Annotated in this window: 51 protein-coding genes (1 of these 51 only partly in view); 13 read left to right on the top strand and 38 right to left on the bottom strand. The window is 63.7% G+C overall.

Annotation, left to right across the window (positions count from 1 at the left end):
* The 3 genes in view from cas6e to cas5e are tightly spaced (at most 11 nt apart) and all read left to right on the top strand, a layout consistent with a single transcriptional unit that may run on beyond the window.
* Positions 1-448: the 3' portion of a type I-E CRISPR-associated protein Cas6/Cse3/CasE gene (gene cas6e / locus Q4F91_RS02980; RefSeq protein WP_303334409.1), read on the top strand. It extends 164 nt beyond the left edge of the window; the window shows 448 of its 612 coding nt (coding positions 165-612); its start codon lies off the left edge, out of view; it ends in the stop codon at positions 446-448.
* A gap of 11 nt (positions 449-459) precedes the next feature.
* On the top strand, positions 460-1,512 hold the full coding sequence (cas7e, locus tag Q4F91_RS02975) for a type I-E CRISPR-associated protein Cas7/Cse4/CasC (protein ID WP_303334406.1): 1,053 nt from the start codon (positions 460-462) through the stop codon (positions 1,510-1,512).
* 3 nt (positions 1,513-1,515) lie between these two features.
* Positions 1,516-2,253: a type I-E CRISPR-associated protein Cas5/CasD gene (gene cas5e, locus Q4F91_RS02970; RefSeq protein ID WP_303334404.1), complete on the top strand. Its 738-nt coding sequence runs from the start codon at positions 1,516-1,518 to the stop codon at positions 2,251-2,253.
* Positions 2,254-2,775: 522 nt separating this feature from the next.
* Here the strand turns inward: cas5e and Q4F91_RS02965 are convergent.
* The 6 genes from Q4F91_RS02965 to Q4F91_RS02940 form a co-directional block, all read right to left on the bottom strand.
* Entirely contained in the window at positions 2,776-4,662 is a 1,887-nt protein-coding gene (locus Q4F91_RS02965) for an AMP-binding protein (protein ID WP_303334402.1), read from the bottom strand.
* Between the two features lie 54 nt (positions 4,663-4,716).
* Positions 4,717-5,340, bottom strand: a complete 624-nt coding sequence (locus Q4F91_RS02960) for a strain DSM (protein ID WP_303334373.1) — start codon at positions 5,338-5,340, stop codon at positions 4,717-4,719.
* Positions 5,341-5,345: 5 nt separating this feature from the next.
* Positions 5,346-5,621, bottom strand: a complete 276-nt coding sequence (locus tag Q4F91_RS02955) for an acyl carrier protein (RefSeq protein WP_303334371.1) — start codon at positions 5,619-5,621, stop codon at positions 5,346-5,348.
* A 9-nt stretch (positions 5,622-5,630) separates the two neighbouring features.
* Positions 5,631-5,894 carry a phosphopantetheine-binding protein gene (locus tag Q4F91_RS02950; RefSeq protein WP_303334369.1) on the bottom strand — a complete coding sequence of 88 codons (264 nt, stop codon included), beginning with the start codon at positions 5,892-5,894 and terminating at the stop codon, positions 5,631-5,633.
* Positions 5,887-6,693 carry a 1-acyl-sn-glycerol-3-phosphate acyltransferase gene (locus Q4F91_RS02945; RefSeq protein ID WP_303334367.1) on the bottom strand — a complete coding sequence of 269 codons (807 nt, stop codon included), beginning with the start codon at positions 6,691-6,693 and terminating at the stop codon, positions 5,887-5,889. Before Q4F91_RS02945 ends, Q4F91_RS02950 begins: the two co-directional genes overlap by 8 nt.
* Before the next feature lie 140 nt (positions 6,694-6,833).
* A complete protein-coding gene (locus tag Q4F91_RS02940) occupies positions 6,834-7,667 on the bottom strand; it encodes a beta-ketoacyl synthase chain length factor (protein ID WP_303334365.1) in 834 nt (277 codons plus the stop codon).
* Between the two features lie 216 nt (positions 7,668-7,883).
* Between Q4F91_RS02940 and Q4F91_RS02935 the strand changes: the two genes are divergently transcribed.
* Positions 7,884-8,291: a hypothetical protein gene (locus Q4F91_RS02935; RefSeq protein WP_303334363.1), complete on the top strand. Its 408-nt coding sequence runs from the start codon at positions 7,884-7,886 to the stop codon at positions 8,289-8,291.
* Between the two features lie 112 nt (positions 8,292-8,403).
* Here the strand turns inward: Q4F91_RS02935 and Q4F91_RS02930 are convergent, their stop codons facing one another.
* From Q4F91_RS02930 to Q4F91_RS02885, 10 genes are all read right to left on the bottom strand, one after another.
* The gene (locus tag Q4F91_RS02930; protein WP_303334361.1) at positions 8,404-9,516 is read right to left on the bottom strand and encodes a methyltransferase; all 1,113 of its coding nucleotides are present in this window, start codon (positions 9,514-9,516) and stop codon (positions 8,404-8,406) included.
* A gap of 172 nt (positions 9,517-9,688) precedes the next feature.
* Entirely contained in the window at positions 9,689-10,942 is a 1,254-nt protein-coding gene (locus Q4F91_RS02925; protein ID WP_303334359.1) for a beta-ketoacyl-ACP synthase, read from the bottom strand.
* Positions 10,942-11,700 (bottom strand): 3-oxoacyl-ACP reductase FabG, encoded by a 759-nt coding sequence (gene fabG / locus Q4F91_RS02920; protein ID WP_303334357.1) that lies wholly within the window; start codon positions 11,698-11,700, stop codon positions 10,942-10,944. The genes Q4F91_RS02925 and fabG overlap by 1 nt, the downstream gene beginning before the upstream one ends.
* A gap of 52 nt (positions 11,701-11,752) precedes the next feature.
* Complete coding sequence (locus Q4F91_RS02915) at positions 11,753-12,235, bottom strand: hypothetical protein (RefSeq protein WP_303334355.1); 483 nt, start codon at positions 12,233-12,235, stop codon at positions 11,753-11,755.
* Positions 12,228-13,436, bottom strand: coding sequence for a beta-ketoacyl synthase N-terminal-like domain-containing protein (locus Q4F91_RS02910; protein ID WP_303334353.1), 1,209 nt, complete (start codon positions 13,434-13,436; stop codon positions 12,228-12,230). Before Q4F91_RS02910 ends, Q4F91_RS02915 begins: the two co-directional genes overlap by 8 nt.
* A gap of 363 nt (positions 13,437-13,799) precedes the next feature.
* A complete protein-coding gene (locus Q4F91_RS02905) occupies positions 13,800-15,308 on the bottom strand; it encodes an alkaline phosphatase family protein (RefSeq protein ID WP_303334351.1) in 1,509 nt (502 codons plus the stop codon).
* A 279-nt stretch (positions 15,309-15,587) separates the two neighbouring features.
* Positions 15,588-16,463 (bottom strand): ABC transporter permease, encoded by an 876-nt coding sequence (locus tag Q4F91_RS02900; protein WP_303334349.1) that lies wholly within the window; start codon positions 16,461-16,463, stop codon positions 15,588-15,590.
* Positions 16,464-16,476: 13 nt separating this feature from the next.
* Entirely contained in the window at positions 16,477-17,397 is a 921-nt protein-coding gene (locus tag Q4F91_RS02895; protein WP_303334347.1) for an ABC transporter permease, read from the bottom strand.
* 5 nt (positions 17,398-17,402) lie between these two features.
* Positions 17,403-19,565: an ABC transporter ATP-binding protein gene (locus tag Q4F91_RS02890; RefSeq protein WP_303334345.1), complete on the bottom strand. Its 2,163-nt coding sequence runs from the start codon at positions 19,563-19,565 to the stop codon at positions 17,403-17,405.
* Positions 19,566-19,687: 122 nt separating this feature from the next.
* Positions 19,688-21,247, bottom strand: a complete 1,560-nt coding sequence (locus tag Q4F91_RS02885; RefSeq protein WP_303334342.1) for an ABC transporter substrate-binding protein — start codon at positions 21,245-21,247, stop codon at positions 19,688-19,690.
* Between the two features lie 368 nt (positions 21,248-21,615).
* On the opposite strand from Q4F91_RS02885, the gene Q4F91_RS02880 reads away from it, so the two are divergent.
* Positions 21,616-22,443: a tRNA threonylcarbamoyladenosine dehydratase gene (locus Q4F91_RS02880; RefSeq protein WP_303334341.1), complete on the top strand. Its 828-nt coding sequence runs from the start codon at positions 21,616-21,618 to the stop codon at positions 22,441-22,443.
* Positions 22,444-22,525: 82 nt separating this feature from the next.
* Here the strand turns inward: Q4F91_RS02880 and Q4F91_RS02875 are convergent, their stop codons facing one another.
* The 7 genes from Q4F91_RS02875 to Q4F91_RS02845 form a co-directional block, all read right to left on the bottom strand.
* Positions 22,526-23,668 (bottom strand): hypothetical protein, encoded by a 1,143-nt coding sequence (locus Q4F91_RS02875; RefSeq protein WP_303334339.1) that lies wholly within the window; start codon positions 23,666-23,668, stop codon positions 22,526-22,528.
* Between the two features lie 71 nt (positions 23,669-23,739).
* Entirely contained in the window at positions 23,740-25,683 is a 1,944-nt protein-coding gene (locus Q4F91_RS02870; protein WP_303334337.1) for a hypothetical protein, read from the bottom strand.
* A 133-nt stretch (positions 25,684-25,816) separates the two neighbouring features.
* The gene (locus Q4F91_RS02865; RefSeq protein ID WP_303334335.1) at positions 25,817-26,998 is read right to left on the bottom strand and encodes a M20 family metallopeptidase; all 1,182 of its coding nucleotides are present in this window, start codon (positions 26,996-26,998) and stop codon (positions 25,817-25,819) included.
* Positions 26,999-27,017: 19 nt separating this feature from the next.
* Positions 27,018-28,808, bottom strand: coding sequence for a DUF2326 domain-containing protein (locus Q4F91_RS02860; protein WP_303334333.1), 1,791 nt, complete (start codon positions 28,806-28,808; stop codon positions 27,018-27,020).
* Positions 28,805-29,044, bottom strand: a complete 240-nt coding sequence (locus Q4F91_RS02855; RefSeq protein ID WP_303334332.1) for an ABC-three component system middle component 8 — start codon at positions 29,042-29,044, stop codon at positions 28,805-28,807. Before Q4F91_RS02855 ends, Q4F91_RS02860 begins: the two co-directional genes overlap by 4 nt.
* A complete protein-coding gene (locus Q4F91_RS02850) occupies positions 29,028-29,996 on the bottom strand; it encodes an ABC-three component system protein (protein WP_303334331.1) in 969 nt (322 codons plus the stop codon). The genes Q4F91_RS02855 and Q4F91_RS02850 overlap by 17 nt, the downstream gene beginning before the upstream one ends.
* Positions 29,997-30,011: 15 nt before the next feature.
* Entirely contained in the window at positions 30,012-30,305 is a 294-nt protein-coding gene (locus Q4F91_RS02845) for a helix-turn-helix domain-containing protein (protein ID WP_303334329.1), read from the bottom strand.
* A gap of 217 nt (positions 30,306-30,522) precedes the next feature.
* Here Q4F91_RS02845 and Q4F91_RS02840 point away from each other — a divergent pair, with 217 nt between their 5' ends.
* Positions 30,523-32,379, top strand: coding sequence for a C69 family dipeptidase (locus Q4F91_RS02840; RefSeq protein ID WP_303334327.1), 1,857 nt, complete (start codon positions 30,523-30,525; stop codon positions 32,377-32,379).
* A gap of 72 nt (positions 32,380-32,451) precedes the next feature.
* On the opposite strand, the gene Q4F91_RS02835 is transcribed toward Q4F91_RS02840, so the two are convergent.
* From Q4F91_RS02835 to hybE, 9 genes are all read right to left on the bottom strand, one after another.
* Entirely contained in the window at positions 32,452-32,868 is a 417-nt protein-coding gene (locus tag Q4F91_RS02835) for a rhodanese-like domain-containing protein (protein ID WP_303334325.1), read from the bottom strand.
* A gap of 217 nt (positions 32,869-33,085) precedes the next feature.
* Positions 33,086-34,150 carry a hydrogenase expression/formation protein HypE gene (gene hypE / locus Q4F91_RS02830; RefSeq protein WP_303334323.1) on the bottom strand — a complete coding sequence of 355 codons (1,065 nt, stop codon included), beginning with the start codon at positions 34,148-34,150 and terminating at the stop codon, positions 33,086-33,088.
* A 46-nt stretch (positions 34,151-34,196) separates the two neighbouring features.
* A complete protein-coding gene (gene hypD / locus Q4F91_RS02825; RefSeq protein ID WP_303334321.1) occupies positions 34,197-35,312 on the bottom strand; it encodes a hydrogenase formation protein HypD in 1,116 nt (371 codons plus the stop codon).
* Positions 35,309-35,560 carry a HypC/HybG/HupF family hydrogenase formation chaperone gene (locus Q4F91_RS02820; RefSeq protein WP_303334319.1) on the bottom strand — a complete coding sequence of 84 codons (252 nt, stop codon included), beginning with the start codon at positions 35,558-35,560 and terminating at the stop codon, positions 35,309-35,311. The genes hypD and Q4F91_RS02820 overlap by 4 nt, the downstream gene beginning before the upstream one ends.
* A 41-nt stretch (positions 35,561-35,601) precedes the next feature.
* A complete protein-coding gene (gene hypF, locus Q4F91_RS02815; RefSeq protein ID WP_303334318.1) occupies positions 35,602-38,046 on the bottom strand; it encodes a carbamoyltransferase HypF in 2,445 nt (814 codons plus the stop codon).
* Positions 38,047-38,203: 157 nt separating this feature from the next.
* Positions 38,204-39,091 carry a hydrogenase nickel incorporation protein HypB gene (hypB, locus tag Q4F91_RS02810; protein ID WP_303334316.1) on the bottom strand — a complete coding sequence of 296 codons (888 nt, stop codon included), beginning with the start codon at positions 39,089-39,091 and terminating at the stop codon, positions 38,204-38,206.
* Between the two features lie 156 nt (positions 39,092-39,247).
* Entirely contained in the window at positions 39,248-39,613 is a 366-nt protein-coding gene (gene hypA / locus Q4F91_RS02805; protein ID WP_303334314.1) for a hydrogenase maturation nickel metallochaperone HypA, read from the bottom strand.
* Positions 39,606-41,111, bottom strand: coding sequence for a hypothetical protein (locus Q4F91_RS02800; RefSeq protein WP_303334312.1), 1,506 nt, complete (start codon positions 41,109-41,111; stop codon positions 39,606-39,608). Before Q4F91_RS02800 ends, hypA begins: the two co-directional genes overlap by 8 nt.
* On the bottom strand, positions 41,108-41,992 hold the full coding sequence (hybE, locus tag Q4F91_RS02795; protein ID WP_303334311.1) for a [NiFe]-hydrogenase assembly chaperone HybE: 885 nt from the start codon (positions 41,990-41,992) through the stop codon (positions 41,108-41,110). Before hybE ends, Q4F91_RS02800 begins: the two co-directional genes overlap by 4 nt.
* A gap of 681 nt (positions 41,993-42,673) precedes the next feature.
* Here hybE and Q4F91_RS02790 point away from each other — a divergent pair.
* From Q4F91_RS02790 to cybH, 3 genes are read left to right on the top strand one after another with little or no spacing between them, the layout of a single operon-like run.
* Positions 42,674-43,768 carry a hydrogenase small subunit gene (locus tag Q4F91_RS02790; RefSeq protein ID WP_303334308.1) on the top strand — a complete coding sequence of 365 codons (1,095 nt, stop codon included), beginning with the start codon at positions 42,674-42,676 and terminating at the stop codon, positions 43,766-43,768.
* Positions 43,768-45,531, top strand: a complete 1,764-nt coding sequence (locus tag Q4F91_RS02785; protein ID WP_303334306.1) for a nickel-dependent hydrogenase large subunit — start codon at positions 43,768-43,770, stop codon at positions 45,529-45,531. The genes Q4F91_RS02790 and Q4F91_RS02785 overlap by 1 nt, the downstream gene beginning before the upstream one ends.
* A 20-nt stretch (positions 45,532-45,551) precedes the next feature.
* Positions 45,552-46,262 (top strand): Ni/Fe-hydrogenase, b-type cytochrome subunit, encoded by a 711-nt coding sequence (gene cybH / locus Q4F91_RS02780; protein WP_303334303.1) that lies wholly within the window; start codon positions 45,552-45,554, stop codon positions 46,260-46,262.
* Between the two features lie 560 nt (positions 46,263-46,822).
* Here cybH and aroD read toward each other — a convergent pair.
* Positions 46,823-47,578, bottom strand: coding sequence for a type I 3-dehydroquinate dehydratase (gene aroD / locus Q4F91_RS02775; protein ID WP_303334301.1), 756 nt, complete (start codon positions 47,576-47,578; stop codon positions 46,823-46,825).
* A 58-nt stretch (positions 47,579-47,636) separates the two neighbouring features.
* On the bottom strand, positions 47,637-48,500 hold the full coding sequence (gene ydiB / locus Q4F91_RS02770) for a quinate/shikimate dehydrogenase (RefSeq protein ID WP_303334299.1): 864 nt from the start codon (positions 48,498-48,500) through the stop codon (positions 47,637-47,639).
* Between the two features lie 336 nt (positions 48,501-48,836).
* Between ydiB and Q4F91_RS02765 the strand changes: the two genes are divergently transcribed.
* The 3 genes from Q4F91_RS02765 (at position 48,837) to Q4F91_RS02755 (ending at position 51,280) form a co-directional block, all read left to right on the top strand.
* Positions 48,837-50,030, top strand: a complete 1,194-nt coding sequence (locus Q4F91_RS02765; RefSeq protein ID WP_303334297.1) for an MFS transporter — start codon at positions 48,837-48,839, stop codon at positions 50,028-50,030.
* 156 nt (positions 50,031-50,186) lie between these two features.
* A complete protein-coding gene (locus Q4F91_RS02760; protein ID WP_303334295.1) occupies positions 50,187-50,666 on the top strand; it encodes a MarR family winged helix-turn-helix transcriptional regulator in 480 nt (159 codons plus the stop codon).
* Between the two features lie 209 nt (positions 50,667-50,875).
* The gene (locus Q4F91_RS02755) at positions 50,876-51,280 is read left to right on the top strand and encodes a type II toxin-antitoxin system HicB family antitoxin (protein ID WP_303334293.1); all 405 of its coding nucleotides are present in this window, start codon (positions 50,876-50,878) and stop codon (positions 51,278-51,280) included.
* A 111-nt stretch (positions 51,281-51,391) separates the two neighbouring features.
* On the opposite strand, the gene Q4F91_RS02750 is transcribed toward Q4F91_RS02755, so the two are convergent.
* From Q4F91_RS02750 to Q4F91_RS02735, 4 genes are all read right to left on the bottom strand, one after another.
* Entirely contained in the window at positions 51,392-52,564 is a 1,173-nt protein-coding gene (locus Q4F91_RS02750) for an ABC transporter substrate-binding protein (RefSeq protein ID WP_303334291.1), read from the bottom strand.
* A 128-nt stretch (positions 52,565-52,692) separates the two neighbouring features.
* Complete coding sequence (locus Q4F91_RS02745) at positions 52,693-53,487, bottom strand: class I SAM-dependent methyltransferase (protein ID WP_303334289.1); 795 nt, start codon at positions 53,485-53,487, stop codon at positions 52,693-52,695.
* 48 nt (positions 53,488-53,535) lie between these two features.
* Entirely contained in the window at positions 53,536-54,435 is a 900-nt protein-coding gene (locus Q4F91_RS02740; RefSeq protein WP_303334287.1) for an ABC transporter ATP-binding protein, read from the bottom strand.
* Entirely contained in the window at positions 54,435-55,466 is a 1,032-nt protein-coding gene (locus tag Q4F91_RS02735; protein WP_303334285.1) for an iron ABC transporter permease, read from the bottom strand. Before Q4F91_RS02735 ends, Q4F91_RS02740 begins: the two co-directional genes overlap by 1 nt.
* Before the next feature lie 420 nt (positions 55,467-55,886).
* Here Q4F91_RS02735 and Q4F91_RS02730 point away from each other — a divergent pair, with 420 nt between their 5' ends.
* Complete coding sequence (locus tag Q4F91_RS02730) at positions 55,887-56,354, top strand: Panacea domain-containing protein (RefSeq protein ID WP_303334283.1); 468 nt, start codon at positions 55,887-55,889, stop codon at positions 56,352-56,354.
* The last annotated feature ends 118 nt before the right edge of the window (positions 56,355-56,472 follow it).

The following is a 56,472-nucleotide window of genomic DNA, read 5'->3' as shown; positions in this document are numbered from 1 at the left end:
AGACCGTGGTCAGCATTTGACGGGGCGGGAGATTGATTTTTTATCTGACAGAGACCTGTCAAAAAATGTATTACCCGATGATCTTAATGTTATTTGCAGAAAACTTCCTGAAGATTTTCTTGATCATGAATATTATAGGTATCAGGTTTTTCTTAATCCGGTGAGGCAGTTCCATCGCAGGCGGATACCGATTAAAAATGAAAGTGACTTCAGAGTCTGGTTTCATGAAAAGATGCAAAACAATGGAATGATTGTGCGCATAGATCAAGTGGATCAAATGGGAGCAGAAAAATTTCGCAAGGGAAATACAAAAATAATATATAAAAAAGCACGGGCTACCGGAATTCTCCGAGTGACGGATTCTGTAAAATTTTCTGAAGCTTTTCAAAAAGGCATCGGGAAAGGCCGGGCCTTCGGGTTTGGACTCATTCAACTTGCATTAATTTGAGGCTTAATATCATGAAAAAATATCCTCTCATTGAGTTTCACATTATTCAGAGTTTTCCGGTTTCATGCCTGAACAGGGATGATCTGAACTCACCCAAAACCTGCTTCATCGGCGGCGTTGAAAGAGCACGCGTGAGTTCCCAGTGCTGGAAGCGAGTTGTTAGACAGGAACTTCATGAACGCGGTGTCAAACTTGCCATCAGAACCAAGAATGTTGAAAAGACGCTTGTTCAGAAACTCATCGATCTGAACGCTTCTGAAACGCAGGCGAAAGAATGCGCGAAGACTGTTGCCAAGGAAATTACGAAAGATACTCTTATTTTTTTGTCTGATCAGGAATATTCTGCCATTGCAGAATATATTAAAGAACTTGATTTTGATGAAAATAAAATCAAAAAAGATGCCGTCGTAAAATTGCTCAGCAAGGCCAAGGTAGGTCCTTTGGACGGACTGGATATCGCACTTTTCGGCAGAATGGTGGCACAGGCTCCCGTAATCAATGTCGAGGCCGCGGCGGCCTTCAGTCATGCCTTTTCCACTCATGCCTGCACATCTGAGCTCGATTTTTTCACAGCCTTGGATGACATAAAACTGGCTGATCCGAATGATTTTACCGCCGGACATCTTGGGAATATGGAGTTCAGTGCGGCGACTTACTATCGTTATGTTTCACTGAATCTTAATCAGCTTGCTTCAGTCTTGAATATTGAAAAAGCGAGTGAGCTGATTGAGCCTGTGAAAACATTTATAACGGCATTGTATCTTGCAGTTCCTTCTGCACGACAGTCGACAATGTCGGCAAGCAACTCATGGGATTTTGCACGTGTATATATCAGAACAGGGCAGAGAATTCAGTGCGGTTTTGAACAGCCGGTTAAGTCAGGCGCATGCGGTGGTTTTCTTAAACCCAGCATTGAAGTGCTGAAAGAAACGCTGGAGATGAAGGAATGTCAGGCGGGAGATCTGTTTGGCAAGCTGGCCCAGTTTGATTTCGGTGAAGACCGTTCATCTATTAGTGAATTAATAGAAAAAATTTCTGAAGTAATAATGAATATCAAGGAATGAATCATGGAAAGAGCATTCTTGCTTCTTAACCTGGCAGGTCCGTTGCAGAGCTGGGGTGATCACTCCCGGTTCTGGACCAGTAACACACATGATTTCCCGACGAAATCAGGTGTCATCGGACTTCTGTTCTGTGCAATGGGTCTGGGCGGTGCTCAGGAGGACGCACTGTCGCAGTTCACATGTTATCCAATGACTGCCTATCGGATCGGTAAAAAGGAAGCGAAAAAGACCGTCAATCTTACTGATTTTCAAATGATAGGAAGTGGTTATGATCCAGATGATCCCTGGCAACGTTTCTGCAAACTGAGAACATTTGATGGCAAACGATCTCAGACGAGTGGAATGAAAATGACAAAGAAAATTTACTTGCAGGATGAGAAATTCTGTGTTATCATGGAAATTCCAATCGGTTGGAAGGAAAGAGTCATAGAAGGATTAAAAACGCCTGTCTGGGATCTATATTTGGGAAGGAAGTGCTGTGCACCATCAGAACCGGTGTTTGGTGGTATTTTTTCTTCAAGATTTGCAGCTGAGGAATTTTTGAGGAATAATTTGGATTCAATGTCTGAAAACCAGGATAAAATGGTGATCCTGGAAATTGAGGAAGAGACTCAGGGTGATTCAGAAAAGCGGCCTGCGAGTGTTCCGATGCAGAAAATGTTTTTGAATGATGTTCCGGTAAGATTTGGAACCGAGAAGTTATATAAAAGCAGATGTGTTATTAGAAAAGCAATTGCTTAGTTCCCTGCCGCTGCAGGGGTGTTTCTGCCATATCATTACATGCGACCATAAAGGCTCAGTTTTCCCTGCCGTAGCAGGGGTGTTTCCGCTATATCGCTATACGCGACGATAAGGGCCCATTTTTCCCTGCCATAGCAGGGGTGTTTCCGCTATGAGCCTGCATACGACGATAAGCGCGCAGTTTTCCCTGCCATAGCAGGGGTTAAAATAAAGGGTTCCTGCTTAAAAACAGGAACCCATTTTTCTATCAGTATCCGCGGTGGAATCAGACTATTCTGCTTTAGTCAATGCTTCTGTTTGACTGAAATTGAATATTCTGTCGGGCTAAAATCGAGACAAAAAAGAAGATAACCCCAGGGGCAAAGGAATTCTAAGTCTTGCGACCTACTCCTATTCAGGAACCCAGCACTGATCCTTCGCGAGTTATCTTCGTCTCTATATCGTAATGGGTGTTCAGACAGAGATCAAGGGGGTGATATGTGGTTCCTGAGCACCTAACTGTGGGGGTGTCAGAACTCAGGTTCAGTGACTGTTGATCCAGTCAATGCTTCCGTTCGACTGGATGCTCTGATTCTCACCTTCAATGGAGATCCACTCAAACTTCAAGGACCACTTCTCCGCCTCCAACTTCGCCGGGAGCGAGATCTTCAGCGCCAGCCTCATCCCGGGCGTCGTCACGGCACGGAACTTCAACTGCTTCACCGTCCCGGGCTTCCAGTCCTCGGAGACCGCGGCGAACTCTCTCACCGCCTTCTCGACGAGGAGGAGCTGAGCCACGCCGGGCAGGATGGGAAGGCCGGGGAAATGGCCCTTGAGCCACTCAAGTCCGGGAGAGGCCTCAAGGCGCAGCGTGATCGTCCGCTTGTCGCCCTCGGTGACATCGCTCTCGAGGAGCCACTCGGGGCGGCGCGCATCAAAGAGCGCGAGCAGCGCAGCCACAGTGGTCTTGCCCTGTGCGTTGGCCGGGAACTCGTCCACGAAGCGCCAGCGGCGCGGGACGGCCACGGCCGGCAGGTCCGCCTTGAGCAGTTCGCGCAGCTTCGATGTCACGGCTGCCTTGCCTGACGAGAAAATCTGCGTCTTCATCTCGGCCGTCGGTTCCAGCACCGCGGCGAGGAGGTCGCGGCCGTGCTCGTTGAGCGCCAGGACGCGGGCACGCCTCACAAGACCGCTCTTCTCAAGCAGCGCTTCAACCTCGGGGAGCGCGACGCGCTTGCCCTCGATCTTCACGATGCGGTCGGCACGGCCGAGGAGCGTGAAACCGGTTTCATCGAGCCGGATGCGGTCCGACCCCTCGATCCAGTCCTCGCGCTCCAGATGACGGCCGCGCAGGCAGATGAGGCCTTCGCCGGCGGGCAGCGTTTCGCCGTTCTCGAGGCGCACGGCGGCCTCGATGCCCTCGACGGTGCGCCAGGGCGGAGTGATGAGCTTCTCCTCACCGGGCGCGGCCGGAGCGCGCATGCGCCAGGCGATGCCGCCCGTCTCGGTGGAGCCGAGCACCTCGATGGGGAAGTGCCCGAAGGCACGAGCAGCGCAGAGCGCTCCTGCCTCGTCGAGCGGACCCGTGGAGGTGAACACCACCGAGACGGTGCCGAGCGACGGCGCGAAGAGCGCGGGATCGGTGAAGCGCTTCAGGTGCGCGGGCGCGGCGATGATCACGGCCTTGTGACCGCGCGCCTTCACGTCAAGGAGAGCGGCCTCAAGCGTCTCGGGGAAGTGCAGGCGGGGCCCGTGCAGCACGGCGTTCGCGGCCATGAGCGGCCAGAAGAGGCGGAAGAGCATGCCGTAGATGTGCTGGGCACTCACCGTGCCGAGCACCTCAATCTCACCGAGCCCGTCCGTGTCGGTGTCAATGAAGGCACGGAGCCCCGCGTCAATCGCCTCGGGCTCCCAGAACCCCTGGTCAAGGCGCTTTCTCACCAGCTTCGGCTCGCCCGTGCTTCCGCTCGTGAGGAGCGAGAGCAGTTCCGCATGGTCGTCAAGGAGCGGCAGGTCGTCCGGGACCGGAGCCGAGTTCATCTCCGTGATCGTCATGGGAACGGCGAGCGTGCGGACACGCCCGGCCTCGTCCATGCGGACGGCGTCGAGCGCGAGGATCGTGCGGTTCAGCGTGACGCCGCCGCGCTCGAGGCGCTCGAGCGTTCCGGGAAGCGCATCCCCGGGGAGCACCACGTGCACGCCCGCGGCCCAGAGACCGAAGAGGGCGGGAAGGAGCGGTACCGCATCCTCGGCATAGAGGACGGCGTTCTCGCGTTGCTCCGCGGGAAGCTTCAGCGCGGCATCGCGCCAGGCCGCCGTGCCGGCGAGGAATCCCCGGAAGGTGAGGATCTCGTCCGAGGCCGAGCGCCCGAGGGCGCGGTCAGAAGGGGCGGAGCGGAGAATGCGGGAGAGGCGGGTGACGCTGGTCATGGCGCTTTGCTTCTTGTGAGAGAGGGGAACTGAAAAGGATACCGCACGGCACCTTCAGCGGGAGGCGCCGGAATCCTGTTCTGAATCCTGTTCAGAGTTCTGAGATCTGTCGACCTGACGGCGCATCACGATCATGCGGAGCAGGAACTCTCCGGCGAAGAGCACGCCCATGAGGACGTAGCTCACCGCGCCGTTCCAGAGCATCCAGAGCGAGCGGTCGCCGTGGAGCACGGTGAAGAGGGCGACGCTGCCGTTCACGACGAAGAAAATGCACCAGGTGACGGTGACGCCGCGGCACCAGCGGACACCCTCGGGCGGGAGGTTCTTCTCCTTCAATCGCGCGAGACGCTCGACGAGCGGCATGGAGCCTCCGACGAGGCTCGAGCCGAAGAGCCAGAGCATGAATAGGTTGACGCAGACCGGGTAGAGGAGCATCGGTGCCTCGCGGTCAAGGAGCGTCGAGGCGAGGCAGAGCGCGGTCGAGATGAGGAAGCACCCCCAGGCCTCGCGGCCGCCCTTGAGGAGGGCCCTCAGGAGCATCACCGCGGCGAGCGAGGCCGCCACGGGAACGATGCCGAAGCGATTGAGTCCCCACCAGGCCCAGAGGGGATAGAGCGCGGCAAGAAGAACAAGAACGCCCGACGCGACGCGCCGGGCGATGAGAGCGGGCTCAGCCAAGAGGATCAGGCCTTCTCGGGCTCTTCAAGGATGGAGGCGACCACGCGGACGACGTCGCCCATCGTGCGGACCTGCTTGAAGGCCTCGGGCGTGACGCGGCGGTTGCCGAGGTGGGGCTTCAGCTGCACGATCATGTCGACCGCGTCGATCGAGTCGATGTCGAAGTCCTCGTAGAGGCGGGCGTCAGGGGCAATCTTCTCGGCCGGGATCTCAAACTCTTTGACAAGGATGTCAGAGAGAATGCCGTAGATCTTCTCTTCCTGAGGGGTGAAATCTGTCATTTGAGGGAATCAGCAGGTTTTATTGGATTCGATGTACTCGGCGAGCGAGCGGACGGAACGGAAGACGGTGCGCGCCTCCTCACTTTCAGCCGTGAGGGTGACGCCCCAGCGCTTCTTGAGCGCGAGGCCGAGCTCGAGCGCGTCGATGCTGTCGAGGCCGAGACCTTCGCCGAAGAGGGGTTCGTCGGGATCGATGTCCTCGGGACGGATGTCCTCAAGGCCGAGGGAGGAGATGATCAGGGCCTGGATCTCGTGGATGAGGTTTTCAGACATGGGCTTCAACGTTGTGTTCAAAGAGCCGTGCGCCGAGGTCCTCGGTGAGGCGGCGTGCGGCGGATCTAGGTGAGGAATTATAGAGAGGGAGATAGTCCGCGACGGGGATTTCCGGAAGCACTTCGAAGGTGAGCACCATCGGCTTCTCGGGAAGGTGCCACCAGCCGCGGTCCTTGGTGAGCCAGCGCGGCTCGGCGGTGACCCGAACGGGGGTGATGGGACGGCCCGTGTGGAGCGCGAGCTGCGCGGCGCCGCGGTGCATCTTAGGGAGCTCACCCGGCGGGAGGTCGCGCGGCGTGCGCGTGCCCTCGGGGAAGATCACGAAGGAGGCGCCGCTCTCGAGTTCACGGGAGAGCGCCTCAAGCGCCTCCGGACCGTCGGCGTTGGTGGCGTAGCCGGACGCGAGAATGGGGAACCTTGTGAACGGGTTGCTGAGGAGCTTCGCCTTCACGATCGTCGTCGCCTCGGGCACGATCGAGATGAGGCAGACGACATCGATGAGGGACGGGTGGCTCGCCGCGATGATGGACCCGGGGCGCATCAGTCCCTCGGGATTGACGACCTCGATTCTGGCGAGCCGCAGCACACGGATGAAGCCCACGAAGACGCGGAAAAAGAAGCGCACGACGGCGCGGGCCCGCTTCCTGCTCTCCTCCGGGGTCCTGCTCGTGAGCTTCAGCCACGGCGTGACGAGGAGTCCGTAGAGGATCCCGCCCACGCCGAAGAGCGCGAACGCGATCGCCGTGCCGGTGAACTGGAGCGGCACGAGGATCAGACGCAGGAGGGGAGATGCAGACATCTGGTTGGATATTTGATTGGGCAAAATCCAATTGTAGTGTGCATCGGCACACCAGCGCCGATGTTTGTCTCACGCCTTTCCGCAGGGGAGGGAAAAGTGTTCTGTCCCGATGACACCCGCGGCTGTCGGAAAGTGCCTGTTTACAATAAGGTTCCGGTTCCGGAGAGGCCGCCTTCCTTCGCCCAGACCCAGGCGGCGTGCCGGTCGCAGCGGGTGAGGAAGCGCTCCTCCGGTCTCAGAAGCCAGGCGAGGACGTCGAGGTCGCCGGGGACGCCGCCGAGCTCATTGAGCCGCGGGTCCGGTGCCTCGTCATCCGCGAGGGCGCGCGTCGTGAGGGCGCAGAGCGGGCCGGCGGCGCGGATGCGGTCCCATTGGGCGGGATCGGCGGGCTCGGGGGCGCGCGAGAGCAGGAGCCCCCAGGCGTGCGTGACGCCCCCGGCCTCGAAGGCGACGGGAGGCTTCACATCGGCGACCGTGAGAATCACCTGCTCATGCTGCGCGAGGAGTCCGACGGCGGACTCGAAGGCGACCTCGGCCGAGAAAGGGCCGCCCGCGAGCGCGGTGAGGTTCCCCCGGTGCTTGAGCGCAATGGAGAGGAGCGAGGCCGGGCCGTTGTGCACGCTCATCGCGAACTTCGCGGGCGAGAGCGGCCGGTCGGCGGCGACGTCGGTGAGCATCTCGACGGCGAGACCCGCGTCGCCCCTGCGGGAGGCGTAGACCCAGGGCGCGTCGGGAGCGGCGGCCGCGAGCGGCGCGAGGACCTCGGCGAGCGCACGGCCGAGCGGCGAGAGCCTGCGGCGCAGCATCGCCGGCACGCCGGCCGCGGGCGCGGCGGGTTCCTTCGCGTCCGCGGGAGCGAACTCCCCTTCGAGGAGCCCGAAGGCGGGACGTGCCGCGGCAGCGGCCCAGTCCGCGGGGGAGGTCATGCCGGGCGCCCAGGCGGTCCAGCGAAGAATCTGCGCACAGTTCTGCATGGTTCTGTCGAACGAGATAGAAAACGGCGATTTTAGACGTTTGAAACGCCGGATTCAGCGGGGGAGTGAATTTGAAGCGTGAACGACACACATATTTTGATTCTCCGGATGTTACGGGACCGCACTGCCCCGGACCGGCGGAAATACAATATCGAATCAGTTGAGGCTGCCCCTGAAGCCCCCGCTCCCTTCCCCCTCTCACAGAAAGGAATCACCATGAAGAAGTCCCTCCTTCTCGCCGCCACGGCCGCGGCCGTCATCGTGCTCGCGGGCTGCGGCACCACGCGTCCGCTCATCACCTCGAGCACCTACTCGGTCAACAGCACGCCCGAGGCGGTGAAGACCGCCATCGGCCGCTCGGCCATCGCCCGCAGCTTCCGCATCGTCTCCGAGAAGCCGGGCGTGACGCGCCTCGCCTACCCGGCCAACGCCAGGGCCGCCAAGTACGAGATGATCGTCGACGTCGAGTACACGGGCACCACCTACACCGTCAACTACGTGAGCAGCTACGGCCTTGACGCCGCGCCCTGCAAGAACAATCCCTCGCAGACCTGCGGCCACCGCAACATCACGCGCTGGATCGCCAATCTGGCCAAGGACATCCGCGGCTACCTCTACAAGTAAAGTCCTGACCTCCCCGCGGCGGGTCCGCCTGTCGTGAGGTGAAGACAGAATGCGAACGGCTCCCTGAAAATGTCCAGGGAGCCGTTTTACTTTCAGCGCGTCTTTGCCAGAATCAGGCTTCCGGAACGAGCAGGAAGAGCGTGTGGGAGACGCCGAGGTCCGGCGTCTCGCTCTCGATGCGGAATCCCGCCTCGCGGAAGATGCGGCGCAGATCCTCGCCGTTGAAGAAGCGCGAGTTGCCGTTCGCGAGCACCGTGAAGTAGAGGTTCGTCGCGGCGAGCGAGAGCTCGGCGGCGCGGTGGCGCTGCTCGCTCACGATGGGCTCGAGCACCGCGAGGCGCGCGCCCGGCGCCATGGCGCGGCGCGTGCGCTCGAGGATGCTCACGGCCTCGGCCTCGCTGAAGCAGTCGAGGAACTGGCTCATCCAGAAGATGTCCGCGTCGGCGACGGCCGGGCGGTCGGTGAGCTCGTCATCGGTGAGCCAGTCGATTGAGGCGCCCTCGAGCCGGTCCTTCACGTCCGCGATGCCCGGACGGCTCGGGAGGAGCTCGACCTCGACAGGGAGGTCGACGAGCACCGCCGTCGAGGCGGGGAACCGGAGCAGGAACTCGCGCGAGAAGCGGCCCGTGTTGCCGCCGATGTCAACGAGCTTCCTCGGACCCGTCGGCGCACAGGCCTCGGCGAGGATCTCGAGCGCCGCCTCGTAGGCGCGGTCGCTGTGCCAGTGATCGAACCCGAACCAGGCCTTCTGGGCTTCCTCAGGCAATTCCGGCAGATGCGGGTAGATCGTCTTCCAGGACGGATCGAAGGCGGAGAGTCCCGCGGGACGGCCCTCGGCGAGCGACTCGGCGGTTTTCCCGAGACCCTGGTAGCAGACCGACTCGGTGAAGAAGAAGTTCGCGCGGGTCATCTCGTCAAAGAGGAGCAGGTCGCCCACGGAGGAGAGCGCGAGTCCGGTGCTGCGCTCGCCCTTTTCGCCCTTCGCGGGAACGCGGTCAAGGACGCCTGCGGGCACGAGCAGGTCGGCGATCACGCCGGCCGCATAGGGCGTGATCGCGATGTCGCGGGCGATCTCGGCCGGGGTGGCGCCGGGGTGGCGGTTCACAGCCTCGAGGAACCCGAAGCGGAGCGCGGCCGCGGCGGCCTGGAAGATGAAGGGCGCGAAGGCGAGGCGCTGCGCCGCCTCAAGGGTGTCGAGGAAGGAGGTACGGGGCTTGCGCTTCATGGAAATACTCATCCGTTATGGAAAGTGGGTGGATTCAGAATTTTATGACGGGTTGCGTCGCAGACGCCATTGCCGGGCTGTGGCGGGGCGGCTCTCCCGCTCCGATGGTCTGCCCGATGGAGCCGCTCTCCCCGGACAGCGCGCCGGGGAGGGGAACGGTCTGATTCAACGGTCAGTCGTCGAGCCTGCGGAAGATGAGGCTCGTGTTGATGCCGCCGAAGGCGAAGTTGTTGCTCATCACGACGCGCTGCTCGAGGGCCCTGGGGCTTCCCATGACGTAGTTGAGGGGCGCGCAGGCCGGGTCGGGGTTCTCGAGGTTGAGGACCGGAGTGACAAAGCCCTCGAGCATGCCGTGGATCGCAAAGATGGCCTCGAGCGCGCCGCAGGCGCCGAGCGTGTGACCCATGTGACCCTTGTAGGTCGTGTAGGGCGTCGCGCCCCCGAAGACCGAGAAGGTCGCGTGGCTCTCGGCGACGTCGCCGCGGTCGGTGGCGGTGCCGTGGCCGTTGACGAGGTCGACTTCAGCGGGCTCCATGCCGGCGTCGGCGAGCGCGAGGCGCATCGCCTCGGCCATCTGCCCGGACTCGGGGCTCGTGATGTGCGAGCCGTCGGAGTTCGTGCCGTAGCCCGCGATCTCGGCGTAGATGCGGGCGCCGCGCGCGCGGGCGTGCTCGTACTCCTCGAGGATGAGGGCGCCGGCGCCCTCGCCCACGACGAGGCCGTCGCGGTCGCGGTCGAAGGGCTTCGGGGTGTGCGTCGGATCGTCGTTCCAGTTCGTCGAGGTCGCGAAGAGCGTGTCGAAGATCGCCGCGTCGGTGGCGTCGAGCTCCTCGGCGCCGCCCGCGATCATCACGTCGGCGCGCCCCGAGGCGATCGTCTCGTAGGCCGAGCCGATGCCCTGGGAGCCGGAGGTGCACGCCGACGACGTTGTGCAGATGCGGCCCTTGCAGTGGAAGAAGACGCCGATGTTCACCGGGGCCGTGTGCGCCATCATGCGCACGTAGGTCGTGGCGGTGATGCCGCGGCAGCTGTTCGAGAGCACCATCTGGGCGAGCTCGGCGACGGCCTTGGGCTGGCCGGCCGAGGACCCGAAGGCGACGCCGGTCCTGCTCGAGGCGATCACCGGGTCGTCGAGGAGCCCGGCGTCGATGAGCGCGTCGCGGGCGGTCTTCACCGACATGAGCGCGATGCGGCCCATCGAGCGGGTGCGCTTGCGCGTGAAGACGTCGGCCTCGACCTCGAAGGGGGCGGCGGGTGCCGCCACGCGCGTGTTGAGGTCCTCGTACTTGTCCCAGTCCGTCATGTGGCGGATGGCGCTGCGGTTGTTCATCAGCGCCTCGCGCACGGACGCCCAGTCGGCGCCGAGCGGGGAGATCGCGGCCATGCCGGTGACGACGACGCGGCGGGGTTGAGCGGGAAGCTTCATCAGATGATGCCTCCAGAGACAGGGATGACGGCGCGGGTGATGTAGCCCGCCTCGTCGGAGAGAAGGAACGCGGCGAGCCCGGCCACCTCGGAGGGGCGGCCGAGACGGCGCATCGGGATGTAGGGAAGGATCCGGTCGCGGTTCTCGTCGGTCACCATCTCGGTGTCGATGAGACCCGGGGCGATGACGTTGACCGTGATGCCGCGGGAGGCGAGCTCGGCGGCGAGCGACTTCGCCGCGCCGATGAGACCGGCCTTGGCGGCGGCGTAGTTGGTCTGACCGCGCGTGCCGGTGAGGCCCGAGACCGAGCTCATCACGATGATGCGGCCGGCGCGCTTCCTCGCCATCGGGAGGATGAGGGGTTTGAGGACGTTGTAGAAGCCCCCGAGGTCGGTCGAGAGCACGTCGTCCCAGTCCGCCTCGCTCATGCCGGCGAGCGGGCCGTCGCGGTTGATGCCGGCGTTCAAGACGACGCCCCAGTAGGCCCCGTGGGCCTCGAGGTCGGCCGCGATCACTTCGGCCGCGCGGGCGCGGTCGGTGACGTCGAAGTAGAGCGCGCGGGCCTCGACGCCCATGCGGGCGAGCTCGGCGAGGAGACTCGCGGAGTGCTCCGAGGGGGCGCGGCCGTGGATCACGAGGCTGTAGCCGTCCTCGGCAAGCCGCAGCGCGATCGCGCGGCCGATGCCGCGCGTGCTGCCGGTGATGAAGACGGTGCGGGCCGGCCGTGCGGCCCGGGAATCAGTGGAGGATTCAGTCATTCGTTGTCAGTCGCAAAAATGTAGGAAATTCTGTCTGCCGGGCGTCGAGGCCTCAGGCGGCGAGCTTCTCGAAGTAGCCGTCGGGCGGATTGAAGACGGTGAGGACGGCGTCGCCCGCCGGACGGGCGGCATTTTCGTCGCCCTGAGGGAGGAGGTCGACCGCGCATTTGAACTGCCAGAGACCCTCGTCGCTCTCGAAGGCCTTCTCGACGGTGCAGCGGAGCACGTCGCCCGGCGCGAAGGAGTCCACCGGAAGATTCATCCGGCGGGTGCCGAGAAGGAGCCCCGGACGGGGTCCCTCGCCCGCGAGACGGTGGATGCGGCCGGCGAAGACGCCGATCGTCTGGGCCATCACCTCGATCAATGCCATCGCCGGCAGGCGCCCCGCCGCGTCGGCGGCGATCGAGTCGGCGCGCACGGTCGTGCGGGTCACGGCGCCGGTTTCATCGGCCGAGAGCACCTCGTCAACGAAGCGCATCGGCGGGCGCTGAGGAATGAAGTCCTCCGCAGGCGCGGGAAAAGTGATCTCAGGCATGTTCCCCTCTCTCAAGCAGAAGCGCTGCGTTGCTGCCGCCGAAGGCGAAGGCCGAGGCGACGATGCGCCCGGGGCTCACGGGGCCCCGGTTTTCGACGGTCGAGACCGCGCCGCGGAAGGCCTCGGGGAAATCCGGATCCAGGCGGTCCGACTCGCCTTCGAAGAGGCAGAAGGGCGCCGCCGCGCGGTGCGTGAGAAGTCCCCAGGCGAGCGCGGCGTTGAAGGCCCCGGCGCCGGCGAGCTGGTGACCGACGGCGCGCTTGACCGACGCCGCCCGGACGCCGGGGAGCGCCGTCGCCATCGCGCGGGCCTCCATGGCGTCGTTCTGGGCCGTGGCGGTGCCGTGAAGGAGCGCAAAGCCGATGTCGGCGGGCTTGCGGACCCCAAGCGCCTCTTTGATCGCCGCCGCCGCGCCCCTGCCCTCGGGCTCGGGCGCGCAGATGTGGTGGGCGTCGCTCGTCTCGCCCGCCCCGGCGAGGTAAATGCGGTCCTCGGGGGCGACCTCCGGGAACTTGTCCGTGTCCGCGGTCATCAGCAGAAAGCCGCCGCCTTCGCCGAGGTGCAGGCCGGTGCGGTCCGCGCGGAAGGGCTTCGCGCGCTCGGCGCTCCTCGCGCCGAGGGCCGAGAAGCCGCCTTCGGTGAGGGGCGAGAGCACGTCGACGCCGCCCGCGACCACCGCTTTCACGCGGCCGCAGGCGATAAGGCGCGCGCCCTCGGCGATGGCCTTGGCACCCGCCGTGCAGGCGGTGGAAACGGTGATCACCGGGCCCGCGATGCCCGCCGCGCGGGCGACCCACGGGGCGGAGCGGCTGAGCTCGACCAAGGACCACTTTTCCTGAGCGCACGCATCAGGGCGGTTCCTCAGGCGCCCGACCACCTCGGGCGTGCCGGCGGCGGTGCCGCCCACGATGAAGCCGATCTCGTCCGCGGCGAAGCCGTGGCTCAAAGCGCTCTCGAGGAGCGGCAGGGCCCCGGCGAGCACGAGGAGCAGCGTGCGGGTGAGCTCGCCCTCAGGGATCCCGAGCGCGAGGGCCCGCTCACGGGCGGCCTCGAACGTCTCCTCGGCGACGCGGCCCTCCGGCGTCTCGTCAAAGGGCCGGGGATCGGCGAGGCGCGCGAGCACCTCGTCCATGGTCGAGCCGACGGCCGAGGAGAGCCTGGCATCGGGGATGAAAACGGCTTCAAAGTCTGAGGAGGGCATGGGAGGCGCAGGAAATGTCGCTCGCGGAGTATTGGACGGCGACCGGCCCGGGCGGAGTCTCCCCCGGCGGGAGGTCTGAAATATGACGCGGAATTCTAGCGCAACTCATTTCATGCCATTTCCGCGCGGACAAATTGAATTCCCTGAGATTTTTCCCGCGGAAATTTTCCCGCCGCACGCCCGGCGCGTTTCCCTGTGTATACAGCCGCCCCGCTGCTGTACGCCCGCGCGTCCCGGGATCTGCGGCCGCGGGTTATATGAACGACAGGGCCGCGGAGCAGTCAATGCCGCCGCGGCCCTGAGACCGAGGTTTTCAAACCGGCTCTGCCGGGGGCGGGGTCGCCCTCGGCAGGGAAAGCGTTCCTACGGCATCCAGCCGTCGGCCTTGCGGGAGCCCTGCGTGATGTAGGCGTGACCGCGGCAGAGCATGCGCTCGAGCGTCTGCGTGAAGCCGCCGCAGGAGAGCGTGAGCGTCTCCGAGGTGGGGAGCTCCGACGCGGCGCCGATCCCCATCGCCTCGGAGAGAATGCGCCCGGAGGGAAGCGGGAGCGGCGCGTCGTCGTCGAGGAGCGAGAGCATCGTCATGAGGGTGGTCGAGAAGTCGTCGTGGCTCGCCGGCTCCTCGTGCACCCCGGCGCCGGGGAAGCGCGAGCCCGCGGCCGCGAGGAGCGCATGGGTCTCCTGCGGCAGAAGGCCGCCGTGCATGCCGGCGCCCAATGGAATGTCGTCCGTCATCACGATGCGGCCCGTCTCCGGGTCGCCGCGCGTCACGAACCGCAGGTCGGGACCGCGGCGGTGCGCCGACGACGTGAGCGCCTCGGAGAAGGTGCCGGGGACGCGCCCCTCGAGCGAGACCGGGCGGCGGTCGTCGGGCTGCGAGAAGATGAGACCGACGTCGGGACTCGCCATCAGCGCGTCACGGAGCTCGAGCAGGCGCTTCGGGGCCCGGTGCGGGAGCCACAGGCCCGCCGCGTAGCAGCCGACGAGAACGACGTCCTCCTCGGAGATCTTTTCGCCCTGCATGATCTCGCGGCTCGTGATCACCGAGAACCCCTGGTCCTCGAGGTACTGCGCGACGTCGAAGTGGCGCGCCACCTCGACGATGCCGTGGTCGGAGATGGTGACGAGCTGCACCCCGGCGGCGCGCCCCTCGGCCTCCCACCAGTCGAGCACCCGCGCGAACTCGCGGTCCGCGACGCGCCGCGAGTCGGCGACGCGCGGGTCCGAGAGGGGGAACGCATGCTCGGCGTGGTCGGGCTCGCCGATCCAGAGGAAGGTCACGTCGCCGAGGCCGTTGGGGACCTCGCGCTCGAAGAAGAGGTCGACGATCATCTTCGTGCCGCGGTTGTCCGGGAACTGCAGCGGCACGCCGTCGCCGTGGTCGCGGGCGAGCATCTGCGCCTCGCGCGGGGGGAGCGTCTTCAACATCGCGTGCACGCAGCAGTTGAGGTGCCCCGGCGACTGGCTCGCGTGGATGTTCTGCAGCCGGGTGCTCCCGGCGGAGTTTGAGCAGTAGATGCGCAGGGTCTTGCCTTCGCGCGCGAGACGGGCCCCGAGGTCCGGGACGCGGTAGAGACCGCGCTCGAGCGCGTCCTGACGCATCACCGACTCAACGCTCCAGCCCTGGAAGAGCCGGGCCTCGCCCTCGTGGGCGGCATTGAAGAACGAGTTGGCGATGATGCCGTGGTCCCCCGGGCGGAAGCCCGAGAAGATCGACGGGTGGTTGACGTAGGTCTCGGTGGGGAACTGCCCGAGATAGTTTTTCCAGGAGTGCGATTCGGCGACGAACCTCGAGAGCGCGGGCATGGTCTCCGGGGTCACGTCGGAGGGGCGCAGGCCGTCGAAGCCCACAATGAGAAACTTGAGCGACATTTCAGTTCTTTCCTTTTTCAGCGTCATTCACGGCAATTGTTCCGGAGGACGTCATATATGGCGTCACAAATCTGTAACCTGTCTGACATGTACATATAAATCAATGGGTTGCAGAGGAAGGGTAAATTTCTGGACAGTGACCCGGAAATGTATCAGCGAAAAATGACAGCGGGGTGACCGCTGTGTTGCATTTGGTACTGCAGCTGTGACGCCGCCGGTTCCCGGGGGAAGCCGGCGGCGCGGGTGATGATGATGAGGAAAGTGAGCCCCCAAGCGGGATCAGCGGTTCTGCGGGTCGAGCTTCTGCTGCACCCAGTCGCCGAGGAGCGACATCGAGAGCGTGGAGATCACGATCACGACGCCGGGGATGATGGCGATCCACCAGGCGGTGGTGAGGTAGTCGCGGCCGAAGCCGAGCATGGTGCCGAGCGAGCTCATCGGGGGCTGCACGCCGACGCCGAGGAAGGAGAGCGAGGTCTCAAGCAGGATCATGCCGGGGAAGTTGAGCGTCATGTTGACGACGAGCGCGCTCGCGATGTTGGGCAGGATGTGCCTCAGCAGAATCCTCCGCGTCGGGATGCCGAGGCCCTCCAAGGCGCCCGCGTAGCCCTCGGTGTAGGCCGAGCGCGCGAGGTTGCGGGTGAGTCGAGCGTAGCGGTCCCAGCCGTAGACGGCCATGATCACGATGATCACCGTCACGTCCGTGCCGAGGAAGGCGAGGATCGTGAGGGCGAGCACGATGAAGGGAAGCGACGCAGTGAAGTCGATGCCGACGTTGACGAGGTCGTCGATGAAGCCGCCGAAGCGCGCGGCGAGGAAACCCAGAGCGGTGCCCACGACGGCGCCGAGCACGGTGCCCGTGACGGCGAGCACGAAGGAGAGGCGCAGCGAATAGAGAAGGCGCGAGTAGACATCTCGTCCGAGCTCATCGGTGCCGAGCGGGTGCGTGAGCGACGTGAAGGGGGCGACGAGGCGCTCCATCAGGTCCATGTCCTCGAGCTCGTAGGGGGCGAGCACGGGGGCGAGGAGGCCCGCGGTGAAGAAGACCACGAGAATCAGCGCGGCGAGGCCGGCGATGCCGCGGGGGCGGCCGGCGACGATGCGCGCGAGGAGCCCCGGCTTCCGAGTGTTGTTGGTTGCAGCAATGTCAGTCATGGCGGGGTGTTCCTCAGTTCTCCTTCCTCAGACGCGGGTTCACGACGAGGGCGAGGATGTCCATCAGGAGGTTGGCGAAGATGAGCGAGGCGCCCGTGGCGAGCACGATCATCTGCACGACGGGGATGTCGCGCGCCGCGACCGACTGCACGAGGAGCTTGCCGACGCCTGGCCACGAGAAGACGTTCTCCGTGATGACGGCGCCCGCGACGAGGGTGCCGAGGAAGAAGCCGAGGATCGTGAGGATCGAGAGCATGGCGTTGGGGAGCGCATGGAGCCAGATGACGCGCTGGCGCGGCAGGCCCCTCATGCGCGCGGCGCGCACGCAGGGAAGCCGCATCGACTCGATCATGGCGCTTCGCGCGTAGCGCGAGAAGATCGCCGCCTCGGAGGTCGCCATGGTGATCACCGGCATGATGTAGTTGAGGAGCGACGTGTTGCCGTAGGACGGCAGCCACCCGAGCCAGATCGAGAAGACGAGGAGCAGCAGCACGCCCATGAAGAAGTTCGGCACCGAGTAGCTGAAGACCGAGAGCACCATGATGCCGCGGTCGAGCGGCCGGTCGCGGTGGAGCGCGGCGATGACGCCCGTCGGGATGCCGATCAGGAGCGTGACGATCGCCGTCGGGATCATCAGGTCCATCGTGGGACCGAGCGCCTGCAGGAACACCTCCTTCACGGGGAGGCTCGACTGGTAGCTCGTGCCCATGTCGAGCGTGAGCGCCTTGCCGACGTAGATGATGAACTGCTCCCAGAGCGGACGGTCGAGGCCCCACTGCATGCGGAAGCTCGCGAGCGCGATCTCGTCGGCGCCGTCGCCCAACATGATGCGGGCCGGGTCACCGGTGAGGTGGAGGCCGAAGAAGACACAGGCCGCGAGGAGCAGCAGCGTCAGGGCCGAGCGGAAGACGATGCGGGAAATCAGTGCGAACATTTGTCTCAGGCCTCCTCTTCCTGCGGGAGCGGCGCGGCGCTGTCGGTGAGGAACGAGTGCTTCACGAAGCACGCGCAGGCGTGGTCGCCGCCGCGGTCCTCGAGCACGGGCACGTCCTTCGTGCACCGGTCAGTGGCGACGGGGCAGCGGTTGGCGAAGACGCAGCCCTCGGGGCGGTCCATCGGGCTCGGCATCACGCCCTTCGGGTAGAAGCGGATCACGGTGTCCTTGGCGCCCGGGGTGCTGGCGAGCAGCAGCCTCGTGTACGGATGGAGCGGCCTGTGGAAGACCTCCTCGACGGGGCCCGTCTCGACGATGCGCCCGAGGTACATCACCGCGGCGCGGTCGCAGAGGTACCGCACGACGTTGAGATTATGCGAGACGAAGAGCATCGACATGTGCGTCGCCGCCTTGAGGCGATTGAGTAGCGCGAGCACCTGCGCCTGGATCGAGACGTCGAGCGACGCCACGGGCTCGTCACAGACGAGGAGCGCGGGTTTAAGCGCCACCGCGCGGGCGATGGCCGCGCGCTGCAGCTGCCCGCCCGACATCACGCCGGGGAGCTTCCCCGCGTGGTGCGCGGGCAGTCCCACAGCCGTGAGCACCTCGAGGGCCTTCTTCTTCGCGGCCTCGTGACTCAAGCCCAGATGAACCTCGAGGGGCTCGGCCACCTGGTTGATCACGCTCATGCGCTCGTCAAAGCAGCTGAACGGATCCTGGTAGATCATCTGCACGCTCGCGCGCTGGGCGCGCCAGGGCGCGGTGCGGGGCTCGGGGTACTCCTCCTCACGCAGGCGCACGGACCCTTCGGTCGGACGCATCAGACCGAGCATCAGACGGGCGAGCGTCGACTTGCCGCAGCCCGATTCGCCCACGAGCCCGAGCACCTCGCCGCGCTCGATGCGCAGGTCAATGTCCTCGAGCACGTTCCACGGCGTGCGGCGGCCGAAGAAGCCGCGGCGGGCGTAGTAGCAGTGCTTCTTGATGCGGGCGTCGACGAGGACCGGGAAATCTCCGGTCTGAGCCTCGCCGAAGCCGCGGCGCTCGATCTCGGCCTCGGCTGGCGCGGAGCCGTTCCCCTCGGGCGCGGCGGCGGCGAGCTCCTCAAGTTTTTCCAGATCTGCGCCGCGCGTGTGGGCGAGCTCGCAGCGCGTGCTCCAGCCCTCGGCAATCGGCGTCATCGGGGGCATCGCGGAGCGGCAGCGGTCCTCCGCGAGCACGCAGCGGCTCGCGAAGGGGCAGCCGGCGCCGAGGTTGCCAGGCGCCGGCACCTCGCCCTCGATGGGCTTCAAGGAGCCGCGGGGGCTCTCCATGTCGGGCATGGCGTTGAGCAACCCCTCGGTGTAGGGATGCGCCGGGTTGGGGATCACCTTCTCGGTGGGGCCGTCCTCCATCAGCGACCCCGCGTACATCACGGAGACGCGGTCGGCGACGTCGCGCGCGAGGTGCAGGTCGTGCGTCACGAGGAGCATCGACATGCCGCGGGCGCGCACGAGGTCACGGAGCTCGGAGAGGATCTCGCGCTGCACGACGACGTCGAGCGCCGTGGTGGGTTCGTCGGCGAGAAGGAGCTTCGGCGACCCCACGAGCGCGAGCGCGATGAGGATGCGCTGGCGCATGCCGCCCGAGAGCTGGTGCGGATAGGAGCTGACGCGCTTCTCGGGGGCGGTGATGCCGACCTGGCGCAGGAACGAGATCGCGAGCTCCATGAGCTCAGCGCGCTTGGAGACGAGGACCGCCTCGCTCGCGTGGTCCCGGTAGTCGGGATGGCGCCAGACGATGGTCTCCATCAGCTGCTCGCCGATCGAGCGCATGGGGTTCAAGGCGGCCATCGCGTCCTGCACGATCATGCTGATGTCGGCGCCGCGGATCGCGGCGAGCGTCTTCTCGGGGGCGCCCACGAGTTCGCGGCCTTCAAAGCGGATGCTGCCGGAGGTCTCCGAGCGGTGACCCGCGAGACCGAGGATCGAACGGGCGAGGACGGACTTGCCTGAGCCGGACTCGCCGATCAGGGCAAGCGTCTCGCCGCGGGCGAGCTCGAGGTCGACGCCGTGGAGCACCTCGAGGCCGCCGAAGGCGACGCGGAGGTCACGGATGGAGAGGAGCGGCTCCCGCGGGCCCGCCGGGGGCTCGTGGGGGCGCTGCGGGGTCTGGCGGCTGTCCGGCATGCGAAATCTTGTTCTTTTCTGAGGTTTCTCTAGATACGGCTCAAGGGGCGGCTTGCGCCGCCCCTTGGGATTGTCTCCCCGCGGGCTTCTGGAAGCCCTCGGGCGGGGAGCGTCAGGGGAGATTACTTGAACTTCAGGTTGCGGGCCGAGAGATCAAGCAGGCCCTGCGTGCCCGGTTCCCAGATCACGTTCTTCTGCTTGGCGTAGATCATCGGGAGCGAGTAGATCGGGCAGGCGAGCGGGTCCTGCGCGAAGACCTCGAGCATGCCCTTCCAGGCTTCCTTGCGCTTCGCGGGGTCGATCGTCGTCTCGAGGATCACGCCGAGCTCGCCGAACTTCTGGTACTCAGGCGTGTGCTCGAAGTAGCCGTTCTTGTCCCAGAAGGCGTTGGGCTTCATGCGGCGCCAGAGCTGGGAGGCGGGGTCGGGGAAGTAGGCCGAGAGCGACGCGTTGTTGATCATGCGCTCGGGGCCGGCGGCCTCGATCTGCGACCAGTTCTCCTTCACCTCGATCTTCGTGTTGATGCCGACGGCCTTCAGCATGGCGGCGATAGCCTGCGTGACCGTGAGCTCCTGGGTGTAGTAGCCAGCCTGGATGCGCCAGACGAGCGGCTCGCCCTTGTAGCCCGAGGCCTTCACGAGCTCGCGGGCCTTCTTCGGGTCGTAGAGCTTCTGGTCGAGCTCCTTGATGAAGAGCTCGCCGAAGGTCGGCGACTGCACGCTGTTGGCGGCCTTGGTCTTGCCGCCGAAGAGCGAGTCGGCGAGGAGGTCGCGGTTGATCGCGTGGAGGATGGCCTGGCGGAGCTGCTTGTTCGCCATGAGCTTCGAGGACTTCGTGTCGAAGACCATCGAGTAGATGTTGTCGATCGGGCCGCCGACGACGTCGATCTTGCCGTCGCGCGAGAGGGGCTTCACCTGATCGGGCGGAACCTCGGTGATGAGGTCGAACTCACCCGAGCGCAGACCCGCGACGCGCGAGGAGAGCTCCGGAACCTCGACGAAGGTGAGCTTCGCGGCGGGGGCCTTGTCGCCCCAGTAGCCGTCGAAGCGCTCGAGCTCGAGGCGGTTGCCGACCTTGAAGGAGACAATCTTGTAGGGACCCGTGCCGATCGGCTTCTTGATCCACTCGTCCCAGCCGCCGGCGGCCTTCCAGCCGTCCTCGGAGATGATCTCGGACATGCGGGCGGCGAAGCGGCGCTCGATCAACGGATCCGGCGCCTTCATCGTGACGCGGACCGTGTAGTCGTCAACCTTGGTGACTTCCTTGAGACCGCCGAGGAACTCCTGCGCTGCGGGGCGGCCCGGCGCATCGTCGGCGAGGAAGCGCTCCGGGCCGAAGGAGAAGACGACGTCATCGGCCGTGAAGTCGGTGCCGTCCTGGAACTTGACGCCGTGGCGGAGCTTGAACTCCACCGTCTCGGGCGAGATGCGCGTCCAGCTCTCCGCGAGCCCCGGATAGAGCTCGCCCGTCTTCTGGTCGGCGCGGATGAGCGTCTCGTAGATCGAGTAGGCGACGCGCTCGAGCGGGTTGTGGTTCTTGCCCTGCGGCTCAATGATCTGAGGCAGCTGCGGCATCGCGACGATCATGTGCTCGGCGCTCGCCCAGGCCTGGCCGGCGAGAGTGAGGGCGGCGAAGACGGCGCAGGCGATCGTTTTGCGGCGCGGAGAGAAAAAATCAGTCATGATTGATGAGTCCACACAAGTTGAGGATGACGGGCGGCGTTACAGGCACGTTTTCAGGCGCCTGGTCAGGCACGATAGGCGACCGGGGGCGTATTCTTCCGTCCCCCGATGGCGGCTCAGTTTCAATTCTGTGACGATTCAGTGAATTCTGCCTAAGTCGAAAGTCGTATTGAACACGCGCGTGATGCGGAAAGTACCCATGAATGCGGGTGTTTGAGAGGCGAATTGCGGCTTTTGAGGGGGAATTGCGAGGCGTTCGCAGTGAGATGAAGACTGTTGCGGCATGAGCGATGGCAGCAAACTTCATGCCGGGCCCTCCCGTTATCCCAATCAAGTTTTTTCCCCATCCCTTCGGAGACATTCCCCCAATGACCGGGCACCAGATCGACTATGAAAGGCGCTTCGGCGGCGTTGACCGCCTCTACAGCCCCGAGGGCGCGCGGGCGATCGCCGGGGCGCACTTCGTCGTCACCGGCGTCGGGGGCGTGGGCTCCTGGGCCGTGGAGGCGCTCGCCCGCACGGGAGCAAGGCATCTGACGCTCATCGACCTCGACAACATCGCCGAGAGCAACACGAACCGGCAGATCCAGGCGCTCGGGGACGCGTACGGCATGGCGAAGGTGGAGGCGCTCAAGGAAAGAATTGCGCTCATCAACCCGCGGGCAGAGGTCGAGTGCATCGAGGACTTCGTCGACGAGGAGAACGTGGCCGAGCTTGTCGCCCCGGACGGCGTGGTGCTCGACTGCATCGACCAGGTGCGCGCCAAGGCGGCGCTCATCGCGCTCTGCAGGAAGAGAGGGCAGTTCGTCGTGACCTCGGGCGCGGCTGGCGGGCGCGTCAATCCCCTCGCGATCGAGACCGGTGACCTAGGGCGCATCTCGGGCGACCCGCTTCTCTCGTCGGTGCGCTATCGCCTGAGGAAGGAGTACGGGTTCCCGAAGGCCCCGGCCGACGCGGGAAAGCCGGGGAAGCCCCTCGCTCCCGCCTTCCGCGTGCCCTGCGTCTACTCGGCAGAGCCTGTGAAGAAGCCCATGGGGGACGCGGCCTGCGCGGTCGCACCCGGTGCGGCGCTCGCCTGCGCGGGGTACGGGTCGGGGGTGGTTGTCACGGCCTCGATCGGCATGGCGGTGGCGGCGCTCGCGATCAATGCGGTGGTGGAGAAAGCCGTGAAGGCGGCGAAGGCGGCGGGGAAGTGATCCCGGAGCTCCGGAGGAAACTCTCCTCATGAGGGTTCACCGGGGAGCGTGAACAAGGATCTGCGCAGAAAACCGATTTCAATTACGGACAAGCCTGAATCGGGCGGATGACATAGTTCCAGTTGTCGCCCCGCCGGGAGTCCTGCCCGGGACTCTCTGCCGTCAGTTCTTCACCGGTGACCACGGTGCCTTTCCCGTGATCACTGCTGGCGATCAGCGATACGCTGATCTCAAGCGACTCGGGCGGCTGACCACGCCGGCAGCGGGTGATCTGAGCTGAGATCAGAGGCTCGATCCGGTTCCACTTCGATGTGCCCGGCGGGAAATGCGAAACGTGGATCTCAAGACCGGTCTCGTCAGCAAGACGCTGCAGACAGGTTTTCCAGTGCCGGGTTTCGTCGTCGCTGCCTGCGCAGTCCGCAGTGATCATCAGCCTGCGGGCATTGGGGCAGCGTTCCCGCCCCGAGGTTTCCCACCAGCGTCTGATGCCTGCCGCAGCGAACTCGGCGGTGTCTGCGCCGATGCCGGCATTCTCCAGGCCGTCAGCGGCTTCAATGTCGGCACCGCCGGGGCCTTCAAGGTCATGACAGCCGTCTTTGCAGCCGCCGGCGAGTTCCTTCCTTCCGGCGTTGACTGAAACAACAGGCCAGCCTTCACGCAGGAAGGCCTTGCAGAGTTCATTGATGAAGCGGAACTGCTCGTCACGATTCGGCGAGGCGGCGGTCTTCTCGACGTACCTGCTGTTCTGCCGCAGGCTGAAGCCGGCAGCCTTGAGCAGCCTCGCCACGGTTTTCGGGCTGACCTTCATCCCCTTTTTCGCCAGGAGCTTCGCGAGCGTGTAGGTGCTCTTCGTCGTCCAGGTGAGCGGGTTCCCGGGGCTGCCGCTCTCGTGACCGTCAAGCAGCTTCGCGAGTTCAGTCTCGATTTCGGGATGAAGCTCCGTGACGGACTTCCGGCCGCCGCCCTCCCTGCGGATCCGGCTGCCGTCGGAAAGCGCTGCACGTGCCTCCGGGTCGTTTTTCAGTGTTTCGTACTCTTTCCGCCCCTTGATCAGTGTGGGCTGGGAAAGGCCGGAGATCTCGCTGATGAGCTTCAGGCCGCCGTGGCCGGCGAGCGCCACCAGACCGCCGACAAAACATCGGCGTTGCTGCTCATTGAGCAGGGGAAGGAGAGTCTCTATGTAGTGAGAGACCTCGGGATTGCGAAGAAAGGTGTCGTCAGCCATGGCTGAAGTATACAATGGCGGGCTCGAAAATTTAAATTTTATTTTTGCGCGGTTACTTATTATTCTTCACTTCAGAGAAGCGCCGCGGCCAGCCTCTGCATTTCTGAGAATGCATCCTCGGGACTCAGGCCGAGCGCCCGGAGGATCTCCTGCTGGGTCTTCGTCATGGCACCGCCGGGGAGCCAGCGGTTTTCGTCCTGCCGTGTCATCTCAATTCGCTCGAGCTCCCGGACGGCCTCGGGGACGGTCAGCGCGCGGCGGCGCGCCTTCGGATCCTGCACCTGCTTTTCGAGGAGGCTTCGGAAGCGGCTCTGCAGGATGAGCGCGATGAAGTCGATGAAGATCAAGGTCTCGGGCAGCACGGCGGAATACCCCGGGAGTGAGTCCAGTGAGTCCCAGCTGACGTCACGGAGGAACCCCCGGAAAGCGTCATGGCCGCGGCAGAGGCTCCAGGCCTCTGCGGCCGTCATCGCCTCGGAACTCACGATGCACGAGTACCCGCAGAGCTCAAGCTCGCGCTGAATGGCGTCCTGTTTCTCCTCGGCGGAGAGGAAGCGTTTTCTGCCGTTCTCTTCCGCATAGCGGCAGGTGAACCAGCGCGTCCAGGGCTCGGCGAACATCAAGTCGATTCCCTCGTGTCTCCTCAGCAGCTCCGCCATCCGGTCAAGCAGACGGTTGAACTCGGCGCGCTCCGCCGCCGTCTGCGACGGGTCGAAGAAGAGATGGAAGGAGCGCTCCTCGGATTCGCCGGGAAAGAGCTTCCCCCTGACGGTGACGCCGTGGACGCCGGCGGTGCCGATCCGGGTTGCCCTCTTCGTCTCAAAGGTTCCGCGGTTCGCTTCGATGAGCGACGACACCGACTCCCGGTGGCCCTGCATCATCAGCAGGAACGGAATGTCCTTTTGATCCAGATACTCGATGGTGTCGCGGCTCACGGAGCCGCGGTAGAGCACCACGCCTGCGGAATGGCAGCCGTGTTCCTCGATTCGATCGATGAGATACCTGAGCCGCCCCAGACCGGGAACCGTCCTGGGGAGGATTTTGTAGAAAAGCGGCTGACCGGCGCTGTCACTGGCCAGGGCAGGGCTGAGACTCAGCACGTTCTGACGGTTCAACACGCTTACTGACTCGGCGAGCTCAAGTTCGCCCGCCATCGCGAGCCCGTTCGTCAGGTCGCAGGAGATCCAGATGCGCTCGCGATGATCCCGGGCGCGGCTGCAGTCATCGAGGAACCCCGCGATTGTGACGTCTAAGAGCCTGGAAAGGAATTCCGGGAGGGCATCCTCGTTCAGCATGCGCATGTTCCCGGTGAAGAGCGGATGGCACCATGCGTAGTCCGGCCAGACTGCGGCAGCGTTCTCCTCCGTGACGATCCTGCAGACCGCGAGGTCGAGGATGACCCCGGCGGCGTCGGCACCGAACGAGGCCTCGAGCAGCCCGCGGAGCCGGCACTCCCGGATGACGGCCGAGAGGGCGATGAACGCACCGACGTGCACCGTGCTGCTCCTCCAGGAGGGAGGCTCCTCGGGAGGGTCCTGAGGGGCTTCGGGAAAAAGCTTCAGGTAGTTCTCGTTGGGCAGCATCAGCGTCCGGTCCGACGGGTCGACGAGCTTTCCGATGATCGTGCGCTGCGGCACGTTGTACTGACGCTCCGCGTTGTAGACGCGGCCGGTCTCGAAGAGCACGTATGTGCTGCCGCCCTTCTTCTTGAAGGTGATCCTGCCGTGGACGTCCGGGACCTTGGTGTGCTGCTTGCTCCTCCAGGAGGGAGGCTGCTCGGGAGGGTCCTGAAGAGCTTCGGGAAAAAGCTTCAGGTAGTTCTCGTTGGGCAGCATCAGCGTCCGGTCCGACGGGTCGACGAGCTTCCCGATGATCGCGCGCTTCGGAACGTTGAACTGACGCTCCGCGTTGTAGACGCGGCCGGTCTCGTAGAGCACGTATGTGCTGCCGCCCTTCTTCTTGAAGGTGATCCTGCCGGGGGCGTCAGGGACCTTGGTGTGCTGCTTGAGGTACATCAGAGAGCCTTGGAGTTGTGAGAGCCCGCCCGGGGAGGCCGGGGAACGCGGATCAAGGAGACGGCGCATCGGACTTTTCAGCATCCGATGCGCCGTCTTTTCAAAGGGATATCACCGAGGTGAATGCCTCAGATCAGAGCGGCAGACGCGCGCGGACGATCGAGGCGAACGCGGTGACGGCGCTGCCGAGCGCGAGGTCGTTGTAGTCGAAGCCCGGGTTGTGGAGGCCTGCGGTGTGGTTTTCGTCCCTGAGGCCGAGGCGCATGTAGACGCCCGGCACTTTCTCCGACATGAAGGCGAAGTCCTCGCCGCCCATCATCGGGAGCTGCTTCGTGCGGACGTGCTCCGCGCCGAAGGCGGCCTCAAGCGCGGGAATCGTGGCGCGCGTGAGCTCGGCGTCGTTGATCTGGGGCGGATAGCGGCGCTGGTAGTCGAGACGGATCTGGCCGCCGAACTGCGCGGCGACGCCCGCGCAGATCTCTTCGAAGCGCTTCTCGATCTGGTCGCGCACGGCGGGATTGAGCGTGCGGATCGTGGCGGAGAGCTCGACGCGCTGCGGGATCACGGTGGTCGCGACCGGGTCGCCCGCGTGCACGAAGCAGCAGCTCACCACAGCGGACTCGGCCGGGTTGATCGTGCGCGAAACGATGGTCTGCAGCGCGAGGATCAGCTGCGCCGCGGCCGGCACCGGGTCGATCGTCTCGTGCGGGCGCGCGCCGTGGCCGCCGCGGCCCTCGACAGTCATGTAGGCGATGTCCACCGAGGCGGTCATCGCGCCGTCGCGGATCGCGATGTCGCCGAGCGGGTTCTGCGGGTCGCCGTGGATCGCGAACACCTCGCGGCAGGGGAACTTCTCAAAGAGCCCGTCCTTGATCATCAGGTCCGCGCCCGCGAAGCCCTCCTCGCCCGGCTGGAAGATGAGGGCGACCGAGCCCGCGAAGTCGCGGTGCTTCGAGAGATAAAGCGCCGTGGCCATGATGCCGGCGGCGTGGCCGTCGTGACCGCAGAGGTGCGCGCGCTTCTCCTCGCAGCTCGTCCACTCGACGCCCGTCTCCTCCTTCACGGGGAGCGCGTCGATGTCACCGCGGAGCCCAATCATCGGGCCCGCGGCGCGGCCGTTGATGACGGCGACGACGCCGTTCTTCTCCACGCGCTCGACGCGGTCGACGGGGAAGGTGGCAAGGAATTCCTCAATCTTCTGCGCCGTGCGCACGGTGTCCATGCCGATCTCGGGATGGCGGTGCAGGTCGCGGCGGAAGGCGACGAGGCGGGCGGCGTCCTCGGCGCCGAGGAGTTCTTCAAGTGTTGAAGTCATTGATTGATGCCTTTAGTTTTTAAAATGCGGGAATATTAAACAGACGCCCAGAATCTCCGGTGTCATCAAGTTTTCGTATGATTTCCTCACTGGTGAAAATGTCTTCTGAAGCCGATCGAATCGGCAGGTCAGAGTCAATCGCAGTGATGATGGACTGTATGCCCAGGGCGGAATATTGCCGAATGAGAGTCAGAAGATTCTCCTTTTTTCTGTCATCAAGCGATTCCAGCAATCCATCATGGAAAACAAAATGAGGGTATTTCTCACCGAGGTGAGCGCGAAGAACGGCAAGGTCGAAGGCAATGCACAGCAGTTTCCTGTAAGTATGACCGAGGTCGGCGCTTGTGGAATTGCCGTTGTCATCGAGAATATCCGCCTTGAACGCAAGCTGACCGTTGGCGTTGATGATTACATTGAGAAGAGCCTGACGATCAATGACAAATTCAATGATCTCACTGAAATAAATTCTGATTTTAGTGAACAGACTGTCGGATGAACTGCACTGCAAATCCTTGTCCTCTTCAATCGCAGTGTGAAGACGACTGATTTCTTCGTTTATTGTTCGAATTTCGGATCTAAGCGAGCGAAGTTTATGGAGTTGCTCAACTTCGTATTCAAGATGTGTGATGTCATTTCTCAGATTGGATAATTCTTTTGACAGATCCTTGTATTTGTAGAAAATATCCGTGCTGCTCAGGAAGGAAAGTGCATTTGATCTCTTGAGCTGTAGATCAGCAGAAGAGATTTCAACTTGCTTCAGTCGGGTTTTTATCTCTTCCAGTTCTTTGGTGAGATAATCTTTGCGTTCCTTTCCGATCGTTTTGAGGAATTGGATGAGCTGACTGTAGTCCTTTGTTATCTGATCAGGAAAGAGAATATTGGCTTCATTGAATAACTGACTGACTTTCTCAGGATTGAAGTGAATGATTTCGTTTTCCAATGAGGAAACGATTTTCTTCTTGTTTTTATTGAGAAGATAGCGTTCTGAATTCAGAATCGCAATATCAGAATCAATATTTTCAACTAAATCAATGGTCCGTTCTTTGTCCGGGTCATTGAAATTGAAGGACTCAAGAATGGCTTCTTTTTTGGCAAGATCCGCTCTCTTCAGGAGCAGAAGACCTTCGGATTTTTCCAGGGCATCCTTGGAATCCTTGATTTCCTCGGTAAGTTGCTTGTCTCTGGCCCTGAGCTCTTCAAGCTTCTTTTCCTTTTCGTATAAATCCGTAATCTGAACGTCATTGAATCCTAATATGCGTGCGACAAAAGGAACCCAGTCGGAGTTTCTGACGATTTTATGAAGATGGAAAACGTCCCGATAGTCCTCCTGAGTACGCAGTAGATACCCAAGAGCCCGGCGATACGTCCAGTCCTTCAAAGCGGTGAAGTCAAGAATTCCGTCCAGCAGTTCAACGGATTTCGTGAATGACAGAGCATTGTGAGACCATTCTTCATCTGGCAGACTGGATAAATCGAGATTGCCTGAATCATGCAGATGGATGTTTATGCTGTTTGGAGAGGAAACGCTTCTTCTGATGGTGAGAAATGAATTGTTCCCGGTCTGAATTTCCAGATAGAATATATAGTCCTTGAAGGTATCAATATTCTTAAACAAAAATAAATCAGGATCTTTTTTCGAAAGAAGGGTGAAGTCGATGAGTCTGCCAAATGTAGTCTTGCCCAGGTTGTGAGTGTCCTTGTCCCTGTTCTCGGGAAGTTTGATTTCGGCCAGAACAACATTCAGTCCCGGATTGAAAGATACGGGCGGGAACTTTTCAGGAAGATTGGAGTAAATTCTGGAGAGTTTCATATTTTTTTCTTGTATTCAAAGGAATCTGTTTTTTGACGGTATTCAACCACTCCAAGAAGATATAGGAATGAAATGGATGGAATGAATAATGCTTCGCCGCCGTCGATGGTTTGTTTTACGTAATTATTTAAATTATCAAAACTGTCGGTCTGATTTTTGATCAGGCGATTCAGAATAAGATAGGAGGCGTAAATGACTGTTTTATCAGGGTGCGAGTGTTTAGTCGGACGGAGCATCAGAAATTCTCCCTATGTCGCAGTTCCAGTACATATAACATAATATAGCTCTTGTTGTGTTATAGTGGTCGCTTAGTATTGGATCACTGCTGATCAGGACATCTAAAATATGGTTGAACAAGTCGTCAAAGCTGGGGAATCTGCTTTTGTTCGCTATGATTTTGGATTCTATATCTGCGATTGCGGTCTCATATTTATCACGGATATCTTCATTGTTTGGGTCTGAAATAAAATCGTAAATTAAACGGCTTTCCTTGAGGCATGTATCCAAAAGGTGTTGTGAATAGTTGTTTGTCAGATTGTTGTACTTGTTTTTGTCCGCTATGTTAGTTCTTTCGAAATCCCGGGCGATCTCATTGGTTACAGCTTTGTTGATTGAATCTTTTTTATCCGCAAAAGCTTCGATCACTTCAGAGAGTTCATTTGGACGTAATGTGACTTCAAAAGTGATAGGGCTTGCGAGGAATTTTTCCTTTATATCGGGAAATTGTTTTAAGAGTAAATCAATGTCATTGGTTCCGCAGATGTGCACGGATTCATAGGGTATGTTGCATTTTTCGGATATATATTTATGAATTTTGGCCTCAGCACCGGCTGTTTTTCTTCTGTTTGAGAAAAGAATGTAGTTGTCCAGTTCGCCGCTGTTGCGCAATGCTCTGATGCGGGGTATTTCCTGATTGATGACGCAGGATTTGCTTGATTCGCTGAAAAAGCTATTTTCGAGAAAATGGCGATTATAGCCACTGGCGTGCTTCACCTGGATGATAGTGGTGCCTGTCCATGGACTTGCTTTGCTTGGAAATGCTTCTGCCGTACCGACAAATTTTCCGTCACGACCGCCGTCCCTGCCTTCTGAAAACGGCTGTGTTCCAAGTCCGAAAAGTTTCTGACAAATTAAAATAATCAGTTCTTCGAAAGCGGCCGGGGAAAGGTACTCGTACGAGAATTGCATCGGGAAAGTCCTTTATCAATACCTGACGTTGATACAGGCGGAGTCGTTGTTTTTGCTATGAGTTATGATGATGTCAACTCTTTGATCCAGGGCGACTAACGCATTGATGAGACGTTCGAGTGAAATATTCTTCAGGTTGTAATTCTTGATCTGGGATACTTTAGGCTGAGTCATTCCGGTTATCGCGGAAATTTGTTTCTGATTCAATCCGCGATCTTCCACCAGTTGGTTGAAATGTGAGGCCAGGGCCTTTTTCGCCGAATAATCGACAGGATGACTTGTCTCCGGAAATGCAATATCTTTATTCATATCGCTCAGAATGCTTGGAAAGCCCAGGTTACTTGGAGAAGGTACAACAGCTAATAGTATACCCGTTCGGGTATAGAATTGCTACATCAGAGGATGTCGTATCTTAGGGATGAAGATGACATTGTCTGTTCTCGTGTCGCTGATACTCCGACGGGCTACACTTCAACGTTACATAGAAATATCACGGCTCCGACGACGCACGGGGCGAAGGACAGGCATGCATCAAAGACCTCATGAGGGCGGCTGCTCGACCGTGATCGTCGGCCGGGCGGCGTCGATCACGGGACGCATTCTGATCGGGCACAACGAGGACAACGGCGGACGTGTCATCACGAACCGCCTCTTCGTGCCCGCGCGTGAGCATGCCGAGGGCGAACGCATTGCCTTCGAGCCCGGGACGGCGGAGATTCCGCTCCCAGCCCGGTCGCTCGGATACTGCTGGAGCGAGACGATCACGCCCGAGGGGGCGGCCTACTCCGACACCTTCGTGAACGAAGCCGGCGTCATCATCGTCTCCAACTCCTGCTCGCGCACCTGGGAGAAGGACGAGTCCGTCAACGACGGCGGCGTGGGGTACGCCGTGCGCCGCATAGTGGCCATGCGCGCCCGCACCGCCTGCGAGGCCGTGCAGATCACGATCAGACTGCAGGAGCGCTACGGCTACGTGGGCGAGGGGCGCACCTACACCTTCGCGGACGCGAACGAGGCCTGGCAGATGTTTCTGCTGCGCGGCCACCGCTGGGCCGCGCGGCGCGTGCGCGACGACGAGGTGGTCTTCACGGCGAACGCCTTCGCGCTCGACCGCGTGAACGACGTGCCGCCGGGCGACATCCTGCTTTCGCCCGACCTCATCCGCCATGCGACCGAGACCGGCCGCTACATCCCCGAGACCGGCCGCGACTACTCCGACTTCTCCTTCCGCCGGGCCTACCAGCCCTCGGAGCGGCGCTTCGCGCTCTGGAACTTTGACCGTGCCCGCACGGCCTGGGCCTATCTCACGGGCATGCGGATCACGGACCCCGAGCGGGTGCCCTATGCCGCGAAGCCGCAGCTGAAGCTCTCCGTCCGCGACGTGATGCACGTCCTCTCGGCGAGAAGCGACACCGAGGACCGTCCCGGCTTCGGCCCCTCGCACCGCACGATGCGCGACATCTCGAACGTCGGCACCTATGACGCCACAGTCTTCGAGATGGACGAGGAGCCGCTTTTGATCACCGGCTGGCGCGTGCCGGGGCGTCCCTCGGCGCTGCCCTTCGTGCCGTTCTTCCCGCTCGGCGGGCCGGCCGAGTCCGAGGCCGTGATGCCGGCGGCGCAGGCCGAGGAACAGCACTTCCATGCTCCCGCGGAGGTCTTCGACTTCCGCCCGGACCGTCCGCTCTGGAAGTTCCTGATGGCGCAGACGCTCGCCGACTGGCTCGAGGGCGACCCGAGAATCTACTCCGCGTACATGGAGTCCTGCGGCATGGGCGAGACGGCTGAGGTGCAGAAGACCGCCCGGATGCTCCTCTCCCGCGTCTCGCGCGAGAAGGCGGCCGAGGTGCTCCACGACTTCAACGAGCGCGCCTGGGCCGCGGCCGTCGGTGCGATGAGCGCGGCCTTCGAGGCGATGTCGCCCGCGAGGATCGCGATTCTCTCGGGCGACCTCTCCACGGTCTGCGCCGAGGACGACACGGTGACCGTGGCGCTCTTTCCCCGCACCGGGATGGATCCCGCGAAGATCGACCCTGGGTCGGTGAGCCTCGGGACGGTCTTTCCCACGCTCGACATGGAGTGGCACGCCGCGCGTGCGCGCGTGACCGCGATGAGCCTCGAGGACATCGACGGCGACGGCAGGCTCGAGGCGCTCTTCACGTTCCCCAAGGCCGCGATCCTGCGGCAGTGCATTCCCGGCGTGAGGACGGATCTCTGGCTCTTCGGACTCGCCGACGGCGAGCCCTTCGGCGGCGTGGACGCCGTGAGGGTGTTCGAGGAAGTGGCTGCGCCGCTCGCGATGGAGAAGGCCGGTGAGGCGGGCACGACGGACGGGCAGGCCGGCGAGACCGGGGAATTCGGGGAAGGTGCCCGGGAGGTCTGAGTCCTCCGCAGGAAGATGAAAGCCGCGGCGCAAAACCGCGGCTTTCTCATGAATGTCAGATGTAAGTCAGATTTAGCGGACAAGTCCGTACGGCCACTGCGACGTGCCGTAGGCGTTGTAGACGTGGCGGTAGCCCGACTCGACGAGGACGCGCGAGGCGCGCTCGGCGCGCACGCCGGAGCGGCAGATGACGAGCACCTTGTCGTCGAGGTTCGGCACGGCGCTGAGCCTCATGCCGAACTTGAAGGACGACAACGGAACATTGATCGAGCCCGGGACATGGCCCTCGGCGAACTCGTCGGGCTCGCGGACGTCGATCATGACGACGCCGGCCTCGAGCATCTTCTTCGCCTCGGCGGGAACGACCTTCGCGTAGGCGGGGTCGGAGTAGGTGAGCGGGGAGGCCGGCTGCGGCGTGACGGGCTCCATCGCCTGGGCCGCGGCGGTCATGCCGACGACCGTCATGGCGGCGGCACAGATTTTGGTCATGAACATAAGTTTCCTTCGGGGGCGGCGGGCTGCTTTCCGGATGCGCTCGATGAGGCAGTCAGGCAGAGTTGGCAGCCGCGCAGAATTTTCAGTATTCAGCCATTCTTGCACGCCCGCCTGTCAGCGAACTTAAAGCCGGCGGGACGTGCCTCGGAACAGCAGGCCCCTGAAGGTGCACCTTCAGGGGCCTGGAAGAGATATCGAGTTCGCCAGGGAATCAGCAGATTCTCGGGAGCTGCTCGCCCGTGAGCCAGTCGACCATGCGGCGGCCGCCCATGAGGGTCACCATCTCGACGAACCCGGGGGCGGTGTCGGTGACGGTGCCGACGCGCGCGGCGCCTTCGCCGTAGGGGCTCGAGCGCATCGCGGCGAGCGCGGCCTCGGCCTCGTCGGCGGGGACGATGCAGATGAGACGCCCCTCGCAGGCCGAGTAGAGCGGATCGAGGCCGAGGAACTCGCAGGCGGCGCGCACCTCGGGCTTCACGGGGATCGACTTCTCCTCGAGCGTGATGCCCACGCGGCTCTCGGCGGCGATTTCGTTCAACGTCGTGCCGAGGCCCCCGCGGGTCGGGTCACGGAGCACGTGCACGTGCGGAGCGGCGGCGATGACGTTCGCGACCATCTGCGCGAGCGGGGCGGCGTCCGAGACGAGCGAGGTACCGAAGCTCATGTCCTCGCGCAGGCTCATCACGGTCATGCCGTGGTCGCCGATCGAGCCGGAGACGAGCACCGCGTCGCCGGGCCTGGCCGACGCGCCGGAGATCATGTGGTCGGCGATCCGTTCGCCCACGCCCGTCGTCGCGATGTAGCAGCCGTCGCCGTGGCCCTTCTCAACGACCTTGGTGTCGCCCGTGACGATCGCGACGCCGGCCTCGCGGGCGGCCTCGGCCATCGACTCGACGATGCGCTCGAGGTCGGCAAGCGGAAAGCCCTCCTCGAGGATGAAGGCCGCGGAGATCCAGAGCGGCTTCGCGCCGCACATGGCCACGTCGTTCACGGTGCCCGTGACGGCGAGACGGCCGATGTCGCCGCCGGGGAAGAAGAGGGGCTTCACCACATGCGCGTCGCAGCTCATGGCGACGGGATGCGTGATGGGCGGCATCACCGCGCCGTCATGACCCTGGGCGAGCCACTCGTTGGTGAGGTGCTTCGCAAAGAGCTCGCCGATCAGCTGCGCGGAGGCGCGGCCGCCCGAGCCGTGGGTCATCTCAACCGTGCCGCGGGCGATGTCGAGCCTGCGGCCGCGTCCGGCGCGCTCGGCCTTGAGGGATTGTTCGGTCATTCTTCTTCCTCGTATGTCAATGATTCTGTTCCTGTAGCCTTCGGGCTCACTCGTGGCGGCCGTAGCTGTAGTACGCGGCGCAGGCGCCCTCGGAGGAGACCATGCAGGCCCCGATCGGGTGGGCCGGCGTGCAGGCGCGTCCGAAGAGCTTGCAGTCCTTCGGCTCCTTCTCGCCGCGCAGGATCGCGCCGCACTCGCAGGACTTGGCGTCGGGCACCGAGATCTCGGGCATCGAGAAGCGCTTCTCCGCGTCGAAGGCGGCGTAGCGCTCACGGAGCTTCAGCGCCGAGAGCGGCACGCGGCCGAGACCGCGCCACTCGAAGCTCTCGCGCGGCTCGAAGACCTGCGCCATCAGATCGATGGCCTTCAAGTTGCCCTCGGCCGTCACGGCGCGGGTGAATTCGTTCTCCACCTCGGCGCGGCCCTCGTTCACCTGGCGGATGAGCATCAGGATCGAGAGCAGCATGTCGAGCGGTTCGAACCCGCAGACCACGACCGGCATCTTCCACTTCTCGGAGAAGTGCGCGTAGGGACGCGAGCCGATGACGGTCGAGACGTGCGCGGGGCCGACGAGACCGGCGAGCTTGGGCGCGTCAGGGCGGTCGGGGGCGGTGAGCAGGATGTGCTCCATCGCCGCGGGCGTGAGCACGTGGTTGCAGAAGACGGAGAAGTTTTTGAGGCCGAGCTTCTCCGCGGCGAGAATGGCCGCGGCCGTCGGGGGCGTCGTCGTCTCGAAGCCGATCGCGAAGAAGACGACCTGACGTTCCGGGTTCTCCTTCGCCGCACGGATCGCGTCCATCGGCGAATAGATCATGCGGATGTCCGCGCCCTCGGCGCGGCAGCGGAAGAAGCTGCGGCCCTTCGAGGCCGGCACGCGCATCGTGTCCGCGTAGGTGCAGAGGATGACGTCGTGCTCGAGCGCCAGCGCCATCGCCATGTCGATGCGGCCGATCGGCATCACGCAGACCGGGCAGCCGGGGCCGTGGATCATGCGCACGTTGGGCGGGAGCAGGTCCGAGAGTCCCCAGCGGGAGAGCACGTGGGTGTGACCGCCGCAGAACTCCATGAAGCGGTATTCGCGGGCGGGATCGGCCTCGAGGCGGATGCGTTCGGCGAGGCGCTGCGCCTCCTCCCCGTTGCGGTATTCGTCAACGTATTTCACGACGCGCTCCTGTCGGTGACCGTCTTCACATCGGCGCCGGCTTGGGCGAGCACGCGCAGCGTCTCCTCGGCTTCCTTCGCGTCGATGCGGTTGAGCGCAAAGCCGACGTGCACGATCACCCAGTCACCGGGAACCGGGTTCTCGATCAGGGAGACGTCCACGGTCTTCTCGATGCCGCCGATCCAGGCGACGGCTTCCGTGCCGTCATCCGACACGGATTTGATTTCAGCGGGTACTGCAAGGCACATGATTTAAAGCGGGTCCGAAAACGTTGAATTAGAGCCAAATTTTATTTGTCCGCGGCGGCCGGGGGCGTGCGGTCGCCGAGGAAGGGATATTCCGTGAGGCCGCGCGAGAGCGCAAGGCGCGCGAGGTGCGCTTCACCCAGGGCAAGACCGCCGTCGCCCGGCGGCACGGCGTGCGGGATGCGCGCGCGGATGCCGAGGCGGGCGAGCCTCGCGGGGATCTCGCGGGAGAGCACGCGGTTGAGCATGCAGCCGCCGGTGAGCATCACTTCGTCTTCCTCTTCGTGATCCTTGTCACCGACGAGCGAGGCGATCCAGCGGGCGAGCCCGTCGGCGACCGTGATCTCGAAGAGCTTCGCGAGCCCCGCGGCGTGTTCGCGCGACGGGTCGGCGAGGCGCTCGCGGGCGATCTCCGCGAGAAGCGGCGACAACCGGAGGACGCCCGATTCGACCGGGGCGAGGTCCGCCCTGGGGGCGGGATCCTCGGCCGAGGTCTCGGCGAGGCTCTCGAGCCGCATCGCGGCGGTGGCCTCGTCGTGCACGACGCGGGCGAGCCCGAGGAGGGCGGCCGCGGCGTCGAACCAGCGTCCGAGCGCCGTCGTGAGCGGCGTGCGGGGCGAGGCGACGAGCTTCGTGATTTCGGCGAGCATCATCTCCGGGACGTCGGGCCCGGCGAGGAGCTCGAAGCGGGCCTCAGGCATGCCGGCGCGCACGAGCGCGGCCGCGGCCATGCGCCAGGGCTCGCGTGCGGCGCGGTCGCCGCCCGGGAGGGGCAGGGCCTCGAGACGCCCCAAGCGCGTGAAGCCCTCTGCGGAGCAGGCGAGGAACTCGCCGCCCCAGACGCCGCCGTCGGGACCGAGCCCGACGCCGTCGAGCGCGGCACCGTAGGTCCTGGTGACCCTGCCGGCCTCGGCCATCGCGGCGCCGACGTGGGCGGCGTGGTGGGCGATGCGGATGAGGGGCTTCCCCGTTTCGGTGGCGAGCTTCTCGGCGAGCTGCGTCGAGAAGAAGTCCGGATGCAGGTCGCAGGCGTATGCGCCCGGCGCGTGCTCGAGGATGCGCGAGAGGTGCGCGACCGCGAGCTCGAGCGCCTCGCAGCTCGAGAAGTTCGAGAGGTCGCCGATGTGCTGCGAGAGGAAGAGCTCGTCGCCGCGGGTGAGCGCGGCGGCGTTCTTGAGGTACGAGCCTGTGGCGAGCACGTCCGGGGCGTTCTCGACCGCGGGGATCTTCACGGCCTCGGGCGTGACGCCTCTCGCGCGGCGCACCCAGAGCGTGCCCGAGTCGATGACGCGGGCGACCGAGTCGTCGCAGCGCACGAGGATCTCGCGGTTGTGCATCAGAATGAAGTCTGCGATGGAGCCGAGTCGTTCCACCGCCTCGTCGTTGCCGATGACGAGCGGTTCTCCGCCCGGATTGGCGCTCGTCATGACGACAAGCGGCTCCTGCGGCTCGTCCATCCAGGAGGCGGGCCCGTTCTTCCCCTCGGGTTCGCCGGCGAGCGAGTGGAAGAGGAGTGCGTGGAGCGGCGTGTAGGGGAGCATCACGCCGAGCTCGGAGAGACCGTCGGCGATGCCGGGAAGGGCCGCCGCGGCGCCGGGATCCGCTGCGACCGCAGCGCGGAGCTCGGCCGACTTGCGGCAGAGCACGATCGGATGGGCGGGCGAGGTGAGAAGCTCGGCTTCCCTGTCGTTCACATTCACCCAGCGGCGGGCGCTTGCGACGCCCGCGCACATCACGGCGAGGGGCTTCTCGTCGCGGCCCTTGCGGGAGCGCAGGCGCTTCACGGCCTCCGGGTTTCTCGCGTCACAGACGAGATGAAAGCCCCCGATGCCCTTCATGGCGACGATCTTTCCCTCGAGAATGGCACGGGCGGCCTCGCGCACGGGATCACCGGGGAGCGGGGTGCCGTCAGCAGCGGTGAACGTGAGCTGCGGCCCGCAGACCGGGCAGGCATTGGGCTGCGCATGGAAACGGCGGTCCGCCGGGTCGCGGTACTCGGCGAGGCACTCGGGGCACATCGGGAAGACGGCCATCGAGGTCTGGGGGCGGTCGTAGGGGAGCGCCCTCGTGATCGTGAAGCGCGGACCGCAGTGCGTGCAGTTCGTGAAGGCGTAGCGGTGGCGGCGGTTCGCCTTGTCGAAGATGTCCGCGAAGCAGTGCGCGCAGGTGGCCGCGTCGGCGGTGATCATCGTCGTCACCGCCCCGGAGTGTTCGGAAGCGGTGATCGAGAACTCCGTGAAGCCCTTCATCTCGGCCGGGAACACCTCGATCGAGTCGATGCGGGCGAGCGGCGGCTTCTCACGCATGAGCTCATCAGGGAACGCGTCGAGCGCGGCGGGCTCGCCCTCGAGGCGGACGCCCACGCCCTGCGGGTCGTTGAAGACCTCTCCCGTGAGGCCGAGCGCGACGGCGATCCTCCAGACGGTGGGGCGGAACCCCACGCCCTGGACAAGACCCTCGACGCGTACGAGACGTGCTTCGGTCGGCATGCTTGGACTACTGCTCCTTCGGGGACGGAGGAACCGCCCCCGGCGGGTACGGCCGGGAGCCCGCCCGGGCGCTCCGTGCTTCTTTTGAAGCTTCGGGGTGCACCGCGCGGGCGCTCTTCATATCAGCGGCCGGTACCGGAGAAAAAAATGTGCGGGATCAGAGGCTCGCGAGAACGAGCTGGGCCTTCACCCAGGCGATCCACTTCTCAAGGCCCTCGCCCGTCGTGGCGGAGACGCGGATCACCTTGGCGCGCGGGTTGACGCGGAGCACATTGGCCTCGGCCTTGTCGGCGTCAAAGCGCACGTAGGGCAGCAGGTCGATCTTGTTCAAAAGCACGAGCGACGAGGCGCGGAACATGTCCGGGTACTTGAGCGGCTTGTCCTCGCCCTCGGTGACCGAGAGAATCGCGACCTTGGCGGCTTCGCCGAGATCGAACTCCGCCGGGCAGACGAGGTTGCCGACGTTCTCGATGAAGAGAACCGAGTTCTCCTCGACGGGAAGGGCCTCGAGCGCGCGTTCGATCATGGCCGCGTCAAGGTGGCAGCCCTTTCCGGTGTTGATCTGGAGCGCCCGGGCACCGGTCGCGCGGATGCGCTCTGCGTCGTTCGCGGTCTCCTGGTCGCCCTCGATCACGGCGGTCGGGAATTCCTTCACGGTGCGCAGCGTCGCGGCCAGAAGTTCCGTCTTGCCCGAGCCCGGCGAGGAGACCAGATTCAGCGCGAGCGCATGGCGCGCGGCGAACTTCGCGCGGTTGCGGTCCGCGATGGCGTTGTTGCGCGCGAGGATGTCCTCCTCGACCGCGATCGCACGGCCCGCGGGCATCGAGGAGTCGTGGCTGTGCTCGGGATGGGCATGATCATGCGTGTGCTCATGATCATGGCTGTGACCGTGGTCATGGTCGTGCGTATGGGGATGCGCGTGGTCATGGTCATGGTGATCATGGTCATGATCGTGGTCGTGGACCGTGATCGTCACGTTGCCGTTCTCGTCCACGGTCTCATGCATGTGGGGGCCGGAGTGGCCGCAGCCGCAGGTGGTGCACATATCTGTAATCTTCCTCGTCGTTTACTGCGGGATCCCTTCCTCCTCGGGTTTTATCGAGTGAGGAGGCATCCTCTGTGTCTCTGAAGTCTAGCCCCGCGGCGGAGTATTTCGTATCTCCCGGAGGGGGCGGTTGTCAGTGTCTTAAGAATGGGTTCGTCAGGCCGGGGGCCCCTGGTCGTCCGTGGCCTCGATGATCTCGAGCACCCGCATCTCGGTGCCGCCCGTGGCCATGAGGCGGAAGCCGCCGCACTTCGGGCACGCGTCGCCGTACTGCTTCAACGGCACGGTCGCTTCGCACGTCATGCACCAGGCCTCGCCCGCGGGGCGCTCGATCGCGAGCGGCGCGGTCGCGGCGACGCCGCCTTTCCTCACCGACTCCCAGGCGAACTCGAGGCTCGGGATGTCCACGCCGGCGAGTTCGCCGACGGCGATGCGCACGGTGCGCACGCGTTTCACGTCGTTCGCGCGCGCGGTGCGCTCGACGATTTCGAGAATGCCTTCGGCAAGCGAGAGCTCATGCATGGGCGGGCTCCGGGTTTCCGGGGATGAAAAGCGGATCGGCGGCGGTGCGCGCGGCGGCGCGCCCGTCGTCATCCTGGGAGGGCTCGTCGATGCCGCCCATCATGGCGGCGCGGCCCTCGGCCGTCTGGGACTGGCCGTTCCAGAGGAACGTGACGGGAACGCACGCGTCGAGCCCGAAGAGCGCGCGGCGGATGCGGAGTTCCGCGAGTCCGCGGGCCTCCTCGCCCTCGGGATAGTCCATCTGCTTCGCGGCGAGACAGGCCATGCGCTGGCCCGCCCCGTTGGGCGAGAACTGCCACTCGGTGGGCGAGGTGATGCGCAGTTCCGTCACCTCGGGCGCACTGCCGTCGGCCGCGCGCGAGACGCGCACGGCGTGCGTGAGAAGACCGCGCGCGGTCTCGACGAACGAGATGCCGACGCCCGTCTCGGGCCTCGCGCTCCAGATGATGGAATTCAACTCGACCTCGCGGTCATGGTCGTCGATGTCGCCGGGCTTCGTCTGCAGGCTCGCGGCGGCCGCGGAGAGCATCACCGCGCACTCAAGCACGCGCGAGGCGACGAGCGCGACGGGACCGAGCCCGTGGCGGACCATCAGTTCCTTCACGGCCGGCACGGCGCGCAGGCGCGCGACGGCACCGGTGAGCCTCGGCGTGCCCTGCCAGAAGGGCGAGAGATCAAAGCCCGCGTCGACGAGCATGCGGTAGGAGAACTCCTCGGCGAAGTCGTCGGTGAGGTACTCCGAGCGCTCGGGGAGCATCGGAATGTCGAGCGCGAGCGCGTCGTTGTCCTGCATGAGGCCCGCGAGCAGGTGCGCCGCGGGAAGCGTCGCCGCGTTCTCGTTGGCCCACGTCGAGAGGGCGTTCCCCTCGGTCATCGTGAGGGCGAAGGTCTCCGGGGTCATGCCCCAGAGGAAGCGGCTGCCAAGCCCGGCGGCCTCTTGGGCGACGATCTTGAGCGTCGCACGGGCCTCCTCGACACGCGCGCGCTCGGCGTCTCCCCAGGGGAGCATCGGATCGAGCGAGGCGAGGTGGCCGGCCACCTGCGCCATGCGGGCGCGCAGACGCCCGAAGGCGCGCATGTCAACGGCGGCCATCGCGGTGAGGCGCGGGAGCGTCGAGAGGAGCCCCGAGAGCGTGCACTCACGCTCGAGGCGCGCGGCCTCGAGCACGAGGACGCGCAGGTTTTCGGTGACGGCCTCGAGACGGACGGCTTCCTCAAGGAGCCCCAGGTCCTTCCCGCGGCGGTCGTGGACTGTGAGGCCGCAGGCGGCCATGCGGGCGCTGTCATAGGCCGCGAGATGCGCGACCGGGCAGAGTCCGTAGACGATCGTGAAGAGACGGCGCGCGCGGCCGCGGTTCGCGGGGAGCGTCATCGCACGGGCGAGCGCGTTCGTGCGCGTGGACGAAACGCACGCGCTCGGGCGCTTCCCGGCGTTGCGTTTGAGCGCCACGCAGATCGCGGCCTCGTCCATCATGGCGGAGATCGCAGAGGTCGTCATAGAGGCCTCCCGGTGCCCGGGGTGTTCGATTTCGGCGCGGGCGCGGCTGCCGGCGCGGCGGAGGGAGCGGGGGCGGCGGGAGCGGCCTTCGGCGCGGCTTCGGCAGCCTTCGCGGCTTCCTGCGCTGCGGCCTGGGCGGCCTCCGCGGCTTTCTGAGCGGCGACGAAGTCGTCGCCGGCCTTCGCGGCCTCGAGCGTCTGCTTCTTCGGGGCCTCGGCGGACTTCTCCACATAGCGTTTTCCCCGGCCGAAGAACTCGCGGCGCGAGACGCGGCGCTCCATCACGGGCTCCTTCTTCTCGGGCTCGGGCGGCTTCGGGGTGAGAACGGGCGTCTTCTCGTAGCCCTTCGGGGGTGAGACGCGGATCGGAATCACGCGGCGGAGTTCTCCGTCGGCCGTGGGCGGAATCCAGGCGGTGGCGTCCTCGTCATCCTCGGGGATCGAGGTGGCCTTCAGCATCGCGTCGAAGCACGTGGCCGCGAACGCGTCCGCGGTCTCCTGGTCGGCGATGTCGAGCACGGGGCTCTTCAAGGAGAGCAGCAGGAACCGGCCGAGCAGCGGGTCGGCCATCGACACGAAGGGGAAGTCCCCGGCGGGGAGTTCAATGAGGCGCGAGCGGCCCGGGGGCACGTCCACCCAGCCCTCGCGCGAGCCGCAGACATAGACCGCGAGGATCGCCCAGGGCGTCGTCATCACGCCGATCCAGTCGTTGCCCCAGCGGCGGAACCCGGCCGGGCGCACCTCCACCTTCGGATTGAGCACGGGCAGGCCCGCCATGCGGGTTCGTTCGATCTCGCGGAAACCGTCGGTGAAGAAGTCTGCCGGGGACTCTGCGAACACGCGCAGGTTCTCGGCCTGGGACCCGGTCTTCTCTTCGCTCATCAAGGTGCTCTCTCCTCGCTCACCGTTCCGGGGGCGGGGATGCCTGCCTCTCCATATATGAGGGCGGTGCGATCCCCGGGCTACGGGGGCTCCGGACGGGGCGTCTGAATTGTTCTTTCTCCCGGGACGGCGGCCGGGGCGCTCCAGGGGCGCTCCGGGGGCACGATCCCTTTCAGAGTATAGGAACGAACCCCCTCGCGGCTCATCAGCCAAAGGGAGGCACGGGGGTAGTGCTAAAGGTGGAGTTCCTTTCCATCCCCAAAGTGGAGTGTCACCGGGTTGAAAATGCGAACGGTTCTCAGCTTTGTTTTGTCAGGGAATTTTTCGAGGGTTTTCCCTGAGAAAATACTACTAGGTAGTACTTCAGGGGTAGGCGGAGTGTGCGGAAGGTCAATGGCGGCTCCCGCGGGGGCGTCTTTAATCTTGCACTCGAAAGTTTCGAGCTGTCCGAAGGTCACCGCACCGTCTCGACGTTTCTGATGTTCCGCCCCTGGGGGCTGAGTTCAGGGCGGAACAGAAAGCGGATGTCGGACACTGAAGCCGCAATACCTATTACTCAAGCGGCTCGGGTTCGTCAGATCCACGACGGCTCAGGAAAAGAAGCTTCGGACCCCGGTAAAGGCAAACCCTCCTGTCCTGATCAGGGTCCGCTCGAGAAACAAAAGAGGGGGAGACCCACACATGCTTGAAACGCAATATGAGGCGTTGCGGCGCCAGGGCGTGAGCCGCCGCAGCTTCCTGCAGTTCTGCTCGCTCACCGCTGCGAGTCTCGGTCTCGGCAGCGCCGGTGCTCAGGAAATCGCCAACGCGATGGAAACGAAGCCCCGCACTCCGGTGATCTGGCTCCACGGCCTCGAGTGCACCTGCTGCACCGAGTCCTTCGTCCGTTCCTATTCACCCTTCGTTGAGGACGTCGTCCTCTCGATGATCTCGCTCGACTACGACGACACCATCATGGCCGCCGCCGGCGAGCAGGCCGAGGAGTCCCTCGCCGAGACGATCGAGAAGTACAAGGGCAACTACATCCTCGCCGTCGAGGGCAACGTTCCGCTCTACCAGGGCGGCATCAACTGCGTGCCGAACGGTGAGATCTTCCTCAACAAGCTCAAGCACGTCGCCGCGGGCGCCAAGGCCGTCATCGGCTGGGGCTCGTGCGCCGCCTGGGGCTGCGTGCAGGCCGCGAAGCCGAATCCCACGGAAAGCGTGCCTATCACGGAGATCATCACGGACAAGCCCGTCGTGCTCGTTCCGGGCTGCCCGCCGATCCCGGAGGTCATGACCTCTGTGGTCACCTACATCCTCACCTACGACCGTCTGCCGCCGCTTGACCGCCTCGGCCGTCCGAAGATGTTCTACGGCCAGCGCATCCATGACAAGTGCTATCGCCGCGGTCACTTTGACGCCGGTCAGTTCGCCGAGAAGTTCGACGACGCCGGTGCCAAGCTCGGCTACTGCCTCTACAAGGTCGGCTGCAAGGGCCCGACGACTTACGCGCCCTGCTCGACCGTCCAGTGGAACGAGGGCCTCTCCTGGCCTGTCAAGTCCGGTCACGGCTGCATCGGCTGCGCCGAGCCCAACTTCTTCGACAAGGGCTCGTTCTACGAGCACGAGACGACCGTTCTGCCGCCCGTCTTCGGCGGTGTTGAAGGCACTGTTGACAAGGTCGGTCTCGCCACCGTCGCCGTCGTCGGCGTCGCCGCGGCCGCGCATGCCGCCCTTTCGTGCGTCGCGCAGGCCCGTGCCAAGACCAACAAGGAAATCGGAGGTAAGGAATAATGAGCGAACGCAGAATCGTCGTCGACCCCGTCACCCGCATTGAGGGTCACCTGCGCGTTCAGGCCGTCCTCGGTGATGACGGGAAAATCACTGACGCCATGAGCACCGGCACGATGTGGCGCGGCCTTGAGGTCATTCTCAAGGGCCGTGACCCCCGTGACGCCTGGGCCTTCGTTGAGCGTATCTGCGGCGTCTGCACGGGCATTCACGCCCTTGCCGCCGTCCGTTCCGTTGAGGACGCCATCGGTATCAAGATCCCGAAGAACGCGAACCTCATCCGCAACCTGATCAACGCGACCCTCTACACGCAGGACCACATCGTCCACTTCTATCAGCTCTCCGCCCTTGACTGGGTGGACGTGGTGAGCGCCCTCCAGGCCGATCCGCGCGAAACGGCTGACCTGCAGCAGAAGATTTCGCCGCGTCATCCGCTCGCGGCCGTCGGTTACTTCCGTGACATCCAGAACCGTGTGAAGAAGCTCGTCGAGTCCGGCCAGCTCTCCATCTTCAACAAGGGCTACTGGGGCCACCCCGAGATGAAGCTGCCGCCCGCGGTCAATCTTCTCGCCGTCGCCCACTACCTCGAGGTCCTGGACTTCCAGCGTGAGTGCGTCCGCATCCACACGATCCTCGGCGGCAAGAACCCGCACCCGAACTATCTCGTCGGCGGTGTCGCCTGCCCGATCAACATGCACGACACGGGCGCCCAGGGCACGATGGTGAACGAAGTCACCCTCAACTACATGCGCCAGGTCGCCAAGCAGGCCGTCGCGATGGTTGAGAACGTGTATCTGCCGGACATCAAGGCGATCGCCTCCTTCTACCCCGAGTGGTTCAAGTACGGCGGCGGCCTGGCCGGTAAAAATATGTTGTGCTGCGGCGACTTCCCGGAGATCCCCAACGACTGGTCCGACAAGTCCCTCCAGCTCCCGCAGGGCGTCATCGTCAACGGCAACCTCAATGAGGTCCACGACTTTGACCCGCGCGACCCCGAGCAGCTGCAGGAATTCGTCGATCACTCGTGGTACCAGTACCCGGATCAGAACAAGGGTCTGCATCCGTGGGACGGCATCACCGAGCAGAAGTACGAGCTGCCCCCGGGTGCCGAAGGCACTGCCACGAAGTTCTCGTGGCTCACGCCGGACGGCAAGTACTCGTGGGTCAAGAGCCCGCGCTGGCGCGGCCACATGATGGAAGTCGGCCCGCTCGCCCGCCTTGTGGTCGGTGTCGCGAAGAACGTTCCGCACATCAAAGAACCCGCTCTCGCGCTCCTCTCCGAGCTCAACGCTCCGCTCGAGGCCGTCTTCTCGACGCTCGGCCGCCATGCCGCGCGCGCTCTCGAATGCCACTGGGCCGCCCAGAAGATGGTCCAGTACGTCGACGAGCTCACCGCGAACATCAAGGCCGGTGACGAAGCCGCCGCCAACATGGAGTTCTGGGAACCGTCGACCTGGCCGAAGCAGTGCCGCGGCGTCGGTCTCTCCGAGGCCCCGCGTGGCGCGCTCGCGCACTACTGCGTCATCAAGGACACGAAGATCGAGAACTGGCAGGCTGTCGTCCCGACGACCTGGAACGCTTCGCCGCGCTCCAACGAGGGTCAGCAGGGCGCCTTCGAGCTTTCGCTCATCGGCACCCCGATCGCCGATCCCAAGCGTCCGCTTGAGATCATCCGCACGATCCACAGCTTTGACCCGTGCCTCGCCTGCGCGTCCCATCTCCTGAATCCCGAGGGTGAGGAACTCTGCTCGGTTCAGGTCCGCTGACAGCGGAGAGGAGGTTTTCCATGAAAATCGATCCAGTCACCTACGAAGTTGACATGAGCGCGGGCACGCACCCGCTCTATGTCTGGGAGGCACCGGTTCGAGTCTGGCACTGGGCAATGATGGTCTGCATGTTCGTGATGATCTTCACGGGCTTTCTCATCGGCGCTCCGCTGGTGTCGAATTTAGGTGACACCTGGTCTACCTACGACTTCGCTTACATCCGCTTTGCTCACTTTGCCGCGGGCATCATCTACACGGGTCTTTTTGTCTACCGCCTCTACTGGATGGTGGTCGGCAACAAGTACGCGCGTCAGATCTTCATCCCGCCGCTCTGGAGCTTCAAGTGGTGGAAGGGTGTCTTCGGACAGGTCGCCTACTACCTCTTCATGAAGAAGACGTCTGCCGAGTACGCGGGCCACAATCCGCTCGCCCAGCTCGCCATGTTCGGCTTCTTCACGATCGGCTCGATCGTCATCATCATCACGGGTCTCGCGCTCTACGCGCAGGCCTGGGGTGAGGGCATCGGCTGGATGAGCTGGTTCGGCTGGGTGTTCACCCTCTGCGGTGACGCTCAGGCGGTCCGCACGATCCACCATGCCACGATGTATGTCTTCATCATCTTCTCGATCGCTCACATGTACATGTCCTTCCGCGAGGACATCATGGGCGGTTGCACGACCCTCTCGTCGATGACGACGGGCCTGAGGATGTTCAAGCACACCGAGCACTGATCGTCCCTTGAGCCTCTCCCGGTCCCTCGGGGCCGGGAGGCCTGATCAGACAAGAAAAGCCCTCCGGGATTTCGGTTCCGGAGGGCTTTTCCTATTGGTGTCCGAAGAATCTTGTAAAAATTTATGTCTGCGCTCATGTCTGCGACGTGATCTGACGGTTTGTGTGCTAATGTTGGTTCTGCCCCCGGAGGAAGTGATGATGTGAGTGCCGCCGGCCAGGTGATTCTGATGGGAGGGGGCTGTGGATTGCCGGGGTGAGTCAGAGCTCTGTGTGTTTGTGTATTTTCTCTGCGACGGCAGGGGTGTTTCTATGGAGTTGCCAGCAAGGCCGCCTCCGTATTTGGTTTCCCCACTTCGGTGGGGGTGTTTCTGCGACGGGCTTTCTGATGGGCGCTCCGTTTGTTTTCCCCGCGAAAGCGGGGGTGTAATTTCCCTGCAATAGCAGGGGTGACGTTTACCCACGAAAGTGGGAGTGCTAAAGAACGAGACCCGCAGGATTTCAGTCCGGCGGGTCTTTTTCGATGGGAGGTTCGGGAAGGGAGTCCCCGGGAGGGCGGACTTTACGCCCTGTGCAGGATGTCGAGCACCGTGCGCAGGTCTCCCACGGAGATCTGGCCCGGGGCGGAGACCTTGGCGACTGCGCCGAAGGTGGCCGCGGACCCGAAGGCTTCACCGGAGAGGCGCGAGATGACGCCGGTCTTCGACATGCTCATCGTGATGACGGGACGGTCGGCGGTCTCGGAGAAGGCTGCGGTGGCGGCGAGAAGTTCGATCACGTCGGCCTTGCTCTGCGGCATGACCGCGACCTTCGGCACGTCTGCGCCGAGCTCCTGCATCTTCGTGAGCCTCGCGAGGAGCTCCGCCTTCGGCGGAGTCTTCTTGAAGTCGTGGCTCGACATGATCACCTTGACGCCCTTCGCGTGAGCCTCGGCAAGCGCTTCCTTCACGAATTCGTCGCCGGTGAAGAGCTCGAGATCGATCGCATCGACAAGGCCGCTCCCGGCGACAGCGATGTTGAGGTCCGTGTAGACGCGCGGATCGAGGGCCTGCTCGCCGCCCTCGGCCTTGGAGCGGAAGGTGAAGAGGATCGGCTTCCCGGGGAAGGCTTCGCGCAGTGCCCTGAGAGCCTCAAGAACCTTCGCCGTCTCGGTGATGGCCGAGAAGAAGTCCGCACGCCACTCGAGGATGTCGAAGTCGGCGGCCTGATAGGCCGCGGCCTCGCGATTGACGGCCTCGATGTCCGCGGCCATCAGGGAGACGAGGATCTTCGGCGCGCCCTCGCCCAGGGTGACATTCTTCAGGGTGACGGTCTTCATGGAATTGCTGCTTCTGCGGGTGTTGGATGGGTGAGAAGGGACGGGAACGGTCAGAGTATCACTTGAAACCCATGACCTCTCGGACATGGTCGATCGGGAAGTCCTGACCGGTCCAGAGCTTGAACTGCGTCGCCCCCTGCCACAGGAGCATCTGATACCCGTCCACCGTCCGGCAGCCGGCCTCGGCGGCCTGGCGGAGGAAGCGCGTGATGTGCGGGTTGTAGACGCACTCGGTGACGAGCAGATCCGGGCGGAGCATCGAGGTGTCGGTGATGATGGACATGTCCTCGCACGGTCTCATCCCGACTTTTGTTGCGTTCGTGAGCACGTCCGCCCCTGCGATCGAGTCTCCGAAGAGCTTGCGGTCATCGAGGTCGCAGACCGTCACCTTGCAGTCCGTCGCGTCATTGACGCGCCTGGCGAAAACCTCCGCACCTTCCCAGAAGCTGTCCCTGCGGTTGAAAAGCTTGATCTCCCTGAAGCCTTCGACCGCGGCCTGGGCACCGATCGCGGTGGCGGCACCGCCTGCGCCCACGAGCACCATGGTCTTGCCCTTGACATCGAAGCCCGTCTCGCGGATGCCCATCAGGTGACCGGTGCCGTCGGTGTTGTAGCCGGTGAGGTGCCCGTTGTCGTTCACGATCGTGTTGATCGCCCCGGCGAGCTTCGCCGCCGGATCGAGCTCGTCCATGAACTCGACGGCGAGCTGCTTGTTCGGCATGGAGACGCCCGAGCCGCGCATCCTGAGAGCCTTCAGCCCCCTGATGGCATCGGGGAAGGCCTGCTGATCCACCTCGAAGGCCATGTAGCACATCGGGATGCCGAGCTTCTCGAGCGCGGCGTTCTGCATCTTCGGCGAGAGGCTGTGGCGGATCGGATAGGCCATGAGGCCGATCAGTTCGTACTTGGCGGTGACTTCCAAGGCGGGTCTCCAGAAGGAAAGTAAATTCGGGGCGGTCAGGCAGTCGGCTGCGCAATGCACCATCCTGGAGCCGCGAACCGTAAGTATCCCGCCGTCGCGGCACGTGCGGGGTAAGCGGCAGAACCTAGACGGTGTGGCTGAAATCAGATAGCGCGAAGAGAAGCACGCAAAAAGGCTTGAATGGGTTTGCACCAAAACTGGTCGTCGCGTATCTTCGACTATCCGTCTCTCTGCCTGTGTCGCGCTGTGAGGACATGTTTCCCACGGCCGGGATCCCGCGCCGGACACAGCAGGGAACGCCGAACAAGAACAAAAACTGCAGCCCGGAGATCCCGAGTGCGACGCTACCTCAACGCCCTTTTCCTCTATCTCAACTACTGCATCCACGGCATGGCCATCATCATCCTGGCGCTCCACATGCCGGATCTCTCGAAGCAGTGGGGCACGGACGCCGCGGGCGTGTCGGTGGTTATCTCGTCGCTGGGGCTCGGCCGCCTCTCGGTGCTCTATGTCGCCGGCATTCTCTCGGACCGCTTCGGACGCCGCCCCTTCGTGCTCCTCGGCGGCCTTACCTACATCTGTTTCTTCCTCGGGATCGTCAACACCGAGTCCCTGACGACGGCCTATGTCTGCGGTTTCCTCGCGGGGTGCGCGAACTCCTTCCTTGACGCGGGCACGTACCCGAGGCTCCTTGAGCTTTTCCCCAGATCACCCGGTCCGGCCGTGATCATGATCAAGGCCTTTGTCTCGCTCGGGCAGGGGCTGCTCCCGTTCATCATTGCCTGGCTTGCCTGGAGCGGCCTCTGGTTCGGCTGGTGCTTCGTCGCGGCCGCGGCCGGGCTCGCCATCAACTTCATCGTCATCCTCTGCATCTCGAGTCCTCAGGCGGAGCGTCCCCGCAGGACGCTTGAGAGGAAGCGGGAGACGGGCACGGCGGCGTGGCTCGATGTCACGTGCTACGCGCTCTTCGGCTACGTCGGCATGGCGACCTTCCAGCTGGTGAGCAACTGGCTCGCGCAGTACGGCGAGCTCATCGCCGGCATGCCGCGGGACGGGGCTCTGCGGCTTCTCTCTTTCTACACCGCAGGGTCGCTGATCGGCGTGTTCCTCTCGTCGGCCGCTCTGCGCACCTTCCTTAAGCCCCGCGTGATGCTCGTTCTCTGCACAACGGTGAGCTTTCTGTCGCTCGTCGCCGTGACGCTCTTTCCCACGCCGCTCGTGGTGACCTGCTTCGCCTTCGTCTTCGGCGTGTTCGCCGCGGGCGGCGTACTGCAGCTCGGTCTCGCGCTGCTTGCGGCCCAGTTCCCTGAGGCCAAGGGGCGGGCGACCGGCATCTACTACAGCGCGGGCAGCATCGCGACCTTCTCCATTCCGCTCGTCACGGCCTGGATCTCGCGGCATGATTCGGTGATGGGGATCTTCCTCTTTGACGCCGCCATCGCCTTCACGGGCGTGCTGCTCGCGTGCTTCATCGCCTGGAGAAGCCGGCAGGCGGAGTTGGCGCAGAAGGTCGCGGAGCAGACCGCCTGACCGTGACCGGCGGAGGCCGAAGGAGGTCGAAAGAGGTCGAAAGAGGCCGGCCGGAGGCCGGCGAAGGCAGGGGAGAACTCCCGGGATCTTCTTATAATCATCGGCAAACGGACCCACTTCAAGTTCCCGGGCGGGTCCTTCTTTTCGCAGTGTCTCATGAAACAACGACCGATACTCGCCCTTGCCGCCCGCCTGCACGAGGAGGGACATCGCCGGCTGCTCGCCTCGCTCAAGTCCGCGGGCCTCGCGGATCTCACCACGAGCTGCGGCGACATCTTCATGGTGCTCTTCCAGAAGGAGGGACAGAGCCTCACCGCGGTCGCCGAGAAGATTCACAGGACGAAGTCCACGACGAGCATCATGATCGACCGCCTTGTGAAGCAGGGCTACATCGAGAAGCGCGTGTCGCCGAAGGACGCCCGGGCGACCGTTATCTGCCTTACCGACAAGGGCAGGGGTCTGAAGCCCGTGATGGATGAGATCTCCATGGAGCTCACGGAGTCGCTCTGCAACGGTCTCACCGACGAGGAGGCGGATCAGCTTGAGCGCCTGCTCGCCAAGGCCGTCTTCGGGATGAAGACGGCGGAGAAGACGGTCTTCGTGAGCCCCCGCAGGGGCGGAGGCGAGAAGGAGTGAGCGTTCGCTCACTCGTGAAGGCCGTTCAGCCGGAAGCCTGGGAAGTCTGAGAATTCTGGACAAGCGAGCCCCGCTGGGATGCCCCGCGGGGCCGTTTGGTAACATCCCAATCAATACACACGGAGTGTGGGTCGAGTGAGGAACGGGCGTGAACCGCTTGGCGGACTGCAGGCGTGTGTGGTGTGTGGGGAAGCGTTTCGGAGGAGGTCATGAAGTACATCATCGCCATCGAACCGGCGGATCGGGAGAACCCCGACTTCGGCGTGATCATTCCCGACCTGCCGGGCAGCTTCTCACAAGGAAGCGACCTTGACGATGCCGTCCGGAATGCGCAGGCCGCCGCGGAACTCTGGCTCGGGGCGGCCTTCGACGCGGGGCAGAGCACGCCGAAGCCCTCGAATTTCGATGATCTCAGGGAGGCGCATCCCGAATGGGCCGGATGGATCTGGGCCGCGGTCGACATTGACCTCAGCCGTCTCTCCGGGAAAACGGAGCGGATCAACGTGACGCTGCCGCAGCGCGTGCTGCGGCGGCTTGATGCCCTCGCGAAGCGCTCGGGCGACACCCGCTCGGGATACATCGCCAGACAAGTGATGAGCGGCGAATGGAAGTGAGCCGGCCTTCGGCCGGATTCACAGCGGGCGGAAGCCAGAAAAGAAACGCCTCCCTGGCGCAGGCTTCGGGGAGGCGAAGGGAGGCTGTCTCGGAACGGCCCTGGAAGAGGATCAGGATTCGTCGAGGCTCAGCGTGAAGGTGCCGCTCGGATCGATCTCGGGGAGGTACTCCCGGTAGGTCGCGATGATCGCGCGCTCGGGATCGGTGTCGCGGAAGGTCTCCGGGTAGAAGACCTTGGCGAGGAACTCCGTGAAACGCCAGTCGATGATGGAGCGCAGGCTGCCGTGGTCGACGCCGTAAAACCGGCGGTTCTTCACCGCGGGGAGACCCTGCCAGAGCGGGCGCTTCAGGAACGTCTCGAGGCGCTTCAGAGCCAGATCACGCGGAACCGTGAAGCCCATCGCCATCTGGTCGGCGTGGTTGTTGTTCCAGAGGGAGCCCCCGATGATGATGATCTCCGGGCGGCGGGAGAGCACGAACTCGCGGGTGAGCGCGCCCCAGGGCTCGGGGTTGTTCTCGGCGATGCTGCCCGCTTCGATGCGCTTCAATATCGCGCCCCAGAGAACAGTGTGGTTGTATGAGTTCCCCTGCTGCGAGGGACCGAGGCTGCCGAGCTCCATGTAGCAGGTGCGGTGCTTCTCGCTTTCGGGGAGCGCGGCGATTCTGCGGTCGATTTCGGTGAGGCCCTCGATCGCCTCGCGGCAGAGGCGCTCCGCGCGAACGTCCTGACCCGTGATGCGGCCGATGATGCGCGTCGAGAGGACGTGGTTCGTGAGCGTCATCGAGTGGTAGTCGATCACGATCACGCGGATGCCGGCGCGCTCGAGGAGCTCAACGCGGCCGGAGTTCGCGGTGAACTGCGAGCGGTTGATGACGATCACGTCGGGCTTCAAGGAGATGATGCGCTCGGTGTTGAGGATGTCGTCGTGATAGCCGCCGATCGAGGGGATCACCGCAATCTTCGGATATGCCTTGGAAAAGACACGGCACTCGCCCGTGCGGACGCTCTCCCAGTGGTCCTTCGTCATGCCGACCACGAGGTCGAGCGACCCGGCCCCGCCGACGAGGAGGTAGTTCGCGATGTAGTTGCCGACGATGATGCGCGAGGGGGCCTTCGCGAGGGTCACCTTCCGGCCGGCGGCATCCGTGAAGCTCACGGGCCAGATGCCTACGGGCGGCAGTGAGGGGAGTTCCTCCGGGGAGGATCCGGCCGCAAAGGCGGGCAGGCAGTGGAGCGCAGCGAGCGCGGTGGCGAAACCGATGAGCGAACGACGGCTGGGCATGGGGGATGTCCTCCTCAATGCATCTTAGGAAACAGGGTGTGTGACGGGAGCCGGGGCCGATGAGATGTCAGGTCACGAAGGTCACAAAGGTCACTTGAGCGGCTCCCGTGTGGGTCCGGGCAGTGCGGTCAGGCAGCCTTGTGGGCGAGCACCATGAAGTTCGTGATGACGGCCTTCTCGGTGCCGGTGCGCGGATCGCGGGTGCGGGCGAGCTCGGGCTCGAGCACGCAGGCATCGGTGCAGCCGAGCTCGAGGAGCGTCTCGATGTCCCAGCCCGGGCGGTCAGTGCCTGTGAGCGGCAGCGACCTCGCGAGCCGCTCCATCGGCGAGGTGTCGACGCCGAGGACGAACTTCCCCGCGTGACCGTAGGGCGTGGCCTCCTCGGCATGCACGCGGGCGTAGTCCGCGTCCGTGAGGTAGCGGTAGTGGTTGCCGTCGGCATAGAGGATCGCTCCGCCGGGTTTGAGCACCCGGAGCCACTCGCGGAAGGCGGCCTTCGGGTCGGGGAGGTTCCAGACCAGGTAGCGCGAGATCACCGCGTCGAGCGAAGCGTCCTCGAAGGGGAGCTTCGTGGCATCGGCCTCGATGAAGTCGCACTCGAGGCCCGCGGCCTCGGCGTTGGCCTTCGCACGGGCGAGCATGCCGGGCGAGGCGTCGCAGCCCGTGGCCTTGTAACCGGCCTTGGCGGCGAGAAGCGCGAAGAGACCCGGGCCGCAGCCGATGTCGGCGACCCTGGCTCCCTCGGGGAGAGCCAGCGCGGGGAAGAGCTTCCGGCTCCAGGCTTCGCCCCTCGGGCCCTGAAGCTCGTCGATCGTGCGGATGCTGTAGCCCTCGGCGCGGGTGTCCCAGTAGTCGGAGACCTGCTGCAGCAGGGCGGTGGCATTGGGGTTCCGGGTGGCGTTCTCTTGTGCGGCGTCGGTCATGGAAGACTTCTGAAAAGAAAGGGAAATGTTGTTCGGTGTCGGCGGGCCTCAGGCGGCGGCCGCCTCGGAATGCGTGTGCGGATGCGCGTGGGAGTGGACGTGCGGATGAGCGTGGTCATGCGCGTGGAAGTGTCCGTGGGCATGATCGTGGTCGTGGTCATGATCATGGCCGTGACCGTGGCCGAGGCCGGTGTCGAGCGCGCGCTCGGGGATCACGGTGAGCACGCCCGCGGTCGAACGCTCGACCGAGGCTTCGACCCGGTAGACCGCGGAGATCTCCTCGGGGGTGAGCACTTCCGCCGGCGAGGCATAACGGCGCAGCGTCCCGTTCGCGAGCATGAGGAGGCGCGTCGAGAAGCGCGCGGCGAGCATCAGGTCGTGAACGATCGCGATGGCGATCGACCCGGTCCTCTGCGCGTAGGCCCTCGCGGCCTCCATGACGATCAGCTGGTGGCGGAGGTCAAGGGCGGACGTCGGTTCGTCAAGGAGCAGCACCCGCGGGCGGGAGACGAAGGCCTGGGCCATGAAGACGAGCTGCTTCTGGCCGCCCGAGAGTGCGGCGACGGGCTGGGCGGAGAGGTGCGCGATCTCCATCGCGTGGAGCGTCTCGTCGACGCGGTCGATGATGTCGGGCGTGACCCGCCAGGAGAGGCTGCGGCCGAGGCCCAGCATCACCATCTCGAAGACGGAGAGGCGGCTCTTCACCTGGGTGAGCTGCGGAAGGTACGCGATCGAGGACTGCGGGAGGCGCTTGCCGTCCTCATTGAGCTCGACCGACCCGCCGTGGGCCGTGAGACCGGCGATCGCCTTGAAGAGCGTGGTCTTGCCGGCGGCGTTCTGACCGACCGCGCAGACGAGCTCGCCCGCGTTCACGGAGAAGGAAATGTCGGAGAGCACCCTGCGGGAGCCGTAGTCGACCGAGAGGTCGCGAACATCAAGCGTGAGCATCAGAAGTCCCTCCGGCTGCGCAGGAGCAGGATGAAGAGAAAGGGAACGCCGGCGATCGAGGTGACGATGCCGATCGGCATGAGGGCCCCCGCGGAGAGTGCCTTGGCGAGCATCGAGGAGAGCAGCATGATGAAGCCGCCCGCGAGGACGCTCCCCGGTATGAGGAAGCGCTGGTCGTCGCCGAGCATCAGCTTCGCGCAGTGCGGGGCGACGAGACCGACGAAGGCGATCGTGCCGATGAAGCTCACCGCGGCGGCGATGAGCACCGACGAGACCGAGAAGACGATCAGCCGCAGGCGCTCGACGGGGACGCCGAGGCTCTTCGCACGCTCCTCACCGATCGAGAGCGTGGTGAGGTGCCAGGCGACGGGGATGAGAAGGAAGAGACCGACTGCGAGCGCACCGCCAGCCACTGCCGCGGACAGCCACCCCGCGCGCTCGAGGTTGCCGAAGGTCCAGCCGTTGATGAGCTGCGCCGTCTCAGGCGACGCGAGGTAAATGAGGAGCTGCTCGAGGGCCATGAAGAAGAAGTTCATGATGATGCCCGCGAGGATCAGCGTCGCCGGAGTCATGCCGCGCATGCGGCCGAGCATCAGGATGAGCGCGCTGATCAGAAGCGCGGCCACGAAGGCCGAGGCGATCGTGCCGGCCCAGAGCTCTCCCATGATGGTGAGTCCTGCGGAAATGGAGAGCGCTGCGCCGAAGCTCGCCCCGGAGGTGATGCCGAGCGTGGAGGGGCTCGCCAGAGCGTTGGCGGTGATGGTCTGGATGCCGAGGCCCGCGAGAGCGAGCGAGCCGCCCACGAAGAGAGCGGTGAGCGTCATCGGCAGGCGGAGCGACCAGAGAATGATCGCCTCGGACGATTCGCCCGAGGGGCCGGCGAGGATGGCGGAGACGAGTTCGCTCGCCGGGATGCCGGAGGTGCCAGTCGCGAGGTCCGCGAGGACGAGCGCAGCGGTGAGGAGCGCGAGCACGCCCGTCACGGCGGCGTGCGCGAACTCGGCTCTGCGGAACTGGATGTGGCAGGACATGGATGGGAAGGGGGCTGGGGTCGTTATGAAGTTTTGTCAAAAAATCATAACAGCGGAAAACGCGGTCCGCCTCATCCTAAAGTTGCATAGTCTTGCCAGTTTCGATCAACCGAGTGGGTAGTGCTCCGGGGTGAGGAGATTGCTACCGTTGCATAAGTGTCGTTCGTGAATTACCGGAGCAACTTGGCTTTTTTTGTCTTGCATAGATCGGGCGTTGATAACGAATTCTAGTTGCGCCACTCTTGTATGAAGCTGCAGTTGTTCGATCACGTTGTTGATGAGCAAGTGGTCTGGAACCTGTTGCTCAAACGTCGCGAATTAGGACGAAATCATGAGCAACAGTGTCGCGATTCCTTCCTTCTCAGCTATGATGAAGTGAGAGATCATCTCAAATTGTGAAACCCTGAATCGGAGGTCAGCATGGAATTTCGCAGTTCTGTTGTGATGGCCTACGTTCTGTACTTCTGCAAGATTGTGCAGAGGGACTCCCCTATTGAGGTCAACAACACCAAGGCTCAGAAGCTACTGTACTGCTGCTATGGCGCAGTATTGGCGGCTACGGACGAACGTCTGACGGACGAACATCCGAGAAAGTGGCCTTACGGTCCCGTCTTTCCGCGTACATTTAACGATATCAAGAAGGGACGCCTTACTGTTGAGATGGCTCAGCAGTTTGAAAGGGACTGCCCTCCTGAATCGTTGCAACTGATTAATCAAACAATTACTGTATTCGGAAGGTATACTGCATCTCAACTTTCTAGTTGGTCTCATCGAGCAGGTTCGCCTTGGGATAAGGCAGATGCTTTGGCTGCACTTGATGATCGCGAAATAAGGCTTTTCTTTGCAAAGCTTCTTGATATCATCAGGCATGGAGGAACGGATGTCTGACGATCCTAAGACGTTAATGCCAGATGACACTGTGGATTCGTCAAACGGAGCCTCAGGGTTACCGCACGGCGAACGCAAACTACATCGATTTCTCTCTTTCTTGAGACACCTTAGACAA

It is taken from the genome of Sutterella sp., assembly GCF_030539355.1.
Taxonomy (GTDB): domain Bacteria; phylum Pseudomonadota; class Gammaproteobacteria; order Burkholderiales; family Burkholderiaceae_F; genus Sutterella.
The sequence above is the reverse complement of the archived record's forward strand: the minus strand, read 5'-3'. Positions and strand labels throughout refer to the sequence as shown.

Excerpts from the sequence above, each read along its gene's own strand:
- Q4F91_RS02760 (WP_303334295.1), top strand. The coding sequence starts at position 50,187 with ATGAAACAACGACCGATACTCGCCCTTGCCGCCCGCCTGCACGAGGAG.
- Q4F91_RS02750 (WP_303334291.1), bottom strand. The coding sequence starts at position 52,564 with ATGCCCAGCCGTCGTTCGCTCATCGGTTTCGCCACCGCGCTCGCTGCG.
- Q4F91_RS02925 (WP_303334359.1), bottom strand. The coding sequence starts at position 10,942 with ATGAAGCTTCCCGCTCAACCCCGCCGCGTCGTCGTCACCGGCATGGCC.
- cas5e (WP_303334404.1), top strand. The coding sequence starts at position 1,516 with ATGGAAAGAGCATTCTTGCTTCTTAACCTGGCAGGTCCGTTGCAGAGC.
- Q4F91_RS02730 (WP_303334283.1), top strand. The coding sequence starts at position 55,887 with ATGGAATTTCGCAGTTCTGTTGTGATGGCCTACGTTCTGTACTTCTGC.
- Q4F91_RS02930 (WP_303334361.1), bottom strand. The coding sequence starts at position 9,516 with ATGAAGCGCAAGCCCCGTACCTCCTTCCTCGACACCCTTGAGGCGGCG.
- Q4F91_RS02840 (WP_303334327.1), top strand. The coding sequence starts at position 30,523 with ATGCATCAAAGACCTCATGAGGGCGGCTGCTCGACCGTGATCGTCGGC.
- Q4F91_RS02735 (WP_303334285.1), bottom strand. The coding sequence starts at position 55,466 with ATGTCCTGCCACATCCAGTTCCGCAGAGCCGAGTTCGCGCACGCCGCC.
- Q4F91_RS02965 (WP_303334402.1), bottom strand. The coding sequence starts at position 4,662 with ATGACCAGCGTCACCCGCCTCTCCCGCATTCTCCGCTCCGCCCCTTCT.
- Q4F91_RS02855 (WP_303334332.1), bottom strand. The coding sequence starts at position 29,044 with ATGCTCCGTCCGACTAAACACTCGCACCCTGATAAAACAGTCATTTAC.
- cas7e (WP_303334406.1), top strand. The coding sequence starts at position 460 with ATGAAAAAATATCCTCTCATTGAGTTTCACATTATTCAGAGTTTTCCG.
- Q4F91_RS02915 (WP_303334355.1), bottom strand. The coding sequence starts at position 12,235 with ATGCCTGAGATCACTTTTCCCGCGCCTGCGGAGGACTTCATTCCTCAG.
- Q4F91_RS02885 (WP_303334342.1), bottom strand. The coding sequence starts at position 21,247 with ATGACTGATTTTTTCTCTCCGCGCCGCAAAACGATCGCCTGCGCCGTC.
- Q4F91_RS02955 (WP_303334371.1), bottom strand. The coding sequence starts at position 5,621 with ATGACAGATTTCACCCCTCAGGAAGAGAAGATCTACGGCATTCTCTCT.
- Q4F91_RS02895 (WP_303334347.1), bottom strand. The coding sequence starts at position 17,397 with ATGTTCGCACTGATTTCCCGCATCGTCTTCCGCTCGGCCCTGACGCTG.
- Q4F91_RS02755 (WP_303334293.1), top strand. The coding sequence starts at position 50,876 with ATGAAGTACATCATCGCCATCGAACCGGCGGATCGGGAGAACCCCGAC.
- Q4F91_RS02935 (WP_303334363.1), top strand. The coding sequence starts at position 7,884 with ATGAAGAAGTCCCTCCTTCTCGCCGCCACGGCCGCGGCCGTCATCGTG.
- Q4F91_RS02880 (WP_303334341.1), top strand. The coding sequence starts at position 21,616 with ATGACCGGGCACCAGATCGACTATGAAAGGCGCTTCGGCGGCGTTGAC.
- Q4F91_RS02940 (WP_303334365.1), bottom strand. The coding sequence starts at position 7,667 with ATGCAGAACTGTGCGCAGATTCTTCGCTGGACCGCCTGGGCGCCCGGC.
- Q4F91_RS02865 (WP_303334335.1), bottom strand. The coding sequence starts at position 26,998 with ATGACTTCAACACTTGAAGAACTCCTCGGCGCCGAGGACGCCGCCCGC.
- Q4F91_RS02905 (WP_303334351.1), bottom strand. The coding sequence starts at position 15,308 with ATGTCGCTCAAGTTTCTCATTGTGGGCTTCGACGGCCTGCGCCCCTCC.
- Q4F91_RS02875 (WP_303334339.1), bottom strand. The coding sequence starts at position 23,668 with ATGGCTGACGACACCTTTCTTCGCAATCCCGAGGTCTCTCACTACATA.
- Q4F91_RS02835 (WP_303334325.1), bottom strand. The coding sequence starts at position 32,868 with ATGACCAAAATCTGTGCCGCCGCCATGACGGTCGTCGGCATGACCGCC.
- Q4F91_RS02800 (WP_303334312.1), bottom strand. The coding sequence starts at position 41,111 with ATGACGACCTCTGCGATCTCCGCCATGATGGACGAGGCCGCGATCTGC.
- Q4F91_RS02945 (WP_303334367.1), bottom strand. The coding sequence starts at position 6,693 with ATGTCTGCATCTCCCCTCCTGCGTCTGATCCTCGTGCCGCTCCAGTTC.
- hypF (WP_303334318.1), bottom strand. The coding sequence starts at position 38,046 with ATGCCGACCGAAGCACGTCTCGTACGCGTCGAGGGTCTTGTCCAGGGC.
- Q4F91_RS02820 (WP_303334319.1), bottom strand. The coding sequence starts at position 35,560 with ATGTGCCTTGCAGTACCCGCTGAAATCAAATCCGTGTCGGATGACGGC.
- Q4F91_RS02870 (WP_303334337.1), bottom strand. The coding sequence starts at position 25,683 with ATGTACCTCAAGCAGCACACCAAGGTCCCTGACGCCCCCGGCAGGATC.
- Q4F91_RS02785 (WP_303334306.1), top strand. The coding sequence starts at position 43,768 with ATGAGCGAACGCAGAATCGTCGTCGACCCCGTCACCCGCATTGAGGGT.
- Q4F91_RS02910 (WP_303334353.1), bottom strand. The coding sequence starts at position 13,436 with ATGCCCTCCTCAGACTTTGAAGCCGTTTTCATCCCCGATGCCAGGCTC.
- Q4F91_RS02745 (WP_303334289.1), bottom strand. The coding sequence starts at position 53,487 with ATGACCGACGCCGCACAAGAGAACGCCACCCGGAACCCCAATGCCACC.
- aroD (WP_303334301.1), bottom strand. The coding sequence starts at position 47,578 with ATGAAGACCGTCACCCTGAAGAATGTCACCCTGGGCGAGGGCGCGCCG.
- fabG (WP_303334357.1), bottom strand. The coding sequence starts at position 11,700 with ATGACTGAATCCTCCACTGATTCCCGGGCCGCACGGCCGGCCCGCACC.
- cybH (WP_303334303.1), top strand. The coding sequence starts at position 45,552 with ATGAAAATCGATCCAGTCACCTACGAAGTTGACATGAGCGCGGGCACG.
- hypA (WP_303334314.1), bottom strand. The coding sequence starts at position 39,613 with ATGCATGAGCTCTCGCTTGCCGAAGGCATTCTCGAAATCGTCGAGCGC.
- Q4F91_RS02790 (WP_303334308.1), top strand. The coding sequence starts at position 42,674 with ATGCTTGAAACGCAATATGAGGCGTTGCGGCGCCAGGGCGTGAGCCGC.
- Q4F91_RS02900 (WP_303334349.1), bottom strand. The coding sequence starts at position 16,463 with ATGACTGACATTGCTGCAACCAACAACACTCGGAAGCCGGGGCTCCTC.
- Q4F91_RS02950 (WP_303334369.1), bottom strand. The coding sequence starts at position 5,894 with ATGTCTGAAAACCTCATCCACGAGATCCAGGCCCTGATCATCTCCTCC.
- Q4F91_RS02845 (WP_303334329.1), bottom strand. The coding sequence starts at position 30,305 with ATGAATAAAGATATTGCATTTCCGGAGACAAGTCATCCTGTCGATTAT.
- hybE (WP_303334311.1), bottom strand. The coding sequence starts at position 41,992 with ATGAGCGAAGAGAAGACCGGGTCCCAGGCCGAGAACCTGCGCGTGTTC.
- Q4F91_RS02860 (WP_303334333.1), bottom strand. The coding sequence starts at position 28,808 with ATGAAACTCTCCAGAATTTACTCCAATCTTCCTGAAAAGTTCCCGCCC.
- Q4F91_RS02890 (WP_303334345.1), bottom strand. The coding sequence starts at position 19,565 with ATGCCGGACAGCCGCCAGACCCCGCAGCGCCCCCACGAGCCCCCGGCG.
- Q4F91_RS02740 (WP_303334287.1), bottom strand. The coding sequence starts at position 54,435 with ATGCTCACGCTTGATGTTCGCGACCTCTCGGTCGACTACGGCTCCCGC.
- hypE (WP_303334323.1), bottom strand. The coding sequence starts at position 34,150 with ATGACCGAACAATCCCTCAAGGCCGAGCGCGCCGGACGCGGCCGCAGG.
- hypB (WP_303334316.1), bottom strand. The coding sequence starts at position 39,091 with ATGTGCACCACCTGCGGCTGCGGCCACTCCGGCCCCCACATGCATGAG.
- Q4F91_RS02850 (WP_303334331.1), bottom strand. The coding sequence starts at position 29,996 with ATGCAATTCTCGTACGAGTACCTTTCCCCGGCCGCTTTCGAAGAACTG.